Source organism: Spirosoma endbachense (assembly GCF_010233585.1).
Classification (GTDB): domain Bacteria; phylum Bacteroidota; class Bacteroidia; order Cytophagales; family Spirosomataceae; genus Spirosoma; species Spirosoma endbachense.
The window spans coordinates 1,527,886-1,577,715 of the sequence record NZ_CP045997.1 but is presented as its reverse complement, the minus strand read 5'-3'; the positions used below and the strand labels follow the sequence as shown (position 1 = coordinate 1,577,715).

The 49,830-nt window shown below is 48.3% G+C and carries 38 protein-coding genes, 2 tRNA genes and 1 pseudogene; 22 read left to right on the top strand and 19 right to left on the bottom strand.

Annotated features, from left to right (window positions below):
* Window positions 1-317: 317 nt before the first annotated feature.
* Window positions 318-1,214, top strand: coding sequence for a DUF4349 domain-containing protein (locus GJR95_RS06145; protein ID WP_162385036.1), 897 nt, complete (start codon window positions 318-320; stop codon window positions 1,212-1,214).
* A 16-nt stretch (window positions 1,215-1,230) separates the two neighbouring features.
* On the opposite strand, the gene GJR95_RS06140 is transcribed toward GJR95_RS06145, so the two are convergent.
* The 6 genes from GJR95_RS06140 to GJR95_RS06115 form a co-directional block, all read right to left on the bottom strand.
* The gene (locus tag GJR95_RS06140) at window positions 1,231-2,577 is read right to left on the bottom strand and encodes a Gfo/Idh/MocA family protein (protein WP_162385035.1); all 1,347 of its coding nucleotides are present in this window, start codon (window positions 2,575-2,577) and stop codon (window positions 1,231-1,233) included.
* A 144-nt stretch (window positions 2,578-2,721) separates the two neighbouring features.
* A complete protein-coding gene (locus GJR95_RS06135; RefSeq protein WP_162385034.1) occupies window positions 2,722-3,774 on the bottom strand; it encodes an ArsO family NAD(P)H-dependent flavin-containing monooxygenase in 1,053 nt (350 codons plus the stop codon).
* Window positions 3,775-3,858: 84 nt separating this feature from the next.
* Entirely contained in the window at window positions 3,859-4,308 is a 450-nt protein-coding gene (arsN2, locus tag GJR95_RS06130) for an arsenic resistance N-acetyltransferase ArsN2 (protein ID WP_162385033.1), read from the bottom strand.
* A gap of 5 nt (window positions 4,309-4,313) precedes the next feature.
* Complete coding sequence (locus GJR95_RS06125; RefSeq protein WP_162385032.1) at window positions 4,314-4,778, bottom strand: arsenate reductase ArsC; 465 nt, start codon at window positions 4,776-4,778, stop codon at window positions 4,314-4,316.
* 17 nt (window positions 4,779-4,795) lie between these two features.
* On the bottom strand, window positions 4,796-5,719 hold the full coding sequence (locus tag GJR95_RS06120; RefSeq protein WP_162385031.1) for an arsenite methyltransferase: 924 nt from the start codon (window positions 5,717-5,719) through the stop codon (window positions 4,796-4,798).
* Window positions 5,720-5,776: 57 nt separating this feature from the next.
* Window positions 5,777-6,109, bottom strand: coding sequence for an ArsR/SmtB family transcription factor (locus tag GJR95_RS06115; protein WP_162385030.1), 333 nt, complete (start codon window positions 6,107-6,109; stop codon window positions 5,777-5,779).
* Between the two features lie 906 nt (window positions 6,110-7,015).
* On the opposite strand from GJR95_RS06115, the gene GJR95_RS06110 reads away from it, so the two are divergent.
* Window positions 7,016-7,285, top strand: coding sequence for a hypothetical protein (locus GJR95_RS06110; protein WP_162385029.1), 270 nt, complete (start codon window positions 7,016-7,018; stop codon window positions 7,283-7,285).
* Window positions 7,286-7,388: 103 nt separating this feature from the next.
* On the opposite strand, the gene GJR95_RS06105 is transcribed toward GJR95_RS06110, so the two are convergent.
* Complete coding sequence (locus GJR95_RS06105; protein WP_162385028.1) at window positions 7,389-8,288, bottom strand: peptidoglycan-binding protein; 900 nt, start codon at window positions 8,286-8,288, stop codon at window positions 7,389-7,391.
* Between the two features lie 505 nt (window positions 8,289-8,793).
* On the opposite strand from GJR95_RS06105, the gene GJR95_RS06100 reads away from it, so the two are divergent.
* Window positions 8,794-8,866: transfer RNA gene (locus GJR95_RS06100), tRNA-Lys, on the top strand.
* 435 nt (window positions 8,867-9,301) lie between these two features.
* Window positions 9,302-9,418 (top strand): annotated as a pseudogene (locus tag GJR95_RS42945) (IS701 family transposase); the annotation flags it as partial.
* Window positions 9,419-9,489: 71 nt separating this feature from the next.
* Here GJR95_RS42945 and GJR95_RS06095 read toward each other — a convergent pair.
* The 3 genes from GJR95_RS06095 to ubiE form a co-directional block, all read right to left on the bottom strand.
* Window positions 9,490-9,567, bottom strand: a tRNA-Val gene (locus tag GJR95_RS06095).
* Window positions 9,568-9,703: 136 nt separating this feature from the next.
* Window positions 9,704-10,498, bottom strand: coding sequence for a type IX secretion/gliding motility protein PorT/SprT (porT, locus tag GJR95_RS06090; RefSeq protein WP_162385027.1), 795 nt, complete (start codon window positions 10,496-10,498; stop codon window positions 9,704-9,706).
* Entirely contained in the window at window positions 10,432-11,169 is a 738-nt protein-coding gene (gene ubiE / locus GJR95_RS06085) for a bifunctional demethylmenaquinone methyltransferase/2-methoxy-6-polyprenyl-1,4-benzoquinol methylase UbiE (RefSeq protein WP_162385026.1), read from the bottom strand. Before ubiE ends, porT begins: the two co-directional genes overlap by 67 nt.
* A gap of 197 nt (window positions 11,170-11,366) precedes the next feature.
* On the opposite strand from ubiE, the gene GJR95_RS06080 reads away from it, so the two are divergent.
* The 3 genes from GJR95_RS06080 (at window position 11,367) to GJR95_RS06070 (ending at window position 14,789) form a co-directional block, all read left to right on the top strand.
* A complete protein-coding gene (locus tag GJR95_RS06080) occupies window positions 11,367-12,572 on the top strand; it encodes a dipeptidase (protein WP_162385025.1) in 1,206 nt (401 codons plus the stop codon).
* A gap of 18 nt (window positions 12,573-12,590) precedes the next feature.
* Window positions 12,591-13,367: a hypothetical protein gene (locus tag GJR95_RS06075; protein WP_162385024.1), complete on the top strand. Its 777-nt coding sequence runs from the start codon at window positions 12,591-12,593 to the stop codon at window positions 13,365-13,367.
* Between the two features lie 114 nt (window positions 13,368-13,481).
* A complete protein-coding gene (locus GJR95_RS06070; protein WP_162385023.1) occupies window positions 13,482-14,789 on the top strand; it encodes a Gfo/Idh/MocA family protein in 1,308 nt (435 codons plus the stop codon).
* A gap of 172 nt (window positions 14,790-14,961) precedes the next feature.
* Here the strand turns inward: GJR95_RS06070 and GJR95_RS06065 are convergent, their stop codons facing one another.
* The 3 genes from GJR95_RS06065 to priA all read right to left on the bottom strand — a co-directional run bounded on the left by GJR95_RS06065 (window position 14,962) and on the right by priA (window position 20,123).
* Window positions 14,962-16,851 (bottom strand): monovalent cation:proton antiporter-2 (CPA2) family protein, encoded by a 1,890-nt coding sequence (locus GJR95_RS06065; protein WP_162385022.1) that lies wholly within the window; start codon window positions 16,849-16,851, stop codon window positions 14,962-14,964.
* 45 nt (window positions 16,852-16,896) lie between these two features.
* Window positions 16,897-17,505, bottom strand: a complete 609-nt coding sequence (locus tag GJR95_RS06060; RefSeq protein WP_162385021.1) for an NAD(P)H-dependent oxidoreductase — start codon at window positions 17,503-17,505, stop codon at window positions 16,897-16,899.
* Window positions 17,506-17,594: 89 nt separating this feature from the next.
* Entirely contained in the window at window positions 17,595-20,123 is a 2,529-nt protein-coding gene (priA, locus tag GJR95_RS06055) for a replication restart helicase PriA (RefSeq protein ID WP_162385020.1), read from the bottom strand.
* A gap of 395 nt (window positions 20,124-20,518) precedes the next feature.
* On the opposite strand from priA, the gene GJR95_RS06050 reads away from it, so the two are divergent.
* From GJR95_RS06050 to GJR95_RS06030, 5 genes are all read left to right on the top strand, one after another.
* On the top strand, window positions 20,519-21,523 hold the full coding sequence (locus GJR95_RS06050; RefSeq protein WP_162385019.1) for a YpdA family putative bacillithiol disulfide reductase: 1,005 nt from the start codon (window positions 20,519-20,521) through the stop codon (window positions 21,521-21,523).
* Window positions 21,524-21,757: 234 nt separating this feature from the next.
* Window positions 21,758-24,157, top strand: a complete 2,400-nt coding sequence (locus tag GJR95_RS06045) for a family 78 glycoside hydrolase catalytic domain (RefSeq protein WP_394369998.1) — start codon at window positions 21,758-21,760, stop codon at window positions 24,155-24,157.
* Between the two features lie 320 nt (window positions 24,158-24,477).
* The gene (locus GJR95_RS06040) at window positions 24,478-24,942 is read left to right on the top strand and encodes a hypothetical protein (RefSeq protein ID WP_162385018.1); all 465 of its coding nucleotides are present in this window, start codon (window positions 24,478-24,480) and stop codon (window positions 24,940-24,942) included.
* A 387-nt stretch (window positions 24,943-25,329) separates the two neighbouring features.
* Window positions 25,330-25,773, top strand: a complete 444-nt coding sequence (locus GJR95_RS06035; protein ID WP_162385017.1) for a cold-shock protein — start codon at window positions 25,330-25,332, stop codon at window positions 25,771-25,773.
* A 120-nt stretch (window positions 25,774-25,893) separates the two neighbouring features.
* Window positions 25,894-26,082 carry a hypothetical protein gene (locus GJR95_RS06030; protein WP_162385016.1) on the top strand — a complete coding sequence of 63 codons (189 nt, stop codon included), beginning with the start codon at window positions 25,894-25,896 and terminating at the stop codon, window positions 26,080-26,082.
* Window positions 26,083-26,671: 589 nt separating this feature from the next.
* Here GJR95_RS06030 and GJR95_RS06025 read toward each other — a convergent pair.
* From GJR95_RS06025 to GJR95_RS06015, 3 genes are all read right to left on the bottom strand, one after another.
* Window positions 26,672-27,991: a neutral/alkaline non-lysosomal ceramidase N-terminal domain-containing protein gene (locus GJR95_RS06025; RefSeq protein WP_317167048.1), complete on the bottom strand. Its 1,320-nt coding sequence runs from the start codon at window positions 27,989-27,991 to the stop codon at window positions 26,672-26,674.
* A gap of 192 nt (window positions 27,992-28,183) precedes the next feature.
* Window positions 28,184-28,921 carry a ferritin-like domain-containing protein gene (locus GJR95_RS06020; RefSeq protein ID WP_162385014.1) on the bottom strand — a complete coding sequence of 246 codons (738 nt, stop codon included), beginning with the start codon at window positions 28,919-28,921 and terminating at the stop codon, window positions 28,184-28,186.
* A gap of 15 nt (window positions 28,922-28,936) precedes the next feature.
* On the bottom strand, window positions 28,937-29,656 hold the full coding sequence (locus GJR95_RS06015; RefSeq protein WP_162385013.1) for a ferritin-like domain-containing protein: 720 nt from the start codon (window positions 29,654-29,656) through the stop codon (window positions 28,937-28,939).
* A gap of 220 nt (window positions 29,657-29,876) precedes the next feature.
* Here GJR95_RS06015 and GJR95_RS06010 point away from each other — a divergent pair, with 220 nt between their 5' ends.
* The 4 genes from GJR95_RS06010 (at window position 29,877) to thrA (ending at window position 35,587) form a co-directional block, all read left to right on the top strand.
* On the top strand, window positions 29,877-30,275 hold the full coding sequence (locus GJR95_RS06010) for a nuclear transport factor 2 family protein (protein WP_162385012.1): 399 nt from the start codon (window positions 29,877-29,879) through the stop codon (window positions 30,273-30,275).
* Window positions 30,275-32,248, top strand: a complete 1,974-nt coding sequence (locus tag GJR95_RS06005; RefSeq protein WP_162385011.1) for a glycoside hydrolase family 97 protein — start codon at window positions 30,275-30,277, stop codon at window positions 32,246-32,248. The genes GJR95_RS06010 and GJR95_RS06005 overlap by 1 nt, the downstream gene beginning before the upstream one ends.
* Window positions 32,249-32,415: 167 nt before the next feature.
* Window positions 32,416-32,910 carry a DUF4126 family protein gene (locus GJR95_RS06000; protein WP_162385010.1) on the top strand — a complete coding sequence of 165 codons (495 nt, stop codon included), beginning with the start codon at window positions 32,416-32,418 and terminating at the stop codon, window positions 32,908-32,910.
* Between the two features lie 205 nt (window positions 32,911-33,115).
* Complete coding sequence (gene thrA, locus GJR95_RS05995) at window positions 33,116-35,587, top strand: bifunctional aspartate kinase/homoserine dehydrogenase I (RefSeq protein ID WP_162385009.1); 2,472 nt, start codon at window positions 33,116-33,118, stop codon at window positions 35,585-35,587.
* Here thrA and GJR95_RS05990 read toward each other — a convergent pair whose 3' ends face one another.
* Window positions 35,588-36,454, bottom strand: a complete 867-nt coding sequence (locus tag GJR95_RS05990) for a hypothetical protein (protein WP_162385008.1) — start codon at window positions 36,452-36,454, stop codon at window positions 35,588-35,590.
* A 164-nt stretch (window positions 36,455-36,618) separates the two neighbouring features.
* Between GJR95_RS05990 and GJR95_RS05985 the strand changes: the two genes are divergently transcribed.
* The 3 genes from GJR95_RS05985 (at window position 36,619) to GJR95_RS05975 (ending at window position 40,638) form a co-directional block, all read left to right on the top strand.
* A complete protein-coding gene (locus GJR95_RS05985) occupies window positions 36,619-38,208 on the top strand; it encodes an McrB family protein (RefSeq protein ID WP_162385007.1) in 1,590 nt (529 codons plus the stop codon).
* Between the two features lie 66 nt (window positions 38,209-38,274).
* Window positions 38,275-39,306: a galactitol-1-phosphate 5-dehydrogenase gene (locus GJR95_RS05980; RefSeq protein WP_162385006.1), complete on the top strand. Its 1,032-nt coding sequence runs from the start codon at window positions 38,275-38,277 to the stop codon at window positions 39,304-39,306.
* A gap of 267 nt (window positions 39,307-39,573) precedes the next feature.
* Entirely contained in the window at window positions 39,574-40,638 is a 1,065-nt protein-coding gene (locus GJR95_RS05975; RefSeq protein WP_162385005.1) for a Gfo/Idh/MocA family protein, read from the top strand.
* A 72-nt stretch (window positions 40,639-40,710) separates the two neighbouring features.
* Here the strand turns inward: GJR95_RS05975 and GJR95_RS05970 are convergent, their stop codons facing one another.
* Both GJR95_RS05970 and GJR95_RS05965 read right to left on the bottom strand, forming a co-directional pair.
* Window positions 40,711-42,021, bottom strand: coding sequence for a RagB/SusD family nutrient uptake outer membrane protein (locus GJR95_RS05970; RefSeq protein ID WP_162385004.1), 1,311 nt, complete (start codon window positions 42,019-42,021; stop codon window positions 40,711-40,713).
* A gap of 2 nt (window positions 42,022-42,023) precedes the next feature.
* Window positions 42,024-45,164, bottom strand: coding sequence for a SusC/RagA family TonB-linked outer membrane protein (locus GJR95_RS05965; protein WP_162391598.1), 3,141 nt, complete (start codon window positions 45,162-45,164; stop codon window positions 42,024-42,026).
* Window positions 45,165-45,499: 335 nt separating this feature from the next.
* On the opposite strand from GJR95_RS05965, the gene GJR95_RS05960 reads away from it, so the two are divergent.
* The 3 genes from GJR95_RS05960 to GJR95_RS05950 all read left to right on the top strand — a co-directional run.
* On the top strand, window positions 45,500-47,698 hold the full coding sequence (locus GJR95_RS05960; protein WP_162391597.1) for a S9 family peptidase: 2,199 nt from the start codon (window positions 45,500-45,502) through the stop codon (window positions 47,696-47,698).
* 149 nt (window positions 47,699-47,847) lie between these two features.
* On the top strand, window positions 47,848-48,843 hold the full coding sequence (locus GJR95_RS05955; protein ID WP_162385003.1) for a lipid A deacylase LpxR family protein: 996 nt from the start codon (window positions 47,848-47,850) through the stop codon (window positions 48,841-48,843).
* A gap of 113 nt (window positions 48,844-48,956) precedes the next feature.
* On the top strand, window positions 48,957-49,830 hold an 874-nt coding region (locus GJR95_RS05950), incomplete at its 3' end, for a tetratricopeptide repeat protein (protein ID WP_198424812.1).

Here is a 49,830-nt window from a genome sequence, read left to right as displayed (position 1 = left end):
GTGGTTAGAATCAACAGATTCTTTTTTTATAGTTTCCATAATGAACGAGAAGACATGAAGCCAAAAAGGTAGTGCTTTTTCCTTAAGTTGACAGCATTGGCCGGGCCGCCGATGCGGTTTCAAAAACCTTATAGGTTTAAATTGGCCGAGTACTAGGCAAGTTGCCATCTAAAACACAGTTTATCTAACATGGCCTCCTGCACCAATAGCCAGGCGATTATTTTCATTATAATAACCCCAACTTTCGACAGCAAAAGCGCTAAAAATGAGCATTATAAGCTCTATTTTTTGTGCAACTTTAAACGTCAGAAAGACGTGTGGAAATTGACCCCATTGTGCACCTAAGCGATATGAACAATTATTTTATTCTGATAGCCATTTTCGCAGTCACAGCCTGCCAGTCGAAGCAACAGGAAGCTCTCTCCGAAGCATCAATGCCTCAACGTATGGCCGCGATGAAAGCACCTGCTCCTGAGCAGGATGATTCCTCAACCGATGAGGAACTAACGCCTGAATTACCGGCACCAACGGGTCAACCGGCGGCAACGACTAACCGGAAAATCATTCGCAATGCACAGGTGCGGATTCGGGTCAGTGATTTCAACACTTCGGGAAAAGCCATTGAGAAGGCCATTACCCAGTCTGGTGGTCAGATCGCCAATTCGAACGAAACCAAGTCTGATAACAGCATCGAAAATGCCCTGACCGTTCGAGTTCCAGCCGCTCGTTTAGACGCATTTCTTACGTTGGTACTAAAAGAATCCATTTTTACGGATACAAAAACGATAACAGCCGAGGATGTTACCCGTCGTTACGTAGACACCGAAGCGCGAATCCGGAGTAAAAAAGCGGTTGAAGAAACGTACCTGAAGCTTCTCAAACAGGCCCGCACCGTTGAGGATGTATTAAAAGTAGAAGAACAATTAGGCCAGATTCGCGAAGAGCGTGAAGTACAGGAGGCCGAACTGCGCCAGCTCAAAGACGAAGTTGCACTGAGCACAGTCAATCTAACCTACTATCAGCAAACTGAAGTTGCCCTACGACCGGAAGAACCGATTTATGCCCAAATCTGGCACAATTTTACCGATGGCTTCCGGTTGATGGGCGATGTACTGGTTGGCCTGTTTTATTTTCTACCCCTTGGCCTGGTTGGCTTCGGGGTTGGCTGGTTCATTCTGCGTTGGCGGAAACAACGCAGGAAAGCGGTAAAATAAATAGCCCAATCGAGCATTAAACGACGGGTAATTTCCAGCCGTTATGGTAATGAGCCGACAACAGGGCATTAGCCTGCGGGTCATTCTTAAACCCTTTTGTTGTAGCGTCCCAATAAACCTTACGGCCAGTCTTGTAAGCAATGTTCCCCATATGGGCGTTAATGGCGGCAATACTACCAGTTTCAATGCCGCATTTAAGTATCCCGGCATTGTTGGTCTTAATGGCCTGTACAAAGTTTTTCGTATGTTCGTTTAGGTAGTCGCCATTACGAGCCTGGTCGGGAATATCTTCCACCTTATACACCTTGATATTATCTTTTGTCTGCGTTTCGGGCAACAGCGACCAGCCATCCCGATTTAGCACAAGCGTTGCATTGTTGCCAATAAAGGCAATGCCCTCGGTCCGCCCATAATTACCCCCATCGATGCCTGTGGCATGCTCCCAGAGCATATTGAAGCCATCATATTCATAAACAGCCTGCAAGGTGTCGGGTGTTTCAGAAGCATCGTCAGGATAAGCGAGCTTGCCGCCCGATGCCATCACGGATTTGGGCGCTTTGGCATTCATGGCATAGAGGGCAATGTCAATTTCATGAACGCCCCAATCGGTCATCAATCCACCGGCATAATCCCAGAACCAGCGAAAATTGAAATGGAAGCGATTTGGGTTAAAAGGTCGTTTAGGAGCTGGTCCCAGCCACATATCATAGTCCACACCTGCCGGTGGGGCACTGTCGGGACGGACGGGAACCGGATTCATCCAACCCTGGTAAGCCCAGACTTTCACCAGTCGGATATTGCCTAATTTACCGGATCGAATGTAGTCAATTGCTTTTTCGTAATGTGAACCGCTCCGTTGCCATTGCCCAACCTGAACGATTTTATTGTATTTCCGGGCAGCCGCCAGCATCAGATTACACTCTTCAATGCTATTGGCTAAGGGTTTTTCAACGTAGACATGCTTGCCTGCCGAGACCGCATCAATCATGGCCATGCAGTGCCAATGATCGGGCGTTCCAATAATAACGGCATCAATGTCTTTGTTTTCCAATAGTTTCCGATAGTCTTTGAATAATTGAGGACGATTCTGCTGCATTTTTTGGACATCGGCCGCTCGTTTATCCAGAACACTCTGGTCAACATCAGCTAAGGCGACACATTCTACATCGCTCATGAGCAGATGTGAGCGAAGGTCTGACCAACCCATGCCATTACAGCCAATTAGCCCAAGTTGAAGTTTATCATTCGGGGAAGTTTTTTTGCGCTGACTGGCGATAGCTTCCAGTGTGGGTAGACTAATCAGTCCGGCTCCGGTAGCGGTTAGAGCCGAATTTCGCAAAAAATGTCTGCGCGTAATTTCCATGGATTGTCAGGTTTAAAAATGCCAGAAACGGTTGCCATACACTAAAGCATAGCAAGCACTTTACCTAATCAACTGTGGTGAATTTGTCAGGAACATGACCGTTCCGATTCCAGTCTGGCCTTTGGTTCAAGGTCTATTTACGCTTTATGAACCTGCCTGCAAATAGCCAATGATTTCCTGTGCCGTTTGACGGGCAGACCGATTGACGCCAATCAATGTTGCCGACGCGAAGCCAGTCCAACTGCCGTATCCGACCAGCCACAAACCGGGTTGTTTCACCGATCGGGTGCCTTCCACCTCTACCCGACCGTCCGGAGTGAGAAGGTCAAGTCCGTTCAAAAATTGCAAAGCAGGACGAAAACCAGTACACCAGATAATAGCATCGACCGATTCCTGGCTTCCATCCGGCCAGATAACGCCATCCTGATTAAATGCCGAAAACGGTCGCACGGCGCGCAGGGCATCACGGTTTCGGGCTTCTTTAACACTTTCGACCATCACAATATCGGCAAGGCTACCTCCTGGCTTAGTATCTCCCGCGTGGAACCGTTGCGTTGCCGCCCGAAACAGGTAACGCCCATCCACCTCATCCGGCAAAAACGATGGTTCTTCTAAAGTGACCCAGGTTGTATTGGCTACTTTCGATACTTCAGCGATAATCTGAGCGCCTGAATTGCCCCCGCCGATAACTAACACCCGTTTTCCAGTAAATTCATCGGGTGAGGTATAATTGGCAGAATGTAGTTGTTTACCCTTGTAATCGTTTATCCCGGTATAGGCTGGAATAACCGGATGACTCCAGCTACCTGTGGCGCACACCAATGCACGGCAACGATAATTGCCCCGGCTGGTTTGGAGGTTGAACGTCGTCCCTTCCCTTTTAACCGATTGAACCTGAACGGGTCGATGAACTGCAAAGCCATATCGTTTCTCATAATTGGTCAGATACGCGATAACTTCCTGGCGAGTTGGATAAATCGTATGACTACGGGGCATGAGCCAACCGGGCAGCGAACTGGCTTCTGCCGGAGAAAAAAGTTTCAACGATTGCCATCCGTGCTGCCAGGCTCCACCAGGCGATGGCTGCTCATCCAGTTGAATAACATCCAGGGAGCTACGCTGTAAATGATAGGCAGTTGCCAGACCTGACTGTCCCCCACCGATAATGATCACATCGTGTAGAGTCGGCTCATTCATGATAACCCATTGATTGGTATATAACCCGTCGGCAATTCTTCATCGTGCCTGGTGGTAAATGATAGATGGCTATTTAAAACGCAATCATGCCTGATCCGGGGTTAGCACACGCTTCATGACAATTGCCGAAGACGGACATAGATCGCTGAATTGCTGTGTCTGCTGGATAGCCACTGGTACATCCTGACGATTGACGACCTGAAAGCCATATCGTTCGAAATAACGATCAGCCGTAGTTGTGATTAGATACACCTCACGTAGCCCGACAGCTCTGGCGGTTTCCAGAATGCGCCCCACTAATTGAGCACCAATCTGTTTACCCTGAAACGCAGGATCGACAGCTACCGAACGCAGCAGGCCCACCTCATTAAATCGCTCTAAACCAGCAACTCCAATAGACTTTCGGGCGTCTTTGGCAATCACAAAATCGGCCAGATCTGCTGGCAGATCGTCGGTCAATAAGTGTCCCTGGTGTAATAAGGCAATGACAATGTCTTTGTCTTCAGGCCGGGCGTATTCGATGTGAAAGCTCATAGACATTACTGAGTTGAGGCCAGTTGATTGGCGCCTACATGGGTCGCAATAAATTCCTGACTGTAAATTTTGATCATATCGCGCACTTCACGGAATGCCGTTAGCTTAGCTTCAGCATCGATGTCCCGCCCTTTCATATGGCTAGGTTCAGGAAAACTCTGGTGAATCCGCTGACCGACTGCCGGGAAAAATGGACACTGTTCACGGGCTTTATCGCAGACGGTCAGTACAAAATCGAACGGTATATGCAAATAGTCTTCTACAGGATTGGACGTATGGTTCGCTATATCAATCCCATCCTCAGCTAAAACCTGTATGGCTAATGGGTTCACGCCTTTAGGATTAATGCCAGCACTGTAAACTTCTATTGGTTCAGTCGGTTTCAACCTATCGGCAAAATAGTGTAGATACGCCTGGGCTATCTGCGATCGGGCGGAATTACCCGAACATAGTACTAAGATTCGTTTCATGGAAAATCCTTTTTATGTTAGTTACAGCAATCGGGACCACAGCACGATACCCCTTCTGAATTACCTAATTCGACTAATTTAGAGTCAACAGGTTCTGGCTTTTGCGCAAACACCGTAACACTATAAATGCCTCTGGCTGGATTGCCACCAGTTGGCTGACGATAGCCGGCAATTTCATCGTTTGAGAGATAATTTTTCAATACCTCATCCGGAAGGGCGATTTCGCGCTCTTTTTGCACAATGATGTTCGTGAATCCGGCTTGGGCTACAAGCTCTAAATACGCATCCTTTTGACTGGCTCCGGATACACAACCGACGTAAAGCTCTGCATCACGCTGTAAATTTCCGGGCAACTCCCCTTTCAGAACGATGTCTGAGATACTAAAATGCCCACCCGGCTTAAGAATGCGATAGGTTTCGGAGAAAGCTTTCTGCTTATCGGGAACAAGGTTCATGACGCAATTGCTGACAACGACATCTGCCAGATTTTCTGCCAAGGGCATATCTTCGATGTCGCCATAGACAAATTCGACATTAGTAAAACCCAGGGTTTTGGCGTTTAAACGCGCCCGATCAATCATGGCAGGGGTCATATCCAGACCGATCACCCGACCGGTTGGCCCCGTTTCAGCTCGAGCAACAAAACAATCATTGCCCGCGCCCGATCCTAAATCAACTACGACATCACCCGGTTTGATCTGGGCAAATTGCGTCGGGAGACCACAACCTAACCCTAAATCAGCCTCAACGACGTAGCCGTTCAGCTCACCGTAGCCAACCGTCATATCGATGGGAACACTGGCGCTGATTTCCGGACCACAGCAGGATGTGGGGCCGGGTTGATCGCTCCCACAGCATCCAGTAGCTTCTGCTGGGGTGCGTTCAGCGATGGCTGCGTATTTCTGACGGACTACCTCTTTGATTTGCTCTGCAGTTTCCATGGTCTAGTTTATTGCAATATTACGATTGATTTTTACAAAAAAATACCTGCTGATCTCTTAACAGCAGGATGCCGATTCGGGAATAAATGCATCCAGCATGGCACCAAACGTTTGTTGGGCTTCTTGCCATACAGTGGGGTTAATGCAATAGCAAACACGGGGCGGATTAATTTCACCCTGGATGATACCGATTCGTTTCAATTCCTTCAAATGTTGCGAAACGGTTGCCTGAGCTAATTCAAGTTCGTCTACCAAATCACCACATACGCAGGCTTTCCGAGCGATCAGCATTTGCAATATTGCTACCCGTGCCGGATGAGCAAAGGCCTTTGCCAGATCGGCCATACGGTTTTGTTCAGCGGTAAAGATCTCCGTTTTTGTCAGTCCCATGCCGCAAAAGTAATGCATCGCCGATCAATTGCAATATTACGATGAATATTTTTTTTGACATTACGAATAGGCTCTTTTCGTAGCTATTGTTTTAGGGCTTTGGGTTAGAGCTATGCCATGGCATGACTCTAACCCAAAGCCCTAGTTTTATACCTGCCCCTGAGACACAGTTTTTTTCTAAATGTGGTGATACATTAGTGGCCTGCTAGCTCAAAACCAAAGAACCCTATGCATTTAATCAATTGCTTGTACTAGCAAGTAGAATAGCATGGATTATTTCATGTGACGAATAAAGCTTTCTCAGCGTCTTAATTATATTGACTCGAGCTGAGTAGTAGGACGATTTAGTTGTAAGAAAACACTACTACCTGGCAGTTGGGTTTTACTTGATTTTTTTCAAGCCGCCCTCTGGGCCTAAGCAAAATGGGTGAGAACAACATATGGGACAGCAATTCGACGGGGAGTTACTCGATTGACTGTATACTTTGTGAGGAGACAATTGTCGTGCCACAAAAATGGGCAGTAAACATGTCTCCAATTTGCCATAAGTGTAGTACTGCGTTGAAAAACTATGTATTCAGGAATCGACCTGGGAATGGACTGACTTTACCAGTGTCATTACCCAACCCGTCGTGACAATCATCAATAATAATGTCTATGGACAGGAATGCTTAGTAATTTTTTGCTGGCACGGTTAAATTTATTCTCTACTCGATATTGGGGATAAGTATTTAATCGATAAATATCTCTAACCAAATCAAAAAGAGGCACTTGAGAGGCTGCCAATCCTTATGCTGCGCTGGCTTTCTTATCTAATTTAAGGGCAATAAAACAAGGTTAAATTAATAAATTTCCCTAAATTTATCAGAAAAGTGCTATATTGCGCTAAAACCAACTATTGAATCTATGAAATTGACATTGGTAGAAAAGATTTCAGAAGAGTTTCTGAACTTCGTAAAAGCTAGCAATATCGAAAAGAGTCCTGACTTTTCAATTGTTGAAGCCGTAGTACAAGATGAAGTACCGGCTGCTGAACATCGAGATCCTCTCGTCAATGTTGGCAAACGTGCCCTGAATCGGAACTTCTTTCGAGTTAAGATTGAGGGAAGCGCCCTGGGATTTTTCACCTACGGCCAGTTGTATGAAAAGTTTTATGGTGCCTGCATTCAGTATTAATTAGTCGGTCGCACTTGCACCGAAAATAAGGCTCTTCCATTTACGGAAGAGCCTTATTTGCTTACCAGACTTCAAGCTCAGTACACTAAAATAGTTCGATTCATTAAAGACCTCTGGCACCTGGACCCAGCCCAAAACGGGGGACCGGATCACGTTTCAGATCGATATGGGCCGCAAAACCAGCATATGAACTGGGATTATGTAAGGACAGGTCGGCAGGCTGAGCGCCATAAGCAGGTTCAAATTCGGAAATGTGCGTATCCTTTCGACCGGAATCCCGATCAAAGACGTGTACGCCTTCGTGGATCAGCACAGCTGCCCGCGAATTATTTCCGATAAATCCCCCAAAATTAGAATTGACATTGGTAAAAGCCGGACCAAACGTGATCGGGCCATTGACGGGTGCTTCTGCTGCGGTAAAAATGCCATTGACAGGAGCACCCGTACGAAAACGGGTGGCGCTGTCTTTATACAGTCCAAGCAACTGGGTATAACGCTCAATGATAGTTGCCAGATCGGTATCCTTTACGGGTCTGCTGGCACCAAGCGTAGATGCACTCGCCGAGATCCGGAAATGGGTTATAAGCGCATCGACTGTTAGTACGTCAAGCGCTGTTCCATTTTGACGGCTTGTCTGGAAAAAAGTCAGAGCCTGGAGAGCCGCCTTTACTTTCTTGATTGCCAGCTGAGTGTCACCCTGAGCCAGGCCCTGTCCTAGTTGTCCATTTTGCAATAGAATATCAATTATGCCAAGGGTCTGACGGGCAGCAATGCCTTCGTCACGATCCATATTAAAGCGAGTTTCAACGGCGCGTAGTGCTTTAGCCGTTTGCTCACCGAAGATGCCATCAATTTTAATCGTGGCAAGTCCCGTATTGACGAGCGCTGTTTGTAATAGAGCGACGGCAAATTTGTCAGGCTCAAACAGTCGCATGGATTTTTTATTATCAGCAGCTTGCTGCAACCGAACATTTGCGCTCCAAAAAGGTGATTGTAGGGCCATTTTCTTTGTTGTTTATCGGTAGAAAGCTTTGGTATTTTTCTCAGGGTTGTGCTGGTTCGGTTATGGATGAATAAATACAAAATCCCTAACTTACCCGATCATCGTCATAATGAAGGTATACAACGGAAACTCGCTACTAGAGAAGGATTTAGTAATCGGCTGTTATTGGCTGTGACCGGTCGTTCTGGAGTCGCCATTGATCGCACAGCAAGTATCTTTGGGGGCAGAAAAGCTTGGCATTGCCAGCAAACTGGCCTGATTATGAGCGTATAGTTACCCTTATTGAATGCCAAGCAAACATCAACGTCTGTTGAATTAAACTGTACTATCATCGGGTCTGCAATTGCAAACCGCATCAATCCAAGCTATATTTTTGCCTTTGACAGAAGTCTCCAGGTAAATCAGTAGTAGCTTTAGCCGTAAAGACTTTTCATCTTTTCTGAGTTTTTTTCAGGAATGGCACCTATTTAACTAATTAGCGGTTAAATAATCCAGAATCCATAACGACTCCGTAGCTCAGTTGGTAGAGCAATTGACTCTTAATCAATGGGTCGACAGTTCGAACCTGTCCGGGGTCACCTAGTAATCAAGCACTTACAAATTATTTGTAAGTGCTTTTACGTTTGATTGCAATTCATTTCTAAAAAAATCAAATAAGTTATTAGCCAGCCAGAAAATCTAGCATGAGTAAATTAACAAAATCACTCGGTTGTGTTTAGGGCTTATACTTCTTATACCATAAGATCAATTAAAGTAGTCGCCTGTACCACTTCCGTAAAACTTAAGTCTATTAACAGGTGCTGAGGAGTCCTGATAGAGCCGGGTCGGGCGGGACTATCTCTTAAGTTACCTGATACCCGGTCAACCTACAGTTTATCCTATCAACTAACTAGTACTCTTCCAATTTAATGGTTAGATAAAAGTAGCTATCTTTCCGACATGGGCCAAATCGCTAAACCGTTTGTGCTGTCGGAAGCCGATCTCACAACGCTCGACCAACTCGTTCGTAAAGGTCCAATCATTTTGCCTTGAAAGGGCGGTTATACCTCAAAGCCCTGCAAGCGGCTTTTGCGGAACTGGCCGTCCTCAAAAATCAACTCAGCCAACATCCACAAATGGAGTTGGCGTAACATCAGTTATTTACTCCCACCAAAAAAGTAAAAACCCCTCAGAAATCATTTCTGAGGGGTTTTTACTTTTTTGGTGGGAGTTGAGGGATTCGAACCCCCGACCCTCTGCTTGTAAGGCAGATGCTCTGAACCAACTGAGCTAAACTCCCAAATTTATTTTTTTGCCGCCCGATTGTTGTCGTTTGGGAGTGCAAATATAGGGGGCTATAGGATCGTTTTGCAAGCATTTCTGTGAAAAAAATTAAACTTTTTTCTAATAGGCTGATAGCCAGAGGACGAAACGGATTACTCAAAATTCAGATAGAGCGTTACCGAATGCGTTGTCAATCGGTTGATACCAACACCGGCTGCGTTGCTCGTAGGACGATAAAGATTGATTAATCCGTGTGAGAAACGTAATTCGGGGGCGAACTTGAAGAACTCAAAGAACTGCTCAAAACCGATGCCATATTCGATTGCCAGATCCATTGTCCCGGTGCTTAAGCGACTTGCTCCCTGAAGCTCTTTCCGTCGTACGTTCGTTTCAATACTGAATGCACCGCCAGCCAGCAAATACATCCGGGAGTTATTCCGACGTTCCGATTTGTATTTTAGTAAGAGAGGGAAATCAACCCAGGTAGATTCACGCACCTCTGTTTTTGAGGTACCGCCCGGATAATCATAATGCACCTCACGGCTAAATAACGATACAGAGGGCGTCAGGCGAAGATCGAAACGGTCATCCAGAAATGCATTCACAACAAAACCAACCCGAAAACTGGGTTTATTGGGTGAATAAATTCGATAAGCCGAATCCGCAGTCAAAAAGGATGGGCTATGGCCAACACTAAACCGGGTAACTGGAGCTGCGAAAAAGAAACCATAATGAATGCTTTTGTCATCATAGCGTTCCAGATGCTTCCGGACGTATTTGTAGCCCTGCGCCTGTGCCTGCAAACTACTGGCAACAAGCAGAAAAACGAATAGAGTCGAGCGAGTGCGTTGTGGCCATTGTATAGCCCATTCCGGCCGGGTCAATCCTGACCGGACCGTTTGTGACCTATATAAATTGACGCGACGCCGAAAGTAAGGGGTATCCATTTGGTATTGGTGAATCCGGCCGCTTCATAAATCCGCAGAAAGTCAGTGCCATCGGGAAACGCCTGCACCGATTCGGGCAGGTAGGTATAAGCCGACGCGTCTTTGCTCACTACGCGCCCAATGAGCGGCAGAATAGTCCGGGAGTAAAAACCGTATACTTGCTTAAATGGGAACTGGCGCGGGTTCGAAAACTCCAGCACCACGCATACGCCACCTGGGCGAATAACTCGGTGCATGTCAGTCAACCCCTTAAGCAGGTTCTCAAAGTTACGTACACCAAACGAAACGATGACAGCATCGAATTCATTGTCTCCAAAGGGTAAACGTTCTGAATCGCCCGACCGCATCTCAATGATTTTATCCACACCGCGCTGCTTCATCTTGTCGCGGCCAACGGCGAGCATACCCTCTGAAATGTCGACACCAATTATCTTTTCGGGTTTTAGAGCCAGTGCTTCGAGGGCAAAATCACCGGTTCCGGTGGCGATGTCCAGAATGGTTTTGGGTGCGTATGGACGGAGTTCACGGATTGCCCGTTTGCGCCAGAGAATATCAATGCCACCGCTCAAAACGTGATTGAGCAAATCGTATTTCGGCGAAATGCTATCAAACATTTCGGCGACCTGTTCGCGTTTGGAGGTGTCTTTATCTTTATAAGGTACAACAGCCATAGATTGAATGATTGAGTGACTGAATGATTGAATGATTGAATTGTTTGCTAATTCAATCATTCAGTCACTCAATCACTCAATGGTTAAGACAACAAAGGTAGTGCGATAACAGCAGGTTTCGGGCGAAAGTTTGACATTGCGGTGGGCAATGCGTAGTTTTCGAATGAGTGTCACTCTCCTCTACAATCTGATCCGTTATGTTTCCATTCATTCTGTCGGCCTTACTAGCCTTTAATTCGTATACGAGCCATCCGCCAATCGATGATGATAAACTGGTGAAAAAGGCACATAAAATTCACCAGCGCGTTCTGACGCTCGATACCCACGCCGATGCGCCGATCATGATGCAAAAACAGGGATTCGATGTTGGTGCTACGCATGATACCAAACGGGATGGGTCGCAGATCGATTTTCCGCGGATGAAAGCAGGTGGTATGGATGCCATGTTTTTCGCCGTATATACCTCGCAGGGGCCACGTACTGACGAAGGCCATGCCGAAGCCAAACGAAATGCCCTGAATCAGTTTGATCTGATCCATCAGGCATTGAAAAAATACCCGAACCTGGCCGAACTGGCCACAACACCCGCTGATGCCTACCGAATCCAGAAGGCTGGTAAGCGTGCCGTTTTTATTGGTATGGAAAACGGATATCCGGTTGGTAGTGACCTGTCTATGCTCAAAACGTATTATGATTTAGGGTGTCGCTATATGACACTGACTCATTTTGCCAATAACCTTATCGGCGACTCATCTACCGATCCTGATGGTCCGATCTATGGTGGATTGAGTGATTTTGGCAAGAAAGTAGTGCCCGAAATGAATCGACTCGGTATTCTGATCGACGTTTCGCACGTGGCCGACAGCACCTTTTATGACGCGTTGGCTTTATCGAAAGCGCCCGTTATTGCGTCGCATTCCAATTGTCGGGCCTTATGTGATTTTCCCCGAAATATGACCGACGATATGATTAAAGCGATTGCTGCCAAAGGGGGCGTGGTGCAGGTAAACTTTGTGAGCGATTACCTCAAAAAACCTTCTGATGCGAACCGGGCTGCCAAAACAAAAATCCGGATGGCAAGGGTAGGTAAGGTTGTGACTCCCGAAATGGAAGCCCGGATGACGGCACAAAGCGATTCGGTCGCGAAGGTTTATGCGTCTGAACGGGCCAGCCTGTCCGACATTGTCGACCATATTGATCATATCGTTAAGCTCGTTGGGATCGACCACGTTGGCATCGGCTCTGATTTCGATGGGGGCGGGGCCGTTAACGGTCTCGAAGATGTAAGTCAGATTGAAAACCTGACGGTTGAACTGGTGCGCCGGAACTATTCGGAGGCCGACATTGCCAAGATCTGGGGTGGTAATCTGCTGCGCGTACTGGGGCAGGCAAAAGTCGAATAAATGTAACCAACAGACTCCATGAATACGATGCTACGAACGCTGAAAAGCCGAAATGCCATCCTGTATGGGTTCGGCTTGATTTGCCTGATTGGTGGGGTCGTATGCATCGGAGTATCATTCGTCACTGTTCGGGAAGTGCTGGGTATCAATGCGTTTATCAAGCCTGCAAAATTCTTTATCTCGATCTGGATTCTGTGCTGGACAATGGCCTGCTTTACCGGCATGCTCATACAACGGCGAAAGGTGTTGATTTATAGCTGGGTTTTTGTTGTCATGATGACTATAGAAATGGTCATCATCACCGGCCAGGCTGCGTTGGGTAAATTGTCGCATTTTAACATTACATCGTCTCTGAATGCCCGACTCTTCGATTTAATGGGGCTTGCCATTACCGTATTTACCCTTTGGACGGCTTACATTGGGTATTTGTTTTTTAAGCATAAGCCGGTAGGTATAAAATCGGCGTATTTATGGGGTATTCGACTCGGAATCCTGCTATTTGTCATCTTTGCCTTCGAAGGTTTTGTTATGGCAATCCGGTTAAGCCACACGGTAGGCGCACCAGACGGTGGACCGGGCTTGCCAATAACGAACTGGAGTACGCGCTATGGTGATCTGCGGGTCGCTCACTTCTTCGGGATGCATGCCATTCAGCTGTTGCCACTCTTTGGCTATTATGTGGCTAAACGCCCTCGGCAGGTCGTTTTTGTTGCCATTGTGTATTTCATTGGCGTGTCGCTCCTACTGGCAGGAGCGCTTTCGGGAAAACCACTCCTCTCAAGCCTAAGCGATTAATGGATTGTAACATTCCGTAGCTTGCGGCCTGTTAAGGACATAGTTAATTAATCATCAAAACCGGTAAAGAAAGAGTAAACAGGTCTTTTGGTTTTAATAGACTCTTTCTTTCGCATGAATCGTTCTGACTTTCTAAAAACCTCGGCACTTGCCGGAGCTACGCTCATTACCGATCCCATTCAAGTCCGGGCATTTATTGCACGCAAACCTGCTCAAAAGTATCGCACTGCTGTTGTTGGAGCGGGCTGGTGGGGGGGCAATATTCTACGAGCCGCGGTTCAGGCGGGCGAGTCGAAGATCGTCGCCCTTTGCGACGTAGATACGCGCCAACTTAAAAAGACCAGCGATGAATTAAGCAAACTCACATCCGATACGCCCAAACTATACCGGGATTACCGGGAGATGCTGGTGGCCGAAAAGCCCGAAATCGTTATTGTCGCTACGCCCGATCACTGGCACCCGCTCATTGCTATTGCGGCTATGCAGGCAGGAGCGCACGTATATGTTGAGAAACCCATTAGCCATACCATCAACGAAGGAAAAGCAATGGTTAAGACGGCCCGAAAAACGGGCAAGATTTGCCAGGTTGGCATGCACCGTCGGGTGTCGCCCCACAATGTGTCAGGTATGGAGTTTCTGAAGTCAGGAAAGGTCGGAAAAATTGGCATGGCACGGGCCTTTGTGCATTATGCGGGCGGAGCAGGTCAGCCTACCCCCGATGCCGAAGCACCTCAGGAAATGGACTGGAATATGTGGTGTGGTCCGGCTCCGCTACGAGCCTACAATCCGGCAATGCACCCCCGAAGCTGGCGTAATTTCCTGAACTATGCGAATGGCACCCTTGGCGACTGGGGGATTCACTGGATGGATCAGATTCTGTGGTGGACAGAAGAAAAACATCCGCGCAAGGTGTATTCGACTGGCGGACGATCGATCAAGCAGGATAGTAGTGATGCGCCGGATCATCAGGTAGCTACATTTGAATTCGAGGATTTTACCGCCGTTTGGGAACACCGGACATTTGCCGGTAATAACGCCGAGAAAACACATCCACAGCAGGCTGTTGGGGTTTATTTCTACGGAACAGAAGGCACATTTCACATGGGTTGGCTCGATGGCTGGACCTTCTATCCTGCCGACTCCAAGAAACCGCCGATTCACCAAGATGCTCAGCTCGATAAGCCTGACGATCAGAATATTGCTCTGCTCTGGGTAAATTTTCTGGACAGTATTAAAACCAATAAACTCCCTGTCTGCGACATCGAAATCGGTCATCGCTCAACCAACATGGCCTTGCTGGGTATGCTTTCGATGAAATTAGGGCGGAGTGTGGCCTGGGATGGCCAGCAGGTTCCGAATGATCCGGAAGCGAATAAACTCCTGAGCCGCGCTTACCGGGGTGAATGGCAATACCCGGTTTAATGGAGCGAGTTCGCTTTGTTAAGCGTAGCCATAAGTCTAATGAGCCAAACTCAATACCAATCACTGGTTAGTTTACGCTATAAAATGGTAGTGTTGGTAGCAACAAAAACCCCGTATCTACTTGATCCGGGGTTTTTGAGTAAATATGAAATGGTGTCACAAGCTATAAGCTTTATTCATAGCTAATACCTTTGTTTTCAGCAATAAGGCTCTCTTCATCCCAGCCTTCATCGATTTGTAAGGTATGGGCAGTGCGATCGGCCTGAATGACCCGTTCCAGTTCTTCCTGATTTTGACGAACGGCATAGAAGTATTCCTCGTCATTGCGGATGGCCGACAGGCGTTTCAGGGTTCGCTCGTCGTGCGTAAAGAACATTTTTGCCGCCCGGTTCGCTTCGTGCGCCCGATGCCCCAATAATTTCATGACATCAACACCCAGGCGAAGACTAGTGTCCAATGTTTCGCGGTAGATGTGCAGTATACCGGCGTTCATCAGGTCGTAAGCATCGTAACGGTTGGTCGAACGAACCAGAATGTGAAGCTCCGGAAAATGCTTTTTGATCGTTCCGATCAATTCAAGACGTTTCTCTTCGTCGCTAATGGCAATAACAATAACTTTTGCTTTAGCAGCACCCGCTATTTCCAGTAAATCGTGACGACTGGCATCACCATAATAGACATTGAACCCCATCCGGCGAAGGCGATCGACATTATCGCTATTGACATCCAGAACGGTTGTTCTTACGTTGTTGGCCTGTAAAAACCGGCCTATTGTGCTTCCAAAATGCCCGTAGCCTGCAATAATTACAGGGTTATCTTCTTCAACGATATCGCTTTCCCGTTCCTGTGCTGCTTCCTTGATGCCCAATCGGGGCAGAATCAGTTTTTCGTTCAGCACCATCACCAGGGGTGTAAAGGCCATACTGATGGCCACTACTGCCGTCATGGTATCTGTCAATTCTTTGGATAAAATACCTTCCTGAGAGGAGAAACTAAACAACACAAATGCAAATTCACCGATCTGGCAAAGGCCAAAGCTAAAGATGAGATTCTGTTCAGTAGACAGTGAAAATGACTTTCCCAGCCTGAACAGGACAAGTAGCTTGCAGACCATTATGCCAACAACTAAGCCTATAATTAGCAACGGTTTAGCGAGAATTAACGGGAAATCGATCGATGCACCGACAGCGATAAAGAATAATCCCAGCAGCAAACCCTTGAACGGATCAATATCACTTTCCAGTTCATGGCGATATTCACTATTGGCCAGAACGACACCCGCCAGAAATGTACCCAAAGCCGGACTCAGACCAACTGTTGTCATCAACACAGCAATGCCTACCACTAACAGCAGTGCGGTTGCCGTAAACATTTCCCGCATGCCGGTTCGGGCAATGACACGGAAAAGGGGCGGAGTCGCATAACGGCCCGCTACCACAACGGCGGCTACGGAACTAAGAACAATAATTGGCTGGAGCCAGGAAGGTAGTGAACTGACCAGATTCGCACTGCCGTGGCCACCCCCGGTAGTTGCTACGTTGGTTTCGCTGGCCAGCAACGGAAACAGCGCCAGCATTGGGATCACAGCAATGTCCTGAAACAGTAACACGGCAAACGAACTTTGCCCGGCAGCCGTTTTCATGAGGTTTTTTTCGTTCAGCGATTGCAGCACAATGGCTGTAGAGGAAAGCGATATAATCATGCCCAGGGCCAGTGACTGTTTCCAGTCAATGCCGAAAAACATAGCTACTGCTGCAATCAATACGGATGTCAGGCCAACCTGCATGCCACCCAGACCAAGAATGGATTGGCGGAGACGCCATAGCCGGGATGGCTCCAGTTCGAGCCCAATGACAAACAGCATAATGACAACACCGAATTCGGCAAAATGCATAATGTCGGTTCCTTCGCTGCCAATGAATTCCAGACAGGCCGGGCCAATGATAATACCGGCCAGCAGATAGCCTAACACAGACCCCAACCCTAATTTTTTGGCAATCGGGACCATAATGACGGCTGCGGCCAGATAAACCATCGCCTGAAAAAAGAATGTTTCTTTCATCGTTGATACGTTTCGTAGAAGAGAGTTGACTGGAATGAACTAAGCTTATGGTTGAAGCGCCTGCAAAGCAGGCACCAACTCATTAAGGTAGTCTGCCTTCTTATAATCCAGCGCCAAGAGCTGGTCATTGGCCAGGGCAGATAAAATGATTCGGTATTGTTCCCCGTACCGCTTTATGTCTTCGGGGCTAATGCGGTACGTGCCATGAATGACGAAGGGAGGTAAGTACTCCATTTTACAGGTGATGGCTGTTTGATCGAATGGGGCCAGAAACTGGTGAACGGTATACCGGTTACGGCCCGTTTCAGAATAGGCGTCCTGGGCTCCCCCGCTCGAAATAACGTTGAGCATTTTTTTTCCGACCAGTGCATTTCCCCGTGATCCATAGGCCCAGTTATGTTCGAGCACCAAGTCGAACCATTGCTTGATGAGGGCCGGACAACTATACCAGTAGAAAGGATGCTGAAAAACGATAATGTCGTGTTGCAGTAAAAGCCTCTGTTCCCGTTCTACGTCAATATACATGTCTGGATAGTACTCGTAAAGATCATTGAACGTTACGTTTTTTATGTCACGGCAATAATTGATCAGTACTTTATGAACATTGGATTTACTTAACGCCGGATGTGCAAACTGAATGAGTACTTTGGCCATATACGATCATGAGGTTAGTATCAGGAACACCGTAAGTTACCTGGGGTGTTCAATCCTGAAAGGCAACGGAACAAAGGGCGATTGGCTGCTCAGAGGCAATCCACATCAGCCACTACACTAACCTGCCGCAGCCCTTTGTCGGTTAGAATATCGTTGATTCGGTCTTGAATATAGGTCTTAACGGCCTTAACATTCACCTTATCACGTTCTAACTTAATAAGAATGTCGAACAGAAATTGGTTCCGAATCCGCTCGACAAGTGGCTCTTCGGGGCCTAAGACACGGCTACTGCCCAGTGCATCAGTGAGTTCGGCAGCAAGGCGTTCGGCTGCCTGCTGGCTGATGGCTCTGTCTGGGTGGCGAACCGTAAGTTTGATCAGACGCGAAAACGGGGGGTAATTAAAATCCTGTCGTTCCTGAATTTCTTCATCATACAGGCCCTTGTAGTCATTCTCGATGATCTTTTGCAGGATCGTCTGTTGCGGATTGCCGGTCTGGATCAATACCGTTCCCTGACGGCCAGCCCGGCGACCGGCCCGACCGCTGACCTGTGTAAGCATCTGAAAAGCCCGCTCCGTAGCCCGGAAGTCAGGAAAGCGAATCAGGCGGTCGGCATCGAAAATACCCACCAGGCTGACATTGTCGAAATCCAGGCCTTTCGTGATCATCTGTGTACCGACGAGCATATCCACCTGGCCACCCTCAAATTCCTGGATAATCTGCTGGTACGCATTCTTCGCGCGGGTCGTATCCAGATCCATCCGCAGTATTCGTGATCCGGGGAAATAAATCTGTAACTGGTCTTCGAGTTTTTCCGTACCAAAGCCAATTGTCCGCACTTTTGTGGAGCCACAGGTTGGGCATACGCGAGGCACTTCTTCTTTGTGGCCGCAATAGTGGCAGCGTAATTCGGCATCACGCTGGTGGTAAGTCAGGCTAACGGCACAGTTGGGACATTCGGCCGTCCAGTCGCAGTCTTCACACTGCATGTAAGGCGAATAACCCCGGCGATTCTGAAACAGAATGCTTTGTTCTTTCCGTTCTATGTTCATTTCCAGGGCATAAAGCAGCGCGGATGAAAACTCATTTTTCATCGTTTTCTGCTTTTTCTCCTGCCTGGTGTCGACCAAAACAATATTCGGCAGCGTAGCTTCACCAAAACGCTGGAACAGTTCAACCAGCCCGTAGCGACCCTGTCGGGCCTGATAGTACGTTTCGAGCGATGGGGTCGCTGATCCCAGCAATACTTTAGCCTGTTGCCAGTGAGCCAGCATGATGGCTACGTCGCGGGCGTGGTAGCGGGGAGCGGGATCGTGCTGCTTATACGAGGTTTCGTGCTCTTCGTCTACAATGATCAGCCCGAGGTTGTCGAAGGGCAAAAAGACCGCAGATCGTACGCCCACTACAAACTGGTACTGACCCGATACAACCCCTTTCCAGACCTCTACCCGCTCGTTATCCGAAAATTTGGAATGATAAATTCCCATTTTATCGCCGAAAACACGCTGCAACCGAACAACAATCTGGGTTGTGAGCGCAATTTCGGGGAGCAGGTACAATACCTGTGATCCGCTGCCGATCGCCTGTTGAATCAGATCGATATACACTTCTGTTTTACCACTGCCCGTGATGCCGTGAAAGAGTACAATGTTCTGGCTTTCGAACTGAGCCATGATTTGCTGGGAGGCCGTCCGCTGAGCATCGGTTAACTTAATCTCAACCGACGACGCGGGTGAATTGTCCGAGAAACGGGGCTGGATCACCTCAAAGGCTTCAAAAACGCCGTTTTTGAGGAGGGTCGAAAGCGACGATTGCGAAAGCGCTTCGTCCTGATTGAGGATGGTTTTATCCAGGCCTTTCTGATTGAGGGTTGGGTCGCGCTGAAGTGGTATATGACTCAGGTAGCGCATGACCACTTCCTGTTGTTTGGGCAGTTTTTCGAGCCGCTGAAGAAGAACCAGTAACTGTTCACGCTCCTCATAATTCCGGTGCAGCCTGACCTTCCGAACCATCTTGGGAATGTACTTTTCTTTAACTTCTTCGAAAACGATGACCGCTTTTTTACCAATCAGCGATTTGATCAAAGCCGGAATATTGGTGCCTTCGCCAGCCAGTCGGCTAAGTTCGTCGTAGGAGAGGGCCGGGTGTTTTTTGAGTTCGGTCAGTAAGGTTGACTCAAATTCGGTGAGCAGTTCCGGATAGTCAAAATCAGGGTTGAACTGCACCTTCGATTGGCTGGAGATCTTCAGTCCAGATGGTAAGGCAACATTCATTACATCGCCAATGCAGCACATGTAATAGGCTGACATCCAGTTGAAAAGCTCTAGCTGGTAGCCTGTTACTAGTGGGTATTCGTCAAGTAGTTCGCTAATGTAACGCGCCTGATAATTGCCTGGTGGTGTGTTATGCAGCCGGTACACTACGGCGGTCAGTACGCGACCGTTATTTTTTCCAAAAGGTACAATAACTCTGGCGCCAATTTTGAGTATGTCGGCCATACCGCGAGGCACGCGGTATGTGAATAATTTGGGTACCGGAATCGGTAAAATCAAATCAGCGAAGAAAGTGACTTCTTCGGCTTCCAGGGATGAAAAGAGTGAGTAAGGTTGATTTTCCACGAATCAAATCGGTACGTCTAGTAAATATAGGCAGAAAACAGCCAGTTACTGGTAAAGAATTTGTCTAAGAGTGGCCTCTCAATGGGCATCGTTAGACAAAAGGAATGGTAAAGAAGGACATACGTTTTTTATGGATCCATCGTATTCTCCCTGCCAGTGCCAGCGAACGGGCGTTTAGGCTACTGGTATCCGGCAATTTGTAAATTACAACAGACACTACAGGGAATCCCGTTCCCGAAGAGAAACAGATCGCCAGGGGAGATGCTCAGGTTGGATTTCCTGATGAACGTGTAAAAAGACCTCAATGACGCAACCTTTGGGGTCTTTTTGTGTGTTAAAATACTGTAATGCGGGTGAAAACCTGCCTATTTTGCGGGTTAAGCCCGCGTTACTATATGCAACTTTTTGATGTCATTATCGTTGGCGGTGGCCCCTGTGGGCTGGCCGCTGGAATTGAAGCAGCCAAAGCCGGACTTAGTCACTTGATCCTGGAAATGGGTAGTCTGACCGAATCGATCCGGCAATATCCCCGGCGAATGCGCTTCTTTTCAACGGCCGAAAATATTGAAATTGGTGGACTGCCTTTCCCGATTTCGGGGGTAAAAGCGGGTCGTGATGAAGCGTTGCAGTATTATCGTAAGGCAGCAGCTTATTATCACCTGAATTTTAAGTTATTCCAGACTGTTTGGGATGTTCAGAAAGAAGACGGCCTGTTTACGGTTTCAACCACAACGGGTGAACACTATCAGGCCCGCAAGGTGATCATGGCTACGGGCTATTTTACCCGTCCACGCTGGCTGGGTATTCCGGGCGAAAATCTGCCCCATGTGTCGCACTACTACGACGAACCATTCAAGTACTCATTCACGAACGTAGTCATCATTGGGGCATCTAACTCGGCAGTCGAAGCAGCCCTTGAGTTGTATCGTCATGACGTGAACATAACGATTGTTCATCGGGGCGAAGATTTCCGGAGCACGGTGAAATACTGGCTTGTTCCAGACGTGAAAAACCGGGTAAAGGAAGGGAAGATCAAAACAGTATTCGACTCGGTGGTTACGCAGATCGGTGAGAAAACAGTAACCATCGATAACCTGAAAACCGGGGAAGAAAGCCATCTGCCTGCTGATTTTGTATTGGTATTGACGGGTTATATCCCTGACGCTGAATTGCTTCGTCGCTGTGGTGTCGAACTGGACCCAGTTACGCAGGTACCTGTCTATAACAAAGAGACCTTCGAAACGACCGTGCCTGGGCTCTACGTCTGTGGAACAGTTATGGCCGGAATTTATACTGAAAAAGTCTTTATCGAGAATGGTCGCGAACACGCTCAGTCGATCATCGATCACATTATGGGCCGCGAAGTGCATCAGGTAAAAGAACTGATCCAGCGAATCTAAACTACTACTGCGTTACGCAGTGTGGCCAACTTCCCTATTTTAATTAGTGGATCAGACTTTCGAAAGTCCTGGGGATGTCAAAAAGCAGGACAGTAAATTCGATGGCCAGCGGTGTTTATGTGTGAGCAAACATCAACTTGTCTGCTTCTGCTTAAACAATAGGGGTCAGGTTGTATTTTTGCCAAAAAACGTACTTGTGTGAACGCCCTTCCTCGTGTAATTCGTCGGTTAAATCTGATAGCCGGGTTGCTGTTTCTAGCCAATTCGCTACTTGCCCAGACATCCTCTTCCAACTGGACCAGCCAATACTGGCCCGCCCGCTGGATTTTGCATCCAACTGCTCCGTCCCGGCAGTATGGCATCTTTCATTTTCGGAAAGCCATCGATCTGCCGCAAAAGCCCGCCCGTTTTGTGGTTCATGTGTCGGCTGATAACCGCTATCGGTTGTTTGTCAATGGAAAAGCCGTAGCCATTGGGCCTGCTCGCAGTGATACGCAAAACTGGAATTACGAAACCATCGACCTTGCGCCATACCTACAGGCAGGAAGAAACGTATTAGCTGCGCAGGTGTGGTATATGGGAGAAGGCGCTCCTTTTTCGCAGATGAGCTATCAGCTGGGTTTTTTGTTGCAGGGTGATGGCGACACAGAAAAAATAGCCAACACAGACGCTAGCTGGAAAATACTACATAATCCGGCTTATTCTCCCATCAGGAACGACATTCCTAAACTTCGTACTTACATCGTTGTGGGTGACGGCGATCGAGTCGATGCCGCGACCTATCCGTGGGGGTGGGAACAGCCAAATTTTGACGACAAAGCCTGGGTTTCTGCTAAGCCACTCGGTTTTCCGACCAAACCACGTGGTCTGGGCACCGATGGAAACTGGGGATTAGTGCCTCGTACGATTCCCATGATGGAGGAAAAAAGCGTTCGGCTGGCAACCGTTCGGCGGAGCGAAAACGGCAAAATGGAGAACGCTTTTCTGGAAGGGAAAGCCCCGGTGACGGTTCCGGCCAATACCAAAGCGGTTTTTCTGCTGGATCAGGGCTACCTGACCAATGCATATCCAGAACTGACCGTTAGCAAAGGGAAAGGAGCAACCGTAACACTGGCGTATGCCGAAGCATTGATCGATGCCAAAGGACAGAAAGGCAATCGAAACGCAATTGAAGGTCGCACAATGCGTGGTTTTGAAGATCAGTTCATCGCCGATGGTAACAGCAAGCGTACGTTCAGGCCGCTCTGGTTCCGTACCTATCGTTATCTGCAATTGACCGTCGATACCAAAGAGGAATCGCTTGTGCTGGATGATCTGCTTGGGCACTTTACGGGTTATCCGTTCGAAGAAAAAGCTCGATTCGCAGCCAGCGACACCACCCTCAAATCGCTCTGGAATGTAGGTTGGCGAACAGCCAGGCTCTGCGCGGGCGAGAACTATTACGATTGCCCTTACTATGAACAGTTGCAGTATACGGGCGATACACGCATTCAGTCAATGATTTCGCTCTACGTAACAGGCGACGACCGACTGATGCGAAAAGCCATTACAGACTATGAACATAGTCGCTTTAATGACGGACTGACCCAGAGCCGCTACCCATCGGCCGATTTTCAGGTGATTCCAACTTTTTCACTGTTCTGGGTCTGTATGGTGCATGATTACTGGATGAACCGCCAGGACGATGCGTTTGTAAAGTCGATGCTGCCCGGAATTCTGGGCGTACTGAACTGGCACGAACAGCGTATTGCCAAGACGGGTCTGAATGGTCCGCTGGAATGGTGGAATTTCGTAGACTGGTCGAAGTGGCAAAACGCGAAAGACGAAGCAGCAGGGGGTGTTCCGGCCGGAGCGCGAAAAGGTGGGTCGAGTATTTTGTCATTACAACAGGCGTATACCTACTTCCGGGCGGGCGATCTGCTGTCGCATTATGGTTTGAACGAACGCGCTGAACACTATCGCGAATTAGGTCGTAAATTAAACAAAGCTGTGTTTGCTCAGTGCTGGGATGCCAGCCGGGGTCTTATTGCCGATACACCCATAGTACCTCCTGGTCAGCCCGGAAAAAACATATTCAGCCAGCACGCGAATATTCTTGCCGTATTGACGGATGCGGTGCCCGTTGCTCAGCAAGCTGCCTTGTTGCAAAAAGTGATGACGGAAAAAAGTATTGGCTCAGACACATTGACCCAGGCGACCTTCTACTTCAAATATTATCTGTTTGAAGCCATGAAAAAAACAGGTCTTGGCGATCAGTTCGTAGCGCAGTTGAAACCCTGGCGCGACATGCTGGCGATGGGGTTGACTACCTTTGCTGAGAATCCTGAACCGACCCGCTCTGATTGTCACGCCTGGAGTGCCTCACCACTCTATGAATTTTTATCGATCACCTGTGGAATCCGTCCGGCCGAGCCGGGATTTAAATCGGTACGTATCGAACCCTATCTGGGCGATCTGACAACGGTAGAAGGACAAATGCCACATCCGCTGGGTGACATCGCGGTGCAGTTTCAGAAAACACCGACAGGTAGCCTGACCGGAACGATCACTTTGCCCGCAAATCTGACTGGTACACTCCGTTGGAAAGGGAAAACCTTACCACTGAAAGCTGGTAAACAGGCTGTGAGTTTATAAATGCTTTGTTAATAAGTAGTCGATATTATATTTTGTGTTCGAATAAATGTATCCTTATTTAGGAAAATGATGCTTTTGGTAAAAAAAACGCCTTATGCTGGTGCTCTGTACTTAATAGGTCAGCATTACATTCGGCGTTTTTTGTATTTTTGTGGCTTACAAGTTACGGTGGGTATCGAAACGTCCGGGCATATTGGCCGGGCGTTTTTTGTTTATTACTAAGGATACCAAAATGCATCTAAACCCTAATGCTTTCACCTAAGATTTTGGTTGTTGTGGCCAAATGAAGAATACTTGTCATCCTCTTTACACCCAAGACAATGAAACTATTGCTGTGTTTAGTCCTCAATCTGGTACTTGTTTCGGTGGCTGTAAAGGCTCAGAAAATTCCAAAGGGAGCTGATGCCATTGAACTAACGACCACCTTAGCCGATTCTGCTCTGTTTGAATCGGTTCAGTCTTATCTGGAAGAGGCAGGATTTGATATCGACGTTGCGAATGAAGAAGAAGGAACGATCGTAACTGAATACAGAACGGTAACCGAGTTCAAAACAATCAAAGAGCCCATTCAGATACGCCTGCTGGCCACACTCGAAAACGGAGTAGTATTATTTAAAGGACAGGCAACTTCCCGAAATCCGGGTAACACCTACGAAAATGAACCGATCGTCAACGATGAATCGAGTAATGGTGTCAGCGACGGAGAGTTTCTATTTATAAACGAAATAATAAACAGCTACGCCAAAACGCTGGATCAGGCAACGGTAGAATACAATGTACCCTGAGTAGGTAGCCATTATATCAAAAAATGATGTGCCACGATCCAGAGCCAAACACTTACCTCATACACTCGGTTAGTCGCTTGTGCCTGTGTGTGGGCACTGTGTTAAAGTACACTACCAAGGAGGGCCCGGTTTATACCGGGCTTTTTTGTGAAAACCATCAGGCAAACCCACCTGAAGCGGCCCTATTGCCCGTTAATGTATACAAATCAGGAAGATTTTTGTAATAAGTGAGTAACGAACAACTTATTTCAGTTAACTATGGTTCAATAAGAAATAGATTGATTTAATTATACTTATTATCAGGCTATTTGATCTAAAAAGGGCATCATTCTCGATATAAAATCATGACGTTATAACATGGTAAGCCCACGGGAATAAACACGAACTATGGAAACGTTCAGTAAAAAAGAAAAAGAAAAGCAAAGACAAAAAAAGAGAAAAGATAAGCAGGAAAAGAGAGAGGACCGCAAAGCGAATGCCCAGAAAGGTCAACCTCTTGACCAGATGCTGGCATACGTGGACGAGAACGGCAATATTTCGTCTACTCCTCCCGATCCTAGAAGAAAGAGACAAATCAACGAAGAAGACATCCAGCTTGGCGTTGCAAAACAGGAACAAGAAGCTGCTCCAGACGTGATCCGCCAGGGAGTAGTTACGTTCTTTAACGCATCAAAGGGTTATGGCTTCATCAAAGACCTACAGTCTCAGGACAGTATTTTTGTGCACATAAATGCACTGATCGATCCCATCAACGAACAGGATAAGGTGAGTTTTTCAATTACCAGAACGCCAAAAGGCCCGAATGCAATTGATGTTAGAAAAGCCGTATAAGCTGACTAAGGCTAATTCTATTGCATGAGCTGTTTTTTTGGTTCTGTTAATAAGTACAAAGTTGGCATAGCTACCTAAAGAATGTGTCTTTAGGAGCCATTTTTTCTTATCACCCAAATCATGTCCAAACTTATTTATACATCCATTCCTCCTACTACAGACAACGCCTACTGGATGCTCAAATTCTCGGATGGCAAAACCAGTATTTATGTACCGCGTGATAAAGAACTTGACCGGCAATTAAAGATTAAGTTCCAGGCAGAAGTAGCTGCGCGAACCTCCGTAAGGCGAAAAAAAGACAATCGGTAGGTTGTCTTGCCAGCACGCTGAATGTAGGATAAGGTACACAGGAGAACTATGGATGTATCATTAGGGCTGACCGGGTAGTTCGGAGATTCGCTCTATTGCTACTCAAGTCCCTGTCAGATGTTGACTATAAAGCCCGCGTGATTTTGTTATGAATGCTCTACCTCCTCATTGCCAGAGCGTTCAGAGTATGTATGTATAGATAGAAGAAGCAGTCGTAATCTGGGCAATGCATTCGCTCAGATTGACGACCGTTTTTGTATGCACGCAATGCCAATTAGTTAAGGCTATATAAAAAGAAATAGGCCACCCCCGAAAGAGCAGCCCGCGAAAAGAAAAGTGTTATCAACCATTCTTACGTGAAAAGAGATTGTTCGGATTTCCTCAGAAAAAACTTTTTTTCTGAATGCTGCTCAAATTTAATCCTTAGGTATATCTTTTCTATGTAATTGATTGGTTATCAGTTGCTGGGTTTTTTATGGAGGGTGGTGATTTTTTTTACTTTTAGCAATTAGTTCGCTTTCGAAATCACGGATCACAATTGCCCGGATTTTGCCAGAACACATTTTGCCAACTTTACCGAGCTATTGGTTCAGTTAAATTTCTCCAGCAATCCTGCCATCATTTCCTCAAAATAGGCTCCGTTGTAAGGCCCAAACCAGTTCATGTCACGGATTTCGTAGGCTTGCCGATTGTAATAACGGTCGGGTGTAATGTAGCCAATGTAGCCGCCGTCGAAGCTGGTGACCATCAGGTGAAGTCCTTTTTTTGCTGCCAGCGGTTGAAGCTCGGCGGCTAACTCCCCGGAAAAGTCGCAGGGAGTACCGAGCAGTACGGTCTGGCCAATGCGCAGGGCTTTTAGATCGGATGGATAATCGCCATAAAGCGCATAAAACAACCACGGGCGAACCCGCCAGTTTCCGATCACCCGAGGGTTCGGCTCGCGTAGACCAAGCGGTAAGGTTAATATCGATAACGTACTGTCAGGATGGGTCTGAATCGTTGGCATCGTGCGTTCAAGGCGTACGGCCAGATCACCCGCATAATTGCGGATCTCCTGAAAATCGGTTTTTCCCCGTGGTTTGGGCGCTGTACTACCAACCGCTCCCGCCAGAAACAGGGCAAACGTAGCCGATTTTTTCTCTAATCGATCTACCAGTGAACCGGGGTAATCGCGACTGAGATAAGCACTGTTATCGCCGTCGAAAAGCGTTGGGTGACCCGCGAACGAGCAAAGCAGCGCCGACTCCCCGGACTTTTTCCGAAGCTCCAGCAGCCTGATTTTTCCATCGAGCAGGCCCGTGGGACCCGACGAACTAAGGCGGTTCGAAATAAGGTCAGTGGCATCAGTTTCGCCAAAGCCGATTTGAATAGGCGCCATGTTCGATTGGGCTTTGCGAATGGCCGCCAGAACGCCGTTGGTGATGATTGTCACAATTTTCTCATCATAGCTTCCGGCAATCAATTGACCAACCAGACGGGGTGCCCAGCCGCCAATACTGTTGTGCGAATGGATAGCACCCATATAGAGGTTTTCCCATTGAAGACCAACCTCTGGTAAGCGTTTTTTGAGCGCTTCCGTGACCGTTGGGGGCGTAATGACGAGATCCAGGGCTACTACGGCTACTTTCGTGCCGCCATTGTCGAGCATGATCGCCCGAACAAAAATCGAATCGCTGATAATCTTCCAGTGTTTTCCTAACCGTTCGCCATATCCGCCAGTAGGTGTCGTGTATGAGGGCGTAATGTTCACTTTGGCCCAGCCAGCACGAAGCGGCTGCCTGCCAGCAGGCGGAACCTGAAGCATGGCGAGCCGCTGTTTGGTTTGGGCGTAGTACGGCATCTCACGATACGGCGTTTCGTCTACAGGTGCCAGACTGATAGCCAGAAATAAAACAAGGAATACAAGCACTCCCAGCAGGACTCTAAAAACTATACGAAGAAATTTCATACCGGCTCTGCCACCGACACTGGTGAATTTCCCGCAAGCAACAAAAAAAGAGTCGGATGGGAAAGGAAAACAAGAAAGGCACCAGAGAAAACTCCGATGCCTTTCATCACCTTGCCGGTTTCCCGGCCTCCCTATACGTGGCCGCAATTGGGTTTAAGCCAAAAACGGCTTCACGATGGCTAGCACCGCATCTTTGGTGAGCGGTTCATCGAATGCTTCACGGATGGCATCGTCTGATTTGCCCGTCAGCGTTTTCAGATTAATCCCGGCCTGAGTGAACGAAGTCTGTGTGGTATCAGAAACCCAGCCTTTCATTCCCTGCATCCGGCGAATTTCTGATGCGTGCCGGGCTTCAACGGAGTGAATTTGAAGGGCTATCTGCAAAATATCTTTGTCATTGATCAGGGTTGCAGCCTGACCTTTATACGCCTGCACGCCTGTATCTTCAAAGGCACGGGCAGTGGCAAGAAAGGTCGTGTAATTCGTAAACGTACCGGCAGGGAACTTAAACGTCGGTTTGGCTACCGCTCCGGCTCCCAGCGCCGTTTTCAGCAGGTTTACGTGGGCCGTTTCGTGTTTGCTGATCTGGATGATAACTGTTTTGTCGGCAGCCGGAACAAGGCCAGCAGCAGCGAGGCCCGTTCTGTAAAATTCGTCTTCGAGGTATTCGAGCGTCAGCGCAAAATTCGCTACCTCAATAGCCGCTGCCGAAGGTGGAGTCGCAGTCTGAGCAAACGCCTGATTGAATGTGGTAGCCACAAGCGTAGGAATAGCTGCCGCTGCCAGGTTTGTACCATATTTAATCAGATTCCGACGCGAATAAAAGCTGTATCGCTCAGTCGCTTCGGGATCAAATTGCTCAATTTCAGAGATGATTTTAAATAAATTCATGGCGTTGTGTCAGGTTTAGGCGGTTGGAAGATTGGCACCGCTCAAGGGTGTTTGCACAAATTTTTGTGCGGTTGGTAATACATCCGCTGGTTTGGTTGCTGGATCAAGACCCGTTGTTGGTGCAACAATGTCGTCACCGGCAAAGTCGGCGGATTTTGGATTGAGCAGGTCGCGGATGGCCGCTGCATGACGGGCTTCTACTGACACAATTTTGCCCGCCAGTACCAGATAATTGGGATCTTTAATCAGGCGACCAGCACCATTGTAGGCCGATACTCCCAGATCTTCGAATGCTTTGGCAGTACCTAATACACTGGCGCGATCACCGAAGTTGATACCCGTAAAATTCGGCGTCAGGTCTGTGATGCGGTTCGCTACGGGAATGGCCGCTTTGAAAAACTCACGGTGAATGATCTCATGATCGCGAATGTCGGTCAACAGAGTTTTTTCTGCATCGGTGATGCCCGTGAAAGGAGTAGCGATTACCTGGGTGTAGAAGGCGGCTTCTAATTGCTCGAGCGCATAGGCGTAGTTGAGAATACCGATATCACCCATACCTAAATCGACCGATGAGGGGACTGTTGTTGGATTCTCTTCATCTTTACAGGAGGCTAAAACAGCACCTCCGGCTACCGCTGCCCCGGCGTAACGTAGAAATAACCGGCGTCCTACCATCACCGGCTCCAACTGACCCGGCAACATGGTCAAGCCCGAATCTTTCTGTTCTTTGCTCATACTGAGAAAAATTTATGTGTCGAAAAGACCGTGTTTTTCAAACGGTTCAGTAGACTTACGGCGATGGTTCCCAATTGGATTTCTTTACCTGTATAAACACGATTTTGCCCGCGCCAATAAAATTCGTTTACCTTGGATACCAGATCGGTAAGGTGTCGTAACAATTTCGACGCCAGGTAGATTACTTATCTGGATTATAAGACATATACCAATCGGGACTATGGATCAGCTGGAACAAAACAAGAGGAATGCTATTGGCTTCTACGATCTTATGTTTAATCAATGCAAGCCGGCAGAGGCCGTTGCGAAGTATGTTGGAGAGACATACATTCAGCATAATCCAATGGTTTCCGATGGCAAAGAGGGCTTTATTGCCTATTTTGAACAGATGAACAAGGCGTATCCTGGTAAACGAATGACCGTAAAGCGGGCTATTGCAGAGGGTAATTTAGTGGTACTCCACTGTTTTCAGCAATGGCCTACTGCCGATGGAACGGGCATCGAGGATTGGGCCGGAATCGACATTTTTCGTTTTGACGATGCCGGTAAAATTGTTGAACACTGGGATGTTCTACAGCTTGTGCCAGGCACGTCTGCAAACGCTAATACGATGTTTTAATGAAACAGATTTCCTTATTTTTCCTGTTGATTTACGGTTTTTCTGTGTCAGTTCTGGCCCAAAGAAACCTACGCCTTACGTCACCCAACGGTCGAATCGTTTTCTCGTTTGTGCTAACGAAAACCGCACCGACTTACCGGGTGATGTTTGAGGGTAAAACGCTTGTCGACGATTCGGAGTTGAGCCTGATATTTCAGGGAAACGATGTGTTTGGCCCAAATTTGAGTCAGGCAAAACCTGTGGTCCGGACAATTGATGAAACCTACGAACTGGTTGTTGGTAAGGTTAAAACGGCCCAGAATTATTGCCAGGAAGCGATTATTCCATTGAGCGAAAAGAGTGGAGCCAGACGCCGACTCGATCTTCTTGTGCGCCTATTCGATGATGGCGTGGCCTTTCGATATGAGTTTCCCAAACAGGCAAACTGGTCAGCCTACACGCTAACCGAAGAAAAATCGACGTTCCGGCTGGCGCAGAATCCGAACGTTATGGCCTTATTTCGAGCCAACTTTACGACGTCGCACGAGGGTTTATACACGACGCTTCCACTCCGTGAAATCAAGAACGACACGCTGATGGACATGCCAGCCCTGTTTGAGTTTCCTGACAAAAAATACCTGGCTATTACAGAAGCCGCACTCAGCGATTACGCGGGCATGTATCTGGTCAGGAAAAATGGATTGCTGACAAGCCAGCTTTCTCCATTGCCTAACCAGACAGAGGTAAAGGTAAAAGCGACGTTACCGCACCGGACACCCTGGCGGGTACTGCTCATCGGCGACCGGGTTGGAACGCTGATTGAGTCGAATATCCTGACTAGTCTGAACGAACCCTCCAGAATTAAGGATGTGTCGTGGCTGAAAGCGGGTAAAACGACGTTCCCGTGGTGGAACGGAACCATTGTGCCCGATACTAATTTCGCGCCCGGCAATAACTTCGAAACCAATAAATACTACATCGATTTCTGTGCCGATAACCACATCGATTTTCATTCGGTTGTTGAATACGGTGGTCATGAGTGGTACGTGAGCGACGGCTTTAACTACGTACCGGGACCAAATGCTGACCCGGCAAAAGCTCTGCCGGGGCTCGATATGCAGAAGATTTGCGACTACGCTAAAAGCCGGAGTGTCGGGATTCGGGTGTGGGTATACTGGTCGGCTCTATATCCGCGTATCGACTCCGTATTTGCTCAATATGAACGATGGGGTATTAAGGGCATGATGGTCGATTTTATGGATCGCGACGATCAGGAAATGGTGAATATTCAGGAGCGGATTCTGCAAAAAGCGGCCGAGCATAAACTGCACGTTCAGTTTCACGGTGCTTACAAACCAACGGGCATGCACCGGACCTATCCGAATGAACTGACGCGGGAGGGTACGCTCAACTACGAAGTGAACAAATGGGATACACTCGTCACGCCCGACCACGACATTAATTTCCCCTTCACGCGAATGCTGGCCGGAGCAACGGATATGCACCTGGGCGGGTTCCGGGCCGTACCAGCGGACCAGTTTCGGGTTCATTACATCCGACCCATGATGTTTGGCACCCGTTGTCACCACTTAGCTATGTATGTCGTGCTCGAAAGCTATCTGGGTATGGTAGCCGATTATCCGGATGCTTACAAAGGGCAACCAGGATTCGATTTTCTGCAACAGGTGCCAACCACCTGGGACGAAATCCGCGTTCTGGCCGCTGAAGTAAGTCAATATGTGTCTATTGCCCGACGAAGCGGGACCGATTGGTTTATCGGAAGCATTACCAACTCAACTGCTCGAACTATGACGGTTAACCTGGATTTCCTGCCTGAAGGAAATTATAGAGCTGATTTTTACGCTGATGCTCCCGACGTTGCCCAGAACCCAAACCACCTGACACAACAAAGTAGTATGGTTAGCCGCAAAGATGTACTGACCCTTAAATTAGCAGCGGGAGGTGGGCATGTGATGCGATTACGCAAGCAATAAAGTAAAGCAAGCCAGCAACTACGGAATCAAACAAAGGGCTGCTGTGACTGTTTTGATTACATAATTCGGGTTTTCGGTATTTTGATGTGAACCCGTGCCACGGTTTGGAACCGTGGCACGGGTTCACATCAAAGTACCGAAAACCTCCACTCAACGCAAAAGAGACCATGAATCGAATGTATTTAGAGACCTTACAGATAGGTATTGTTGCAGGAATGCGCAGTATGATGGCACCTGCTTTTATCAGCCATAAACTAGCGCATGACCAACCAGGAGGACTGGCCAACTCAAAACTCCATTTTCTGACTTCACCGACAACGGCTACCGTATTGAAATTACTGGCCGGGGGCGAACTGGTTGGGGATAAAGTGCCGAACGCACCCGACCGTATTGTGCCTCCCCAATTCATTGGCAGGGTGTTGTCTGGTGCTTTGTCGGGAGCTGCGTTTAGCGAGATCGAGGGCGAATCGGTAGCCTGTGGTGCTCTCATTGGCGGTTTGGGCGCAGTGATCGGTACGGTAGCGTTCTTTCATATCCGTCACTGGCTCACGCATGAGCAGGGCTTGCCCGACCCATTGGTTGCGCTGGCTGAAGATGCAATTGCGATTGGAACAAGCTGGCAACTGATGAAACCGGACCATTCCATTCATGAAGAAGCGTAGCTTATCGCCCTATTCCTAACAGAAAAGGCGCATCAGTGATGCGCCTTTTCTGTTAAAATCGTCTAAAAGTCTGCTCACCCTCTTATCTTTGCCCTCCCAAAACTACCTTCATCAACAGCTACTTTAAATGAATGATGGCTAATGTACAATGAATCCTGTGCATGAACCTGTTATTCATTCTCCATTCTCCATTATTCATTATTTTATGCAGGTTCTGAAATTTGGCGGTACGTCGGTTGGCACTGTCGAAAGTATCAAACAGGTTATCCAGATTATTGACAATCACCGCCAAAATGGCGATCAGATAACGGTTGTGTTTTCGGCAATGGGGGGTATAACAAACCAGCTCATTGAAATTGGCCGGATGGCTACCACCGGTGAAACCGATTACATGGAATTAGTTCGGCGAATTGAAGATCGACACTTCAATGTCATTAAAGCGCTGATTCCCGTAAAAGAACAGAGTAAAGTATTTGCCCATATTCGGGGCATTATCAATGAACTGGAAGATTTACTGCGGGGCGTGTCGCTCATCCGGGAACTGACGCTTCGTACCCATGATCTCATCACCAGTTTTGGCGAACGCTTATCCACAACGGTCATTACCGAATGTGTAAAAAGCCGTGGTATTCCAGCGCAGTTTTGCGATGCCCGTACGATTATTAAAACCAATGCACAATTTGGGCAGGCGGAGGTAAACTATAACCTTACGAATCAACTGATTCTTGAGCATTTCGCCAAAACGAATGACCGGGCCGGCGCTCCAGTGCAAATGGTAACGGGATTTATTGGCTCGACCGAAAAGAACGAAACAACAACCCTCGGCCGGGGTGGCTCCGACTACACCGCCAGTATCCTTGGAGCAGCCCTGAACGCCGACATCATCGACATCTGGACCGATGTCGATGGGATGATGACGGCCGATCCGAGGAAAGTGCCCAATGCATTCAATATTCCGACCATTACGTATGCCGAAGCGATGGAGCTGTCGCATTTTGGGGCGAAGGTAATTTATCCGCCCAGCCTGCAACCCGCTTTTGCCCGGAACATTCCAATTCGGGTACTGAACACCTTTAATCCAACGCACAGCGGCACGGTGGTTAGCCGTACTGCCGAACGGCGGCAATATACCATTACCGGCATTTCGAGTATCGACGACATCGCTCTGGTGAACGTGCAGGGGTCGGGTATGATCGGTGTTGCGGGTGTGTCGGCGAAGTTGTTTGGGGTGCTGGCAGCGCACAAAATCAGCGTGATTCTGATCTCACAGGCTTCATCCGAACACTCGATCTGTTTTGCAATCGATCCGCGCGGTGCCGAAAATGTGAAAACGATCCTCGACGATGAGTTTGCTACCGAAATTGCGCATGGCCATATCGACAATATCGTCATTGAGCGCGACCTATCGGTAATTGCTACCGTGGGTGAAGGCATGAAGAAAAGCTCTGGGATTGCCGGGAAACTGTTTTCGGTACTGGGTAAAAACGGGGTCAACATTGTGGCCGTTGCGCAGGGTTCGTCGGAGATTAATATTTCGGTCGTTATCAACAAAAATAACCTCTCGAAAGCCCTTAACTCCCTGCATAACATCTTCTTTCAGTCTGAAGCGCGGGTGCTGAACCTGTATCTGGTCGGTACGGGTCTGATCGGTAAAACCCTGCTGAAACAGATTTTCAATCAGTTCGAATTTTTGCGTACCGAAAAGCTCCTGAAGGTGTGTGTCGTGGGCATGACCAATACCAAGAAAATGCTCCTCGATCCCAAAGGCATTGCCCTCGATGAATGGCGAGAACGGCTATTGACCGAAGGGGTAACCACCTCGCTACCCGCTTTTGTGGAGAAAATTCAAGATTATAACCTACCTAACTCAGTGTTTATCGACTGCACGTCGGATAAGGATATCGTGCAGTTTTATGAGTCGTTGTTAGATGCCAACATTTCGGTCGTAACGCCCAACAAAGTGGCTAATTCCGGCCCGTATGCCGAATACCGACGATTACAGCGAACGGCCCTCAACCGGGGTGTCAAATTTCTCTATGAGACCAATGTTGGGGCCGGATTGCCGATCATCAATACCGTGCAGGGCCTGATGACAGCGGGCGACCGCTTCCTGAAAATTGAAGCCATTCTGTCCGGTACATTATCGTTCATTTTCAATACGTTCCGGCCCGGTATTTCATTTGCTGATGTAGTCCGGGAAGCCAAAGAAAAAGGCTATACCGAACCCGATCCCCGCGATGACCTGAGTGGCCTGGATGTAGCCCGAAAAATTCTCATTCTGGCCCGTGAGGCCGGTTTTCCGCTCGAGCCTGAGGACGTAACGATCACGAATCTGCTTCCACAGTCGTGTCTCGACGCGCCTACTATTCCCGCCTTTTTCGAGGAGTTGGAACGCAACAACGCTTACTTTGAGAACCTGCTTGTAGAAGCTGAATCAAAAAGCGAAAAACTCCGGTTTGTGGCTATTTTTGAGAATAACAAAGCAACCATTGGTCTGCGGCCAGTAGGAATTGATCACCCGTTCTATCAGTTAACCGGGGCCGATAATATTGTGTCGTTCACGACGGAACGCTACAAAGAGCGCCCGCTGGTAATAAAAGGCCCTGGTGCTGGTGCTGAAGTAACGGCTTCGGGAGTGTTTGCCGATGTGGTCAGTATCGGGAGTTATTTGGCGTAATTAGTCACACTGATAGATAAACGTCTGTTTGTTTTTCTTCGTCACCGGATCAGGAACGCTTGACTGATAGAGCAATGCGTTCTGGTCCTGACTCGTTAGCTTGTTATCGGTGTCAAACACGGGCGTGAAGGTCGATGATTCGCGGAGGTTCGACCGGCTGCCTGTAGCAGTCAGGTTATAAGCCTTCAGGGAGAGCGGGGTATTGATTTGCCAGAAGCGGCCTGGTCGCGTTTCAACAGTCTGACTCAGTGCCACAACCGTCAGCAAAGGCAGTTCAGCAAAACGTTTATAGGGCGAAGGCCTCGTATCGAATACATACTCCGTTTCCTGCTGAGTTGCAGATCCATCATTTAGTGTGAATTGGGCACGTTCGTTGGTCAGGTTTCCGTTGGTATCGTAACTGAAGGTATAGACCCGTTGCTTGGTCAGCGAATTGGTTGGTAACACCTGCCGGTTTTCCGTGATTTTAGTCATACGCCCCGATGTATTATACTCCATCGCAAACGTAGACATCACTTTCCCGCCCCGGCTGAACGTCGAACTTGCTGGCATTGTGGCTGATCCATAAGTCAGGGTAATAACATCCTGGCCATTTGTGGCCGATGTAATGCGGGAATCAGTAAAAGTTACGGTAAAGGTGGCATCCAGATTTTTTGATTTTTCGGCTATGGATACCAACGTCTCCTTGTTATAGGCGAAAGTTCGTTTTAGCTCATCAGTCAATTGGCCGGTGGATTCTACAAGCTGATCGCTTGTATTGCTCAGGCGGCAGGTAGCAATAACCGGGTTCTCCTCAGATTTACAGGCATTCACTCCTGCCAGCAAAGCTGCTACGATTAGAGAAATTAGTATAAATTTAGTTTTCATATGTAGCTGGATAAGCAATAGCAAATGTATAGTTCTACAATAGTCTTACCTAAGGTGTACGCTTAAAAAATTGTAGCTTCGCAACAGGTTATAGCGTTGTTTTGAGAGAACGACTTATTGCTATACTTTAGGACACCAAAAAAGAAGAAAATCGTTGTAGTCACGTGCTAACAGAAACTCATCAGCAACCACTTATCGAAAATATCCGCGCTATCGGTCATTCCGAAGCGGTTCGGCGTTTCTTTGGCTTGCTAAAGGAGTTAATCGATATTATTAACCTGCCCAATGGTGACGCGCGGCTGGCTTTTTCGCCGGGTCGACGCGAAAAGGGCGTTATTTCGGCCGATATCAACTTTTTTCAGGCGCTGCGTATCCAGAAACCGCGTAGGGGTGAGGTCGAATATCATCTGACGGTAAAGAAATCATGCCAGGATCGCCTGAAAAGCATCGAAGAACTCGTCTTTGAACCCATTACCGAAAAATCGGATTACCTGGGGGTTGTTGTAGGGCAGTCAAACGTTCATTTGCTGTATCAGCCAACACTCCGAACGTGTTGGGAAGATTGCCTGCTCGAACTCGTTGAGAGTACTAAACGAGGACCGCATTCGGCCCGGCATAATGCCGATGTGTACCGGGCGGCCGAAGATGAAGCATTTTTGAGCGATCTTATTCGGCTCGCCGATGATCCTACGCTCGGCGAACGGGGAATGAATGGTCATGCTGTGGAAGAACCCGAAGCCGGTTATGAAACCAGCCCGGATTTGCCCAATCGGCCGCATAACCTGATTTTGTTCGGGCCACCGGGTACGGGAAAAACCTTTGCCTTACAGCCGTATTTACAAAAAGAGAATTCGAGCCTGATCACCTTCCATCCATCCTATAGCTACGAGGAGTTCGTCGAGGGAATCCGGCCGGAAGTGATCAATGGGCAGATCAGTTACCGAATCCGCAGAGGTATTTTTCATAAAGCGTGCCTGTCGGCGATTCATCTGGCCGGTTACGCTACACTGGCCGATTGCCTGAACGATACACCCGAAAATCGAACCCGTCGGCTCCGGCAGGCTCCGGCCCATTATCTGCTTATCGATGAAGTGAACCGGGCCAATGTTGCCAGCGTATTCGGCGATTTGATCACGCTCCTCGAAGCCGACAAACGGCTTGGGGCCGAGAATGAATTATGGCTGACATTGCCCTACTCGCAGGAACGGTTTGGGGTGCCCCTTAATCTGTTTGTGGTTGGAACGATGAACACAACTGACCGTTCGATAGCCCTGCTGGACATTGCGTTGCGTCGACGGTTTGCCTTCCGGGAAATGACACCTGATCCAACGGTCCTGCGTATTGTAGATGGCGTCGATTTAGCACAATTACTTCGAACGATAAACGAACGGATTGAATACCTCCTTGATCGCGATCACCAGATCGGCCATGCGTATCTGACAACTGTAGCGACGCATAAAGATCTCTGCGATGCCTTTCGGGATCGAATTATTCCGCTGTTGCAGGAATATTTTTTCAACGATTGGGCAAAAATTCAACTGGTTCTGGGCGATAATCCAGCCTGGGGCAAAGATCCCGATCAGCGACTGGTCTGGGTGAAGAAGAAATACACGGCATCGACGGCTACAAAATTATTTGGTGAAATGCCCGATTCGGTCGATGAGGTCATTACCTACGAAATAAACCCCCATTTACAGCGGGGCGATTATGAACAGGTATCGGTCGATGCGTTCATTAAAATTTATCAGAAATAGTAACGCAGACGGGATATCTGCTTTAGTCGTTAGTTATAAAAAGCGGACTGGACGTTCGCATGATGTATGAAAGCACTCGTTTTAACCGAATACAATCAGTTCGATCTACAGGACGTGCCTAAGCCGACGGTTGGGCCCAATGAAGTATTGGTACGGGTTCAGGCGGTGGGCATCTGTGGTTCCGATGTTCACGGCATGGACGGTAGCAGTGGCCGACGCATTCCACCCATCGTTATGGGCCACGAAGCGTCGGGTATTATTGCCGAAGTAGGTGCCGATGTACACAATTGGGCGACTGGCGACCGTGTTACGTTTGATTCAACCGTATATGTCCTCGATGACTGGTATAGCCGTCGGGGTATATATAATCTCAGCGATGGCCGTGAAGTCGTTGGCGTGTCTACACCGGATTTTAAACGGCAGGGTGCTTTTGCTGAATATGTGGCTGTTCCACAGCATATTCTGTATGCCATTCCCGATAATGTGTCCTTCACGCAGGCCGCGCTGGTCGAACCCGTTGCGGTTGCGCTGCATGCGGTTAGCCTTACGCCAATTCAGGTTAATGATTCGGCCGTTGTTGTTGGGGCGGGCATGATCGGGCTGTTCGTTATTCAGGTGCTTAAACTGGCCGGTTGCGGCTCCATCATCGCTATTGATCTGGACGACGACCGATTGGCCCTGGCCAAAACACTGGGTGCTACGCATACGCTCAATGCCCGGAGTGGCGACATGGCCAACCAGGTTCAGGCACTCACCAATGGGCGCGGAGCCGATGTGTCTTTTGAGGTAGTAGGGGCTGGCCCAACCGTCAAAACAGCCATCGATTGTGTGCGGAAAGGAGCGACCGTAACGCTGGTCGGAAATCTGGCGCCAACAGTCGAAATTCCATTGCAGGCTGTGGTAACCCGGCAGTTGAGGTTGCAGGGCTCCTGTGCCATCAATGGGGAATATGAAGCCGCACTGGCCCTGATTTCATCGGGACGCATGAATGTCGAAGCTATTCTTAGTGCGGAGGTTCCTCTCGAAGAAGGGGCTGACTGGTTTCGGCGGCTCTATGATAAAGAAAAAGGGCTGATTAAAGTGGTTCTGAAGCCCTAATCACTGTTTCGGACACCACTCGATGATAGCCGGGTACAGATCAGCAACGGTTTGGCCCGGCTTTCGTGTTTTATATAATCACCGGATTTTTCGGTTAAACTCGTTGAAGCAATAGTTCGTGTTTCTGGCTTTGTTTGAGCTTATGCATCAATTAGTGAAAAACAAATCAGTAGATATGTGGCAATTGCATTCATTTAGATAGTATTGATGGAGCAGTTTCGCATGGTATGCAAAAGCCGTACTATTGAAAGTTAACAAATCGCTATTATGAATATCGCCATTATCGGCCCTGGTAAAGTGGCTCACCTTCATGCCAAAGCCGTTTTGCAAACGCCCGACACTAAATTGGTTGCTGTCTATGGGCGGACCTATCAAAAAGCAGAAGATTTTGCCAACCAATACGGCATCCGCGCCTACAGCGACATATACGATATGGTCGACCGTGAGAATGTCGATCTATGCCTGGTTTGTACCACACACCCAGCCCATCGCGAACCTACGGTGGCAGCTCTCAACGCGGGTTCACACGTATTGGTCGAAAAGCCGCTTGCGTCGTCGCTCGAGGATTGTGACGCAATGATCGAAGCCGCTAACCGCAATAACCGGTACCTTGGTGTTATCAGCCAGCGCCGTTTCTACGAACCCAGTGAGCGAATTCGCCGGGCTATTGACGAAGGGAAAATAGGAAAGCCGGTACTCGGAACGGTTCAGATGCTCGGCTGGCGAAGCGAAGCCTATTACCAAAGCGATGCCTGGCGAGGAACCTGGGCTGATGAAGGCGGAGGTGTTCTGGTCAATCAGGCGCCACACCAGTTGGATCTGCTTCTATGGTACATGGGCGAGATTGACGAAGTGTATGGAGTATGGCGCAACCTGAACCACCCATACATTGAAGTAGATGATACGGCCCTTGCCATCATCAAGTTTAAAAATGGTGGGCTGGGAAATATCATCGTGAGTAATTCGCAGAAGCCCGGCATTTTTGGGAAGGTTCACGTTCACGGTGAAAACGGCGCGTCGGTAGGTGTTCAGACCGACGGTGGCGCTTTGTTCATTGCCGGTATGTCGAGTATTACCGATCCACCCGTCAATGACCTCTGGACAGTGCCCGGCGAAGAGAATCAATTGGCGCAATTCATCGAAGAAGACACCGCTTTCTTTAACACCATCGACGCAACAGTTTATTACTTCGGGCTCCAGATTGCCGAATTCCGCGATGCCATTCGCGAGAATCGGCCCCCCTCGGTAACGGGAGAAGATGGCCGAAAGGTAGTTGCCCTCTTTCAGGCTATTTACGAATCGACACGCACGGGTTTGCCCGTGAAGATGTAAAAAAGAACGGGAAGCGGGAAAGGGTTATGCCCCTTCCCCGCTTCCCGTTTAGTCCCTTCGTACTACTTTTTCTTAAATTGCCGGATCAACTGGAGTCGCTGTATTATTGTTGCGTTCTGTCAGGGGATACGGGAAGAAGTTTCGATTTCGCTCGGCTCCGGCGGTGCCTGGCCCTGGCCGACTAAACCGGCGACTATCTTCGAGTCTGAAACCCTGAAAAGCCAGCTCAATTTGACGATTCCGATAAATCTCGGTCAGAATGGCGTCGGCGGTTTGGGCACCGGTATAGGCAGGTAATGCGGCACCAAGCCCGAATGCATCTGTCGCAGCCGTTTTGGTAAGGACTCTGTTCAACTGAGTCACCGCATTCGCCAAATCGCCTTTCCGGGCATACGCTTCCGCCTGAATCAGCAGCATCTCACCGGGTAAATAGACGGGAACAGCCGCATTGTTTGCCGTATAAAAAGCAGTGGCAATGACAGGGGCAACCGCCGGATTAGAACTGACTTTCGTTAAAAAAGCAATTCGTTTATCATTGGCATCAGGAGCTAATGCACCGGTCAGGCCGAGGCTTGCATTGGTAGGTTGAAACACGTTCAGATTACCAAAGGTGTATTCAAACAGCGGATTACGGGTATTATCGTCAAAGTTATAGATTGACTTTTTTGTTAAGTCAACTTTGGCCGCAGCAGCCAGTGCTTTGTCATAATCGCCTGAAAACAGCGCATAGCGGGCAATCAGGGCCTGAATGGTGTTAGTCAGGTCAATTCCCGTTACAACTTTACTCGTAAAGTCCGCCGAAACAGGCGCTGAAGCTACCTGCGTTGCGGCTGCTTCAAGGGTATTGATGGCTTCTTTAAACACCTGCGCCCTGGGAACGAAGGCCGCATTATTGCCCGTTGTAATCGGCGACTGTTCAAAAAACAACCCCAGTGTGCCAAGCGATAAGGCCCTGAAGATCGATGCATAGGCAACAATCCCGCTTTTTGTACCAGCGTCATTAACTACACTAATATTCGCCAGGATCAGTTCCGCGTTCGATCGTACTAAATGGCTCTGTGTCCAGAGGTTACGGACAACGCTATTGATGTTGTTAACGTTACTGGCACCCAGGGCGAGATTCGCTTCGTCGGCATTTCCAACGTTCAATACGAAATCTTCGCGGGTAGTCAGGCCACCACCGGCGGTGCTGGCATAAAGTACGCTCAACGCGCCACCGGTTGTATAGCGGTATTGCAGTCCGTTGCAAAGTGTCATCAGCCCATCGGGCGAACTGACTGCCTGCGACTGACTGATGGTGCTTGGGTTCAAATATTGCTGGTTGCAGGCAGCCTGCGTTAGAAGCAGACTAACCACAAGAATGGGTATGTGAAGTTTTTTCATGATTAAAATGTCGCAGACAGTTTAAGTTGATACGTACGTGGAATGGGGACGTTTCCGAAGTCGATGCCTCGTAGCAAATCGTTGTTGCCACCGGCATTCGTTTCGGGGTCGAAACCGGTGTATTTATCCCACGAATACAGATTACGGCCTACCACGGCCACAGTTAAGCGGCTAATCCCTTTAACCAGCGGAGGTAATGTATAGCTGATCGATACCTCACGTAGTTTGGTGTATGAACCCGGATCAACGCGAAATTCCTGCGTATTGTAAATGCCAAAAATGTAACCACGTTTTAGCGTACCCCGCAATTCCTGTTCGGCATATTCACCCAATCCTACACCCTGACGTGTCCGTTTATCGGCATTAAAGACGTCGACACCCTGAACGGCGTCCAGCAGAATATGCAGGTTCAGCTTTTTGTACGATAGATTCGTGCTGAACGAGCCAGTCCATTTTGGATTCGGATTTCCGATAATGACGTTGGCCGTTGGCTTACTTACGTCTACCGAACCGTCAGAATTACGAGCGGGTACGTAAGCAATAGCTCCATTCGCCTGTCCTGTAGCCCGTTCTGACTGCGGGAAGCCCGACGGCGAAAGTATGAATGAGCCATCTGTATTGCGTGCATAAGCACTTCCGTAGAAAACACCAACGGGCTGACCAACAATCAGGTTGACAGGTGTACCCGAGGCCGATGATGCATCGGGATTAATGATCGGCTGGCCACCCAGGTCCAGCACCTTGTTTCGGTTATGGTTGTAGATAACGGTAAAATCCCAGTTCAGGTCTTTCGTTTTGACGGGATTGACATCCAGAACGATCTCAAACCCTTTGTTTTCCATAGACCCTACGTTATTGACAATACTCGTTCCGCCCGTTGTGGGTGCCACAGTCCGGTTTACAACCAGGCTGCTGATTTTCTGACTATAGGCGGTTATTCCCAGGCCAATCCGACCACTTAGGAAAGCCAGATCAATTCCGCCTTCAAGTTCGGCCATACGCTCGGGTTGTACATCTGGGTTGGCTAATTGAGTGCCGGGCGTAATGGTATTCCTGCCAAGAAAACCAACTGGGCTAAACTGGTAGAAACGAGCGTAAGAACCAATGCCAGACAGGTTACCGGCTTCGCCATAGCTGGCCCTCAGCTTCAGGCTGTTGAAGGTATTGCTAAACGAAAGATTCTTCCAGAAATCAAGATCCGAGACGATGAATGAACCACTCACTTTTGGATAGTACTGATTTGTCTGGCTTGGCGAGAACTTCGATGACTGATCGCGACGGACAGCCCCGGTGATGAAGGCCAGATTCCGGAAACCTAAGGTAGCCTGAGCAAATAACCCGCTCAAACTGTACCGATCCAGGTCATAACGAACCTGATAGGTTGTGTTGCTGGCACCACTTACTGTTTCGATGAAGGGAGTCAGGTTTTGGCCACTGTTGATCGAATAATCCGATTGAAAATACTGGTAGCTATACCCAATAGCCGCGTTCAGTTTGAATTTATCGCTGAATTGCCGCTCATACTGTGCGTTCAGATCGTTGTTGAATTGCAGCACCTGATTGGTAGCAGTAGCCGCAAAACCAAGCGGATAGCGAGCGGCCGGAAGACCGGCAATGGCCTGATACGGATACGGACGAATATAGTTTTTACCGAACTGCGAATAGACATCTACACCCGCAATATAATCGACAGTAAGGCCTTTAAGCGGTGTCAGATTCAACTGAAAGCTATTGATCGTGCGGCTCACTGATTGCGAAAACTTCATATCTTCGATAGTCGACAGTGGGTTCACGCGGGTTGGTTCAACGGCCTGCAAATTTCCGGCAGCATCACGCTTGGTGATGTCGTAGATGTTGTTGGTGATGTTGACCGAGTTAATCGGGCTATAGAACACGTTACCATTGGCTTTCTCATTAGAAAGGCTGTTGGCATAACTTAATCCTACCGACAGTTTAGCCCAGTTCGTTAACCGCTGATCAACACGGGCGCGGAGGTTATAGCGGGTGAAATCAGTACCTTTAATGATTCCCTCGTTTTTCAGATAACCAAGCGATACGTAGAACTGAGTGTTATCGCGACCACCCGAAACAGATAGATTATTATCCGTGCCGTAACCCGTCCGGAAAATCTGATCGAAATAATTGTAGCGTTGTACATCGACCAGATTGGTGGCTAGTGAGGTGTAAGCACCATCGCGGTAAATATCCGTTATGGTTGTACCGGGGTTGGATGCAACCTGAGCCGCCGTAATTCCACCGATGGGATAGAGCCGGAGCGCAGCAAAACCAAACTGCTTTCCATAGGTATTGACAGGTACACCTTTTCGAAGTTCGTTAATGGTAAACGATGTCGAGAACGTTACCTGCGCTTTACCGCTCTGCCCGCGTTTCGTGGTAATAATCACAACACCATTGGCCGCTCGTGAACCATACTGAGCAGCCGCAGCCGCACCATTGATCACGTTCAGTGTAGCAATATCGTCGGGGTTAATATCCGACAGGCGATTCTGCCCAACGTTTGCATTTCCTGCATCGTTTGATAGGGCAATTTGCGACACATTGGTACTGGCATTACTCACAATAACACCATCGACAACGTAGAGCGGGTCAGACGAGCCAACCAGCGACTTAATCCCGCGTAGCCGGATGCTGATACCGCCGGCCGGGTCGCCGGAGTTCTGCGTAATCTGTGCGCCCGGCACTTTCCCCTGCAATGAGTTGATCAGATTAGCCGAACCACTCTGTTGCAGGTCTGATCCTTTGATTGTGCTGATCGCATTCCCCAGTTCACGTTTGGGGGCCGATAAGGTTGAGCCAGTCACCACAACCTCATCCAGGTTGGTAGTGGCCGCAGCTAACTCTGCATCGGCCGTAACTTGTTCAGCGTTACCGAGTGAGATTGGTTTTCGTAGCGTTTCGTAGCCGATGGCCGAGAAAGCGATTGTTACCGGCCCTGGTTTGAGTGTTACAGTAAGCGTGAAATCGCCGTCGGCATCGGTCGTTGTACCGAGCGTTGTGCCAACAATAGCGACGGTTGTTCCAGGAAGTGGCTGTTTCTCTGGATCCGTGACATGGCCTTTAATCGTGTAACGTGTGTTCTGCGCAAAAGCATTCGCGCATAGTAACAGGGTAAGCCATAGCATCCAAACTTTCTGGAAGCTATAGCCAACGGGTGAGTACCTGTTAGTCATAGGTAAGTAGTAGTTAGTTAATACAATTAAAAAGATTTGCCAAAGTGCGAAATATACTTATAAATTATTTTGCTCAATTACCGCTCATCCAAATTATAGCAAAAGCCGCTCAGTGTGTTCTATGTCCGCTTTTTAATACAGTTAATTCCTGTCAAAACGCTACCTTAAGACTTACCTGTAAGCAAGTGCGAACTGCTTTACGAAAACCATTTTTCAGTAGCTTTGGTGTTTTCAATTAAGTCAACAGACGCATGATCACTCGTACCAAAGCCAGCTGGCTCTTCTGCATGGCTGTCTTACTGAATTGGACCCTAGCAGCTCAAACGGCCAATTCACAAACCAAACAGCGGTATGCTGGGCTTCAGCAGGCGCTCCAGGCAACCGGGCAGCTTACTGGGTCGAACGGCCCGCGCAGTGTGAACTGGATCGAAGGGGGCAATAAGTTCTCGTTCATCGACGGACAAAGTGTTATCAAAACCCTGTCGCCAAAAGATCAGAAGGAGGAGGTCGTTTTCGATGGTAGCCAGCTTAAATTCCCTGAAACCGACAAGCCTTTTACCTACGGCTCATTCCAATGGTCGAAAGACTCGAAAAATATCCTGTTTCAGACCAATTTTCGGCCCGTATACCGGCGGTCGGGCGTGTCGGATTACTACGTCTATGCAGTGGCCGACAAGAGCCTGAAACTTGTCGCGAAAGATGCACAAACGGCCGAGCTGGCACCTGATGGCCAGAAAGTAGGCTATGAGCGGGGTGGCAATCTGTTTGTGTTTGACTTTGTTACCCAGAAAGAAACGCAGCTGACGGATGATGCTAAACCAGCGTTCTATAACGGTCGTTTTGGGTGGGCCTACGAAGAAGAGTTTGGCCTGGCGCAGGCATGGGAATGGTCGCCCGATAGCAAATTTATTGCTTTCTGGCAATCGGATGAACGCGAAGTGCCAATCTATAAGCTGACTGATTATAAGGGCTTTGACGAGAAATTCGATTCATTGCCTTATCCGCGCGTGGGCGATAAAAATCCGACGGTTCGCATCGGTGTCATTGAGATTGCCAATAAAACAAAGCAATGGATGAAGGTCGATTTGGGCGACGGATACATTCCACGCATCTATTGGACTAACCTGGAAGGCCAGCTCGCCGTTCTGCATCTGAACCGTAAGCAAAACCACATGCAGCTGTTCATGACAAACGCCCGTACCGGCGAGGCTAAACCGATTCTGGAAGAAAAATCAACGACCTGGATCGATGTTTTTGACTTCTTTGCGGGCATCAACCATTTACTGTATTTCCCGGCGGGTGTTCAGGAGTTTTATTGGGTATCGGACCGCGATGGATTTTCGCACCTCTACCGGTATGATTATACGGGTAAACTACTCAATGCTGTTACCAGCGGAAAATGGGGGGTAACCTACCTTCACCATATTGACCCGAAAGCGAAAAAGGTCTATTTCACGTCAACGGAAGTGTCGCCACTGGAACGGCACCTGTTTGTTGCCGATCTGGACGGTAAAAATAAACGTCGCCTAACAACAGTTGCGGGGCGTCATACCGTCAATTTCTCGCCCAATGGTCAGTATTATATCGATCGATATTCGAACGTACAGACACCAACGCAGGTTGAACTACGCGACACGAAAGGCCAGCTTATCAAAGCACTGGAGACCAATAAAAAGGTAGCTGATTACGTGGCCAGTCATGTCTATGCGCCCAAAGAGCTGACTACATTTACCACTTCTGATGGTCAGGCAATCGATATTTCGATCATCAAACCGCTTGATTTTGATGCGACTAAAAAATATCCGGTCGTCGTGGACATTTACGGTGGACCGGGCGCCCAGTCGGTTTATAATGATTTTGCCACAACGGGCTGGCATCAGTGGCTGGCTCAGACGGGTTATATCGTAGTAAGCGTCAATAATCGGGGGAGCGGAGGCTACGGTCGTGATTTTGAGAAGGTTGTCTATGAAAAGTTAGGTAAATATGAAAGTCTGGATTTCGCCGAAACCGCAGCCTGGCTTGCCCGGCAATCGTGGGTTGACGGTAGCCGACTGGCCATTCGGGGGCATAGCTATGGTGGCTATACCAGCAGCTACACCATGCTCACCCACCCCGGCGTATTCAAGGTTGCGCTCGTAGGAGCCCCCGTTACCGACTGGCGGCTTTATGACTCCATTTATACGGAACGTTATATGGGTGTACTGCCGGAAAATGACGACAAGTATAAAGTTAGTGCGGTGTCTACCTACGCCAAAAACCTGGCCGGAAAGATGTTCATCGCTCACTCGACTATGGACGAGAACGTACATGTGCGCAACACATTCCAGCTCATGAATGCACTCGAAGACGCAGGAAAGGATGCCGACCTGCGCATATACCCGCCTGGTGCACACGGTGTGGCCTACAGTTCGGGCACGCAGCTGCTGCTTTATCAGCAATACACAACCTATCTGGAAACCAATCTGAAAGGCGCTGGGATCAATTAGTTTGTCATTTAATTTGTTTTTTGGGATTATAGAATACTTAAAGTTACTGATTATTGTAATTTGAGTATATTTGCCAATCCCAACTAGCGTTTGAATACGTACATACACTTGTGCCGCGATTCCTGCAGATAACTTTGCTATGTTTCCTGTTGATAAAAACTGTCGGTGGATTGGCCCAATCGGTGTCATTTGTCGACAGTTTGTCTACCGGCAGTTACTTTCAGGTAGCGTGGGACAATGACGCATTTCAACTCCGGACTAAAAACACGTCTGACCGGTATTACACCAACGGCATTCACTTAAAACTACTCAGCAACGGTTTTCAAAAATGGCCGACTCAGTATGCCTTACTGAAATTAACGTCCAAACCGGATCGCCGATACGACTACCAGTATGATTTTGGAGTAGGTCAGGAAATTTATACCCCCCGTAATTTAGCGGTTCGTGACCGACCTCTTTATCCGAATGATCGTCCCTATGCGGGTTATCTCTATCTGTCGTGGGGGCTGGTTACGAGCGATGCCGTAAGTGGTCGTAAGCTAACGTCAAAGCTCATTGTAGGTGTTATAGGTCCACTGAGCGGAGCCGCTGAAGTACAAAAGGGATTTCATCTGGCCGAGAATTTTAAGGAGCCGCAGGGATGGGGCACACAGATGCAGAACGATCCGGCAATTAGCTATTTCGTTGGTTACGAAGCCCGGCTTGTTCCGCAGGTTACGCCCGTGTTCGACCTTATCGGCCGGGTGGATGCGAACATTGGTATGCTCAGTAATTACGCCAGTATGGGCACCTTGATACGCATAGGACTGTTCAATGACTACTTCCAGAACGCTAATGGGTTATATGACCCTCCTGCGGGCCGTTCACGGCGACGGGTGCAATTCTATGCAACTCTGGGAACATCATTTCGGGCGGTACTCGATAACTCACTGCTTCAGGGAGGCTGGTTTAATGGGGTACATAATTACTATGCGCTCCCGGCCGTTGAACTGAAACACTTTCTGGGCCAGATTGACTTTGGGGGTGTTATTGCCTATAAAAATACACAGCTTTCATTCACACAGTCGCTGCGGACCAGCGAATTTAAAAATGCTTTGGATCACCAATGGGGCCGGTTAAATTTGCTGTTTCGTTGTGGCAGATGATAAGCCAGTCAGCGCCGGTATGTTGTTCCTTTTAGACCGTTTAGTGTTAACCAAACGTTGACTGGTTCAGTAGGGTAATTGAACTTACCTGAGATGCCCAGTTTTGCTGACCTATGGAAATACTCGTAACAGCTGCTATAATTGGTTATATCATTTATCTGCGCTACTACGCTGACCTTCGAAACGAATCCGAGAAAGAACTCGAAGTCGTGCAGGTTGGAGTCAGGTTGTATACGAATGGGCAGTTCAGCGATGCACTTGAGTACTTTACCCGGCATATCAAGACTGAACCTAAGTCAAGTATCGCCTATCTGTATTTAGCCCGCTGTTATCGTGCTTTAGGAAATGTGCCCGCTGCTGTAAATGCCTTAAAGACAGGCGAAAGCTACGACGACACGGTGGCTGAACTGCACCTGGAAATGGGGCAGATTCTGTATGATCAGCGCGACTATAAAACGGCATTCCTGGAGTTTGACAAAGCGGTCTTTCATTCAAAAGGTGAACTGGCAGCTCCCTACCAATGGCGTGGGCTGACTCGTCAGCAACTCCGGCAAAGCGATGAAGCACAGCATGATCTGGAACGTGCAGCCACGATCCGAAAAGCCGCCGAGACGACAAAATCTTCGGCTAGTTCGTTACAAAGAGCGTTTTTTGACCGCAAATTTTTGAGCCATGTCATACTTATTTTAGTCAACAGTGCAATCCTATTAGTAGTGATCAAAAAAGCGACGGTTGTTCACCTGCCTTATTTGCTGGCAGCCGTTGCAGCTGCTACCATTGGCTTTCTCGAACCAAAGAAAGGTTGGTTGCTGGCCATCGTACAGGCGTTGACGCTTTGGATCAGCTATATGTTCTTCACTACTAAGTACTCAGACGGAATTAATTATAGAATGATTTTGAGTAAATCGGATAGTGTACTTGGTGCCAAATTCAGCCAGGATAGCCTTGACGGCCTGAGTCAGCGACTCATAACTGGTGTAAGCTGCT

What these genes read in the sequence shown, in the direction of transcription:
- GJR95_RS06140 (WP_162385035.1), bottom strand. Translation starts at nt 2,577, where the DNA reads ATGGAAATTACGCGCAGACATTTTTTGCGAAATTCGGCTCTAACCGCT.
- GJR95_RS06135 (WP_162385034.1), bottom strand. Translation starts at nt 3,774, where the DNA reads ATGAATGAGCCGACTCTACACGATGTGATCATTATCGGTGGGGGACAG.
- arsN2 (WP_162385033.1), bottom strand. Translation starts at nt 4,308, where the DNA reads ATGAGCTTTCACATCGAATACGCCCGGCCTGAAGACAAAGACATTGTC.
- GJR95_RS06125 (WP_162385032.1), bottom strand. Translation starts at nt 4,778, where the DNA reads ATGAAACGAATCTTAGTACTATGTTCGGGTAATTCCGCCCGATCGCAG.
- GJR95_RS06120 (WP_162385031.1), bottom strand. Translation starts at nt 5,719, where the DNA reads ATGGAAACTGCAGAGCAAATCAAAGAGGTAGTCCGTCAGAAATACGCA.
- GJR95_RS06115 (WP_162385030.1), bottom strand. Translation starts at nt 6,109, where the DNA reads ATGGGACTGACAAAAACGGAGATCTTTACCGCTGAACAAAACCGTATG.
- GJR95_RS06110 (WP_162385029.1), top strand. Translation starts at nt 7,016, where the DNA reads ATGAAATTGACATTGGTAGAAAAGATTTCAGAAGAGTTTCTGAACTTC.
- GJR95_RS06105 (WP_162385028.1), bottom strand. Translation starts at nt 8,288, where the DNA reads ATGGCCCTACAATCACCTTTTTGGAGCGCAAATGTTCGGTTGCAGCAA.
- porT (WP_162385027.1), bottom strand. Translation starts at nt 10,498, where the DNA reads ATGGATACCCCTTACTTTCGGCGTCGCGTCAATTTATATAGGTCACAA.
- ubiE (WP_162385026.1), bottom strand. Translation starts at nt 11,169, where the DNA reads ATGGCTGTTGTACCTTATAAAGATAAAGACACCTCCAAACGCGAACAG.
- GJR95_RS06080 (WP_162385025.1), top strand. Translation starts at nt 11,367, where the DNA reads ATGTTTCCATTCATTCTGTCGGCCTTACTAGCCTTTAATTCGTATACG.
- GJR95_RS06075 (WP_162385024.1), top strand. Translation starts at nt 12,591, where the DNA reads ATGAATACGATGCTACGAACGCTGAAAAGCCGAAATGCCATCCTGTAT.
- GJR95_RS06070 (WP_162385023.1), top strand. Translation starts at nt 13,482, where the DNA reads ATGAATCGTTCTGACTTTCTAAAAACCTCGGCACTTGCCGGAGCTACG.
- GJR95_RS06065 (WP_162385022.1), bottom strand. Translation starts at nt 16,851, where the DNA reads ATGAAAGAAACATTCTTTTTTCAGGCGATGGTTTATCTGGCCGCAGCC.
- GJR95_RS06060 (WP_162385021.1), bottom strand. Translation starts at nt 17,505, where the DNA reads ATGGCCAAAGTACTCATTCAGTTTGCACATCCGGCGTTAAGTAAATCC.
- GJR95_RS06050 (WP_162385019.1), top strand. Translation starts at nt 20,519, where the DNA reads ATGCAACTTTTTGATGTCATTATCGTTGGCGGTGGCCCCTGTGGGCTG.
- GJR95_RS06040 (WP_162385018.1), top strand. Translation starts at nt 24,478, where the DNA reads ATGAAACTATTGCTGTGTTTAGTCCTCAATCTGGTACTTGTTTCGGTG.
- GJR95_RS06035 (WP_162385017.1), top strand. Translation starts at nt 25,330, where the DNA reads ATGGAAACGTTCAGTAAAAAAGAAAAAGAAAAGCAAAGACAAAAAAAG.
- GJR95_RS06030 (WP_162385016.1), top strand. Translation starts at nt 25,894, where the DNA reads ATGTCCAAACTTATTTATACATCCATTCCTCCTACTACAGACAACGCC.
- GJR95_RS06020 (WP_162385014.1), bottom strand. Translation starts at nt 28,921, where the DNA reads ATGAATTTATTTAAAATCATCTCTGAAATTGAGCAATTTGATCCCGAA.
- GJR95_RS06015 (WP_162385013.1), bottom strand. Translation starts at nt 29,656, where the DNA reads ATGAGCAAAGAACAGAAAGATTCGGGCTTGACCATGTTGCCGGGTCAG.
- GJR95_RS06010 (WP_162385012.1), top strand. Translation starts at nt 29,877, where the DNA reads ATGGATCAGCTGGAACAAAACAAGAGGAATGCTATTGGCTTCTACGAT.
- GJR95_RS06005 (WP_162385011.1), top strand. Translation starts at nt 30,275, where the DNA reads ATGAAACAGATTTCCTTATTTTTCCTGTTGATTTACGGTTTTTCTGTG.
- GJR95_RS06000 (WP_162385010.1), top strand. Translation starts at nt 32,416, where the DNA reads ATGAATCGAATGTATTTAGAGACCTTACAGATAGGTATTGTTGCAGGA.
- thrA (WP_162385009.1), top strand. Translation starts at nt 33,116, where the DNA reads ATGCAGGTTCTGAAATTTGGCGGTACGTCGGTTGGCACTGTCGAAAGT.
- GJR95_RS05990 (WP_162385008.1), bottom strand. Translation starts at nt 36,454, where the DNA reads ATGAAAACTAAATTTATACTAATTTCTCTAATCGTAGCAGCTTTGCTG.
- GJR95_RS05980 (WP_162385006.1), top strand. Translation starts at nt 38,275, where the DNA reads ATGAAAGCACTCGTTTTAACCGAATACAATCAGTTCGATCTACAGGAC.
- GJR95_RS05975 (WP_162385005.1), top strand. Translation starts at nt 39,574, where the DNA reads ATGAATATCGCCATTATCGGCCCTGGTAAAGTGGCTCACCTTCATGCC.
- GJR95_RS05970 (WP_162385004.1), bottom strand. Translation starts at nt 42,021, where the DNA reads ATGAAAAAACTTCACATACCCATTCTTGTGGTTAGTCTGCTTCTAACG.
- GJR95_RS05965 (WP_162391598.1), bottom strand. Translation starts at nt 45,164, where the DNA reads ATGCTATGGCTTACCCTGTTACTATGCGCGAATGCTTTTGCGCAGAAC.
- GJR95_RS05960 (WP_162391597.1), top strand. Translation starts at nt 45,500, where the DNA reads ATGGCTGTCTTACTGAATTGGACCCTAGCAGCTCAAACGGCCAATTCA.